At 57.3% G+C, this 57,671-nt stretch carries 47 protein-coding genes and 2 tRNA genes (2 of these 49 only partly in view); 39 read left to right on the plus strand and 10 right to left on the minus strand.

All coding sequences use genetic code 11. The features are described 5' to 3' along the window. Nucleotides 1–510: the start of a small ribosomal subunit biogenesis GTPase RsgA gene (gene rsgA, locus K3169_RS03640; RefSeq protein ID WP_263270008.1), read on the minus strand. It extends 522 nt beyond the left edge of the window; 510 of the gene's 1,032 nt are visible here — the first part of the coding sequence; it begins with the start codon at nt 508–510; its stop codon lies beyond the left edge, outside the window. A 96-nt stretch (nt 511–606) separates the two neighbouring features. On the opposite strand from rsgA, the gene orn reads away from it, so the two are divergent. After that, nucleotides 607–1,143, plus strand: a complete 537-nt coding sequence (gene orn, locus K3169_RS03645) for an oligoribonuclease (protein WP_027898822.1) — start codon at nt 607–609, stop codon at nt 1,141–1,143. A 175-nt stretch (nt 1,144–1,318) separates the two neighbouring features. After that, nucleotides 1,319–1,933, plus strand: a complete 615-nt coding sequence (locus tag K3169_RS03650) for a trimeric intracellular cation channel family protein (RefSeq protein WP_263270010.1) — start codon at nt 1,319–1,321, stop codon at nt 1,931–1,933. A gap of 115 nt (nt 1,934–2,048) precedes the next feature. Here K3169_RS03650 and queG read toward each other — a convergent pair whose 3' ends face one another. Further along, nucleotides 2,049–3,131, minus strand: a complete 1,083-nt coding sequence (gene queG / locus K3169_RS03655) for a tRNA epoxyqueuosine(34) reductase QueG (RefSeq protein ID WP_263270012.1) — start codon at nt 3,129–3,131, stop codon at nt 2,049–2,051. A gap of 62 nt (nt 3,132–3,193) precedes the next feature. Between queG and K3169_RS03660 the strand changes: the two genes are divergently transcribed. The 12 genes from K3169_RS03660 (at nt 3,194) to K3169_RS03715 (ending at nt 18,208) form a co-directional block, all read left to right on the plus strand. Beyond that, nucleotides 3,194–4,690: an NAD(P)H-hydrate dehydratase gene (locus tag K3169_RS03660; protein WP_263272212.1), complete on the plus strand. Its 1,497-nt coding sequence runs from the start codon at nt 3,194–3,196 to the stop codon at nt 4,688–4,690. Continuing rightward, complete coding sequence (gene tsaE / locus K3169_RS03665; RefSeq protein WP_164581837.1) at nt 4,678–5,148, plus strand: tRNA (adenosine(37)-N6)-threonylcarbamoyltransferase complex ATPase subunit type 1 TsaE; 471 nt, start codon at nt 4,678–4,680, stop codon at nt 5,146–5,148. Before K3169_RS03660 ends, tsaE begins: the two co-directional genes overlap by 13 nt. Nucleotides 5,149–5,150: 2 nt before the next feature. Then, nucleotides 5,151–6,581, plus strand: a complete 1,431-nt coding sequence (locus tag K3169_RS03670) for an N-acetylmuramoyl-L-alanine amidase (protein WP_206197316.1) — start codon at nt 5,151–5,153, stop codon at nt 6,579–6,581. Then, on the plus strand, nt 6,578–8,533 hold the full coding sequence (gene mutL / locus K3169_RS03675; protein ID WP_122708742.1) for a DNA mismatch repair endonuclease MutL: 1,956 nt from the start codon (nt 6,578–6,580) through the stop codon (nt 8,531–8,533). The genes K3169_RS03670 and mutL overlap by 4 nt, the downstream gene beginning before the upstream one ends. Continuing rightward, nucleotides 8,534–9,505 carry a tRNA (adenosine(37)-N6)-dimethylallyltransferase MiaA gene (gene miaA, locus K3169_RS03680; RefSeq protein WP_263270016.1) on the plus strand — a complete coding sequence of 324 codons (972 nt, stop codon included), beginning with the start codon at nt 8,534–8,536 and terminating at the stop codon, nt 9,503–9,505. 88 nt (nt 9,506–9,593) lie between these two features. Next, entirely contained in the window at nt 9,594–9,854 is a 261-nt protein-coding gene (gene hfq / locus K3169_RS03685; protein ID WP_027900444.1) for an RNA chaperone Hfq, read from the plus strand. 12 nt (nt 9,855–9,866) lie between these two features. Next, nucleotides 9,867–11,168 (plus strand): ribosome rescue GTPase HflX, encoded by a 1,302-nt coding sequence (hflX, locus tag K3169_RS03690; protein ID WP_027900443.1) that lies wholly within the window; start codon nt 9,867–9,869, stop codon nt 11,166–11,168. Nucleotides 11,169–11,264: 96 nt separating this feature from the next. Further along, complete coding sequence (gene hflK / locus K3169_RS03695; RefSeq protein ID WP_099267770.1) at nt 11,265–12,437, plus strand: FtsH protease activity modulator HflK; 1,173 nt, start codon at nt 11,265–11,267, stop codon at nt 12,435–12,437. Continuing rightward, the gene (hflC, locus tag K3169_RS03700) at nt 12,437–13,306 is read left to right on the plus strand and encodes a protease modulator HflC (RefSeq protein ID WP_027900441.1); all 870 of its coding nucleotides are present in this window, start codon (nt 12,437–12,439) and stop codon (nt 13,304–13,306) included. The genes hflK and hflC overlap by 1 nt, the downstream gene beginning before the upstream one ends. Before the next feature lie 281 nt (nt 13,307–13,587). Further along, nucleotides 13,588–14,775: an ATP phosphoribosyltransferase regulatory subunit gene (locus K3169_RS03705; protein WP_122708740.1), complete on the plus strand. Its 1,188-nt coding sequence runs from the start codon at nt 13,588–13,590 to the stop codon at nt 14,773–14,775. Between the two features lie 54 nt (nt 14,776–14,829). Continuing rightward, entirely contained in the window at nt 14,830–16,122 is a 1,293-nt protein-coding gene (locus K3169_RS03710) for an adenylosuccinate synthase (protein WP_027900439.1), read from the plus strand. Between the two features lie 151 nt (nt 16,123–16,273). Continuing rightward, nucleotides 16,274–18,208, plus strand: coding sequence for a methyl-accepting chemotaxis protein (locus K3169_RS03715; protein WP_122395227.1), 1,935 nt, complete (start codon nt 16,274–16,276; stop codon nt 18,206–18,208). A gap of 308 nt (nt 18,209–18,516) precedes the next feature. On the opposite strand, the gene K3169_RS03720 is transcribed toward K3169_RS03715, so the two are convergent. Together K3169_RS03720 and K3169_RS03725 are read right to left on the minus strand one after the other, a co-directional pair. Next, nucleotides 18,517–18,603: transfer RNA gene (locus K3169_RS03720), tRNA-Leu, on the minus strand. A 221-nt stretch (nt 18,604–18,824) separates the two neighbouring features. Continuing rightward, nucleotides 18,825–18,911 (minus strand) — tRNA-Leu (locus tag K3169_RS03725). 225 nt (nt 18,912–19,136) lie between these two features. Here K3169_RS03725 and rnr point away from each other — a divergent pair. From rnr to K3169_RS03800, 15 genes are all read left to right on the plus strand, one after another. Next, a complete protein-coding gene (gene rnr, locus K3169_RS03730) occupies nt 19,137–21,767 on the plus strand; it encodes a ribonuclease R (protein WP_099267772.1) in 2,631 nt (876 codons plus the stop codon). Further along, on the plus strand, nt 21,764–22,525 hold the full coding sequence (gene rlmB / locus K3169_RS03735; RefSeq protein WP_027900436.1) for a 23S rRNA (guanosine(2251)-2'-O)-methyltransferase RlmB: 762 nt from the start codon (nt 21,764–21,766) through the stop codon (nt 22,523–22,525). The genes rnr and rlmB overlap by 4 nt, the downstream gene beginning before the upstream one ends. 277 nt (nt 22,526–22,802) lie before the next feature. After that, nucleotides 22,803–23,228 (plus strand): 30S ribosomal protein S6, encoded by a 426-nt coding sequence (gene rpsF, locus K3169_RS03740; protein ID WP_027900435.1) that lies wholly within the window; start codon nt 22,803–22,805, stop codon nt 23,226–23,228. Between the two features lie 28 nt (nt 23,229–23,256). Continuing rightward, a complete protein-coding gene (gene rpsR / locus K3169_RS03745) occupies nt 23,257–23,487 on the plus strand; it encodes a 30S ribosomal protein S18 (RefSeq protein WP_002551829.1) in 231 nt (76 codons plus the stop codon). 36 nt (nt 23,488–23,523) lie between these two features. After that, nucleotides 23,524–24,414: a hypothetical protein gene (locus K3169_RS03750; RefSeq protein WP_027900434.1), complete on the plus strand. Its 891-nt coding sequence runs from the start codon at nt 23,524–23,526 to the stop codon at nt 24,412–24,414. Between the two features lie 19 nt (nt 24,415–24,433). Then, nucleotides 24,434–24,880 (plus strand): 50S ribosomal protein L9, encoded by a 447-nt coding sequence (rplI, locus tag K3169_RS03755; RefSeq protein ID WP_020293665.1) that lies wholly within the window; start codon nt 24,434–24,436, stop codon nt 24,878–24,880. 141 nt (nt 24,881–25,021) lie between these two features. Continuing rightward, the gene (dnaB, locus tag K3169_RS03760; protein ID WP_027900433.1) at nt 25,022–26,416 is read left to right on the plus strand and encodes a replicative DNA helicase; all 1,395 of its coding nucleotides are present in this window, start codon (nt 25,022–25,024) and stop codon (nt 26,414–26,416) included. 419 nt (nt 26,417–26,835) lie between these two features. After that, a complete protein-coding gene (locus K3169_RS03765; protein WP_263270025.1) occupies nt 26,836–29,139 on the plus strand; it encodes a YgiQ family radical SAM protein in 2,304 nt (767 codons plus the stop codon). A 224-nt stretch (nt 29,140–29,363) separates the two neighbouring features. Further along, nucleotides 29,364–30,284: an NAD synthetase gene (locus K3169_RS03770; protein ID WP_263270027.1), complete on the plus strand. Its 921-nt coding sequence runs from the start codon at nt 29,364–29,366 to the stop codon at nt 30,282–30,284. Beyond that, a complete protein-coding gene (locus tag K3169_RS03775) occupies nt 30,281–30,712 on the plus strand; it encodes a hypothetical protein (RefSeq protein WP_255878039.1) in 432 nt (143 codons plus the stop codon). The genes K3169_RS03770 and K3169_RS03775 overlap by 4 nt, the downstream gene beginning before the upstream one ends. Before the next feature lie 322 nt (nt 30,713–31,034). After that, nucleotides 31,035–32,570: a hypothetical protein gene (locus K3169_RS03780; protein ID WP_263270029.1), complete on the plus strand. Its 1,536-nt coding sequence runs from the start codon at nt 31,035–31,037 to the stop codon at nt 32,568–32,570. A gap of 165 nt (nt 32,571–32,735) precedes the next feature. Then, nucleotides 32,736–33,179, plus strand: coding sequence for a hypothetical protein (locus K3169_RS03785; protein WP_263270031.1), 444 nt, complete (start codon nt 32,736–32,738; stop codon nt 33,177–33,179). 375 nt (nt 33,180–33,554) lie between these two features. Further along, on the plus strand, nt 33,555–36,848 hold the full coding sequence (locus tag K3169_RS03790; RefSeq protein ID WP_263270033.1) for a DUF2126 domain-containing protein: 3,294 nt from the start codon (nt 33,555–33,557) through the stop codon (nt 36,846–36,848). Between the two features lie 244 nt (nt 36,849–37,092). Next, a complete protein-coding gene (locus tag K3169_RS03795; protein ID WP_231677818.1) occupies nt 37,093–39,588 on the plus strand; it encodes a circularly permuted type 2 ATP-grasp protein in 2,496 nt (831 codons plus the stop codon). Further along, nucleotides 39,588–40,481, plus strand: coding sequence for a transglutaminase family protein (locus K3169_RS03800; protein WP_231671072.1), 894 nt, complete (start codon nt 39,588–39,590; stop codon nt 40,479–40,481). The genes K3169_RS03795 and K3169_RS03800 overlap by 1 nt, the downstream gene beginning before the upstream one ends. A 171-nt stretch (nt 40,482–40,652) precedes the next feature. Here K3169_RS03800 and K3169_RS03805 read toward each other — a convergent pair whose 3' ends face one another. Next, on the minus strand, nt 40,653–40,847 hold the full coding sequence (locus K3169_RS03805) for a hypothetical protein (protein WP_027902387.1): 195 nt from the start codon (nt 40,845–40,847) through the stop codon (nt 40,653–40,655). On the opposite strand from K3169_RS03805, the gene K3169_RS03810 reads away from it, so the two are divergent. Both K3169_RS03810 and azu read left to right on the plus strand, forming a co-directional pair. Continuing rightward, entirely contained in the window at nt 40,846–41,028 is a 183-nt protein-coding gene (locus tag K3169_RS03810) for a hypothetical protein (RefSeq protein ID WP_164706275.1), read from the plus strand. The genes K3169_RS03805 and K3169_RS03810 overlap by 2 nt on opposite strands. A gap of 224 nt (nt 41,029–41,252) precedes the next feature. After that, nucleotides 41,253–41,699, plus strand: a complete 447-nt coding sequence (azu, locus tag K3169_RS03815) for an azurin (RefSeq protein ID WP_231677817.1) — start codon at nt 41,253–41,255, stop codon at nt 41,697–41,699. Nucleotides 41,700–41,952: 253 nt separating this feature from the next. Here azu and nadE read toward each other — a convergent pair whose 3' ends face one another. Together nadE and pncB are read right to left on the minus strand one after the other, a co-directional pair. Further along, nucleotides 41,953–42,780, minus strand: coding sequence for an ammonia-dependent NAD(+) synthetase (gene nadE / locus K3169_RS03820; protein WP_027902389.1), 828 nt, complete (start codon nt 42,778–42,780; stop codon nt 41,953–41,955). A gap of 46 nt (nt 42,781–42,826) precedes the next feature. Next, nucleotides 42,827–44,026, minus strand: coding sequence for a nicotinate phosphoribosyltransferase (pncB, locus tag K3169_RS03825; protein WP_263270038.1), 1,200 nt, complete (start codon nt 44,024–44,026; stop codon nt 42,827–42,829). A 297-nt stretch (nt 44,027–44,323) separates the two neighbouring features. Here pncB and K3169_RS03830 point away from each other — a divergent pair. Next, nucleotides 44,324–45,471, plus strand: a protein-coding gene (locus K3169_RS03830; RefSeq protein WP_263269877.1) for an IS3 family transposase whose coding sequence is annotated in 2 segments (ribosomal slippage) — nt 44,324–44,579 and nt 44,579–45,471 — 1,149 coding nt in all. Because the reading frame shifts where the segments join, the coding sequence is not laid out codon by codon here. 136 nt (nt 45,472–45,607) lie between these two features. On the opposite strand, the gene K3169_RS03835 is transcribed toward K3169_RS03830, so the two are convergent. After that, on the minus strand, nt 45,608–47,122 hold the full coding sequence (locus K3169_RS03835; RefSeq protein ID WP_263270040.1) for a hypothetical protein: 1,515 nt from the start codon (nt 47,120–47,122) through the stop codon (nt 45,608–45,610). Nucleotides 47,123–47,625: 503 nt separating this feature from the next. Beyond that, nucleotides 47,626–48,522 (minus strand): LysR family transcriptional regulator, encoded by an 897-nt coding sequence (locus tag K3169_RS03840; RefSeq protein ID WP_263270042.1) that lies wholly within the window; start codon nt 48,520–48,522, stop codon nt 47,626–47,628. Between the two features lie 150 nt (nt 48,523–48,672). On the opposite strand from K3169_RS03840, the gene K3169_RS03845 reads away from it, so the two are divergent. The 6 genes from K3169_RS03845 to K3169_RS03870 all read left to right on the plus strand — a co-directional run bounded on the left by K3169_RS03845 (nt 48,673) and on the right by K3169_RS03870 (nt 55,889). Next, a complete protein-coding gene (locus tag K3169_RS03845) occupies nt 48,673–50,163 on the plus strand; it encodes an aldehyde dehydrogenase family protein (RefSeq protein WP_317633750.1) in 1,491 nt (496 codons plus the stop codon). Between the two features lie 638 nt (nt 50,164–50,801). Continuing rightward, nucleotides 50,802–51,935, plus strand: a complete 1,134-nt coding sequence (locus tag K3169_RS03850) for a branched-chain amino acid ABC transporter substrate-binding protein (protein ID WP_027898117.1) — start codon at nt 50,802–50,804, stop codon at nt 51,933–51,935. A 171-nt stretch (nt 51,936–52,106) separates the two neighbouring features. After that, nucleotides 52,107–53,021, plus strand: coding sequence for an ABC transporter permease subunit (locus K3169_RS03855; RefSeq protein WP_099267792.1), 915 nt, complete (start codon nt 52,107–52,109; stop codon nt 53,019–53,021). Between the two features lie 2 nt (nt 53,022–53,023). After that, complete coding sequence (livM, locus tag K3169_RS03860) at nt 53,024–54,304, plus strand: high-affinity branched-chain amino acid ABC transporter permease LivM (RefSeq protein WP_099267793.1); 1,281 nt, start codon at nt 53,024–53,026, stop codon at nt 54,302–54,304. Next, nucleotides 54,301–55,176: an ABC transporter ATP-binding protein gene (locus K3169_RS03865; protein WP_122708726.1), complete on the plus strand. Its 876-nt coding sequence runs from the start codon at nt 54,301–54,303 to the stop codon at nt 55,174–55,176. The genes livM and K3169_RS03865 overlap by 4 nt, the downstream gene beginning before the upstream one ends. Beyond that, complete coding sequence (locus K3169_RS03870) at nt 55,173–55,889, plus strand: ABC transporter ATP-binding protein (protein ID WP_099267794.1); 717 nt, start codon at nt 55,173–55,175, stop codon at nt 55,887–55,889. Before K3169_RS03865 ends, K3169_RS03870 begins: the two co-directional genes overlap by 4 nt. Nucleotides 55,890–56,086: 197 nt before the next feature. On the opposite strand, the gene K3169_RS03875 is transcribed toward K3169_RS03870, so the two are convergent. Next, entirely contained in the window at nt 56,087–56,566 is a 480-nt protein-coding gene (locus tag K3169_RS03875; protein WP_099267796.1) for an Lrp/AsnC family transcriptional regulator, read from the minus strand. A gap of 194 nt (nt 56,567–56,760) precedes the next feature. On the opposite strand from K3169_RS03875, the gene K3169_RS03880 reads away from it, so the two are divergent. After that, a protein-coding gene (locus tag K3169_RS03880) for a 1-aminocyclopropane-1-carboxylate deaminase (protein WP_263270048.1) crosses the window boundary here: on the plus strand, nt 56,761–57,671 show its 5' portion. 106 nt of this gene lie beyond the right edge of the window; the window shows 911 of its 1,017 coding nt (coding positions 1–911); it begins with the start codon at nt 56,761–56,763; the stop codon falls past the right edge of the window.

Raw genomic sequence — 57,671 nt, forward strand, 5'->3', positions numbered from 1 at the left:
CTCGTTGATCAGGTCGAACTTGTTCAACAGCAGCAGCGGACGAATGCCTGCGTGCTCGGCGGCCACCAGATAACGGTCGATCAGATTGGCATGGGGCTCAGGCATCGGCGCAAACACAATGACAATCAGATCGACGTTGGCGGCAACCGGCTTGAGTTGCCCACGACTGTCGGGACGGCACAGCTCAGTGGTGCGCGGCAGTTGCGCGACGATAACGCCGATACCCTGATTGCCAGCGCGCCAGACGACGCGATCGCCGGTCACCAGTGCAGGCAGGTTGGCGCGCAAGTGGCAGCGGAAAACCTGACCCGCCTGATCGCCTTCCTTTGCTTCCACTTCGACTTGTACGCCGAAGTGAGCGATCACCAACCCGGTCTGCTCGGGGCCAAGATCGCCGCCCTCAAGTGTTTCCAGGGTTTGTGATTCGCGTTTGGCGGCACGGGCAGCGCGCTCGCCTTGGATTTTTTCGATGCGCCAGTTTTGACGACGATTGAGTTGGCGTTTGGCCATGGGTGTTCCGAGTGATAAAGCAGCTGATAAGTAAACGCGGGGGAGTCTAGCACGGCGGGGTGAGCTAAACTGCGTGCCTACGCTGAGGAGCCCAATATGCAGAACAAGCAGAACCTGATCTGGATCGATCTGGAAATGACCGGCCTGGACCCGGACACCGACGTCATTATCGAAATGGCGACGATCATCACTGACAGCGAACTCAACACCCTGGCTGAAGGCCCGGTCATCGCTGTGCACCAGAGTGATGAAACCCTGGCCAGAATGGACGAGTGGAACACCCGTCAGCACGGCGGTTCGGGCCTGACCCAGCGGGTTCGCGAGAGTGTCATCAGCATGGCTGAAGCGGAAGCCCAGACGCTGGAGTTCATCAAGCAATGGGTGCCGGAACGCAGTTCACCGATCTGTGGCAACAGTATTTGCCAGGATCGTCGCTTCCTTTATCGGCACATGCCGACCCTGGAGCACTACTTTCACTACCGCAATCTGGATGTTTCTACGCTTAAAGAGCTGGCTGCCCGTTGGTCGCCTGACTTGAAGTTCCAGAAGGGCAGCACCCACCTGGCGCTGGACGACATCCGCGAGTCAATCGCCGAGCTGCGGTTCTATCGCGAGCATTTCATTAAAGGCTGATGCTTACATCATTCCTGTAGGAGCTGCCGAAGGCTGCGATTGCGGCGTGTCAGATGCGACGGTTTCGCAGCCTTCGGCAGCTCCTACAGAAATTGGTTGTGATCGGTAGTTTCGCTCTTTGCCCTCTTTTGGTGCTTGCCCTACACTGCGCGGCTTCGTCGCAGGGACTGCCGCCATGTTGTTGATGCTTTATCTGATCGCTATTACCGCTGAAGCCATGACTGGCGCGCTGTCTGCCGGGCGGCGGGGCATGGACTGGTTTGGCGTGGTACTGATCGCGTGCGTCACAGCCCTTGGCGGCGGTTCGGTGCGCGATGTGTTGCTCGGTCATTACCCGCTGACATGGGTCAAGCACCCCGAATATCTGATCCTGACCAGCGTTGCGGCCCTGCTGACCATTTTCATTGCGTCGTTGATGCGCCATCTGCGCTCGCTGTTTCTGGTACTCGATGCCTTGGGGCTGGTGGCCTTCACCCTGATCGGCACGATGACCGCACTCGAAGTCGGGACCGGTCTGCTGGTGGCGTCAGTGTGCGGCGTAATCACCGGCGTATTTGGCGGCATCCTGCGGGATATCTTCTGCAACGACATCCCCTTGGTATTCCGTCGTGAGCTATATGCCAGCGTGTCATTCCTCGCGGCCTGGTGCTTTCTGCTGTGTCAGCACCTGCAATTGCCAGAAGAGCAGAGCATCCTAATCACCCTGTTCGGCGGTCTATTGCTGCGGCTAATGGCTATCCGCTTTAACTGGAACATGCCGAAGTTTGTCTACAAGGGCGATGAGCATTGAGCTGCTGGAAACCGTAGGACCGGCTTTAGCCGGGAGGAGGCCGGTACATCTGACGCAATTTGTCGTCAGTAATATTGCTCTCCCGGCTGAAGCCGGTCCTACCGTTCGCCCCGGATCAGCGGTGTTGGTGCTGACGCAACGCCCACTCCACATGTTCCCTCACCAACTCCGACGGATACTCCCGTCTTGCCTCTAGCGCCTCCAGCACAGGGATCGTCGATGGCGCATTGCCCAGCCCCACGGCCAGGTTACGCAGCCAGCGTTCGTAACCGGCCCGGCGCAGGGGAGAGCCTTCCGTGTTGCTGAGGAATTTATCCTCGTCCCACATGAATAGCTCGGCCAAACCGGCGTTATCCAGATTGTGGCGTGGCTGGAAATCACTTTGGTCGGTGGGGCGGGCAAAGCGATTCCACGGGCAAACGATCTGGCAGTCATCGCAACCGAACACCCGGTTGCCAATCAGCGGACGTAACTCCTCCGGGATGGCGGTTTTCAGTTCAATGGTCAGATAAGAAATGCAGCGCCTCGCATCCAGCACATAAGGCCCGACGAATGCAGCGGTAGGGCAGATGTCCAGGCAAGCGGTGCAGCGACCGCAGTGTTCGGTGGCGTGAGGTGGATCCTCGGGCAATGGCAGGTCAACAAACAGCTCGCTGAGGAAAAAGAAACTCCCCGCCTTGCGATTGAGCACCAGCGTGTTCTTGCCGATCCAGCCCAGTCCGGCCTGTTCGGCAATGGCTTTTTCCAGCACCGGAGCGCTGTCGACGAAGGCGCGATAGCCGAATGGACCAATGGCCTGCTGGATGCGTTCGGCCAGTTGCTGCACGCGTTTGCGGATCAGCTTGTGATAGTCGCGGCCCAACGCGTATCGGGACACGTAGGCTTTTTCCGGCTCGGTCAGACGCTGAGTCATCTCGGTGTCGCCGGGCAGGTAATCCATGCGCAACGAGACCACCCGCAAGGTGCCCGGCACCAGTTCCTCAGGGTGCGAACGTTTGCTGCCATGCGCTGCCATATAGTCCATCTCGCCGTGATAGCCCGCCTCAAGCCAGCGCTCAAGGTGTTGCTCGTGTTCGGCGAGATCCAGCCCGGCAATCCCGACTTGCTGAAAGCCCAGCTCGCGGCCCCACTCCTTGATCGATTGAGCAAGGGAGGCGAGGTCAACAGTATTGGGCGAATCAACAGTAATAACGGGCATGCGCAAGGAGAAACCGGGTGGAGGTGCGTATAATTCTGCCAGACATCGGAGCCAAGAAACGCATGGTCGACACGAATCCCCAATTACCCGACGCACTGTACCGCGCCGCGCAGGTCCGCGAACTGGACGCACAGCTCATTGCTGCGGGAACGTGCGGCAGTGAATTGATGCGACGGGCCGCCCATGCGACTTGGCGCGCGCTGCGTCGACGCTGGCCCGAGGGGCGGGAATTGAGCGTACTGGCCGGGCGCGGCAACAACGCTGGCGACGGGTATCTGATTGCGACGCTGGCGCAAAAGGCCGGCTGGAATGTTCATGTGTTCAGCGTCGCCGATCCCGCCACACTGACTGGCGATGCCGCTGACGCTTATGGTGCGGCAATAGCTGCGGGTCTCGATGTTCAACCGTGGGCCGATCAATCATTGCGCGGCATCGTGCTGGATGCGCTGCTTGGGACTGGCTTGAACGGCGAAGTTCGCCAGCCCTACGCGGCGGCAATCGAGTCGATTAATGCCAGCGGCTTGCCGGTCGTGGCGGTGGATATTCCCTCCGGACTAAGCGCCGATACCGGACGTATCCTTGGCGTCGCGGTGCGAGCCGATCTGACGGTGACTTATATAGGCTTGAAGCTCGGCCTGCTGACCGGTGATGCGGCGGACCTGGTTGGCGAGCTGGTGTTTGACGATCTGCAGGCTGATCCGGCCATTGTCGCCAAGACCACTCGCAGCGCGACTCGTCTTGATACATTTAATCTGCCGCGTCTGGCTGCACGCCCTCGTACTGCTCATAAAGGCCTGTATGGCCGAGTGCTGGTCATTGGTGGCGATCATGGTTTCGGCGGGGCCTGTCTGCTGAGCGCTGAAAGTGCCTTGCGCAGTGGCGCAGGCATGGTCACGTTGGCGACCCGACCCGAACATGTTCCTGCTGCATTGACTCGCATGCCCGAAGTGATGAGCGCGGCTATCCGTTCTGCCAACCAGTTAATGGCATTGATTGAACCCGCCAGTGTTCTGGTGGCAGGCCCCGGGCTGGGTCAAGGTTCCTGGGGGCGCAGCTTGCTTTCAGCCGCCGCCAACGCTCAACTTCCGCAAGTGTGGGACGCCGATGCCCTTAACCAATTGGCACAAGGTTTTGTTTCGCTTCCCGAGGGCAGCGTCATTACCCCGCATCCCGGCGAAGCTGCGCGCTTGCTGGGGGTGACGACTAAACAAATCCAGGCGGACCGCCCTGCTGCTGCGCGAGCGCTGGCCGATAAGTACCAGGCGGTTTGTGTATTGAAGGGCAGCGGTAGCCTGATCGCTGATGTCGACGGTCAGTTGATGCTCTGTGATCGCGGCCATCCGGCCATGGCGACCGCTGGTTTGGGCGACGTGCTCGCCGGGCTGATCGGCGCATTGATGGCGCAAAAAATGAAGCCGTTCAATGCGGCGTGTCTGGCGGTCTGGCTGCATGCCAGCGCCGGGCAGCGCTTGGGCGAAGCGGGCCGTGGTCTGGCGGCCAGTGATTTGATTCCAGCCATTCGTCAGTTATTGGAGGAGCAGCAACCGTGTCTGAGTTAACGCTGCATTTGGTCGGTGAAGAGGCCATGACCCACTTTGGTGAGCGCATTGCCGAGGTCACGAAAGGGGTAGGCGTGATTTTTCTGGAAGGTGATCTGGGGGCAGGTAAAACCACGCTTTCGCGGGGCATCATCCGTGGCCTCGGGCACGAAGGTGCGGTCAAGAGCCCGACCTTCACCCTGGTTGAACCCTATGAAATAGGCCCGGTTCGTGTATTCCACTTTGACCTGTATCGATTGGTTGACCCAGAGGAGCTGGAGTACCTGGGGATCCGCGATTACCTGGAAGGCGATGCACTTTGTTTGATCGAGTGGCCCCAGCTCGGTGCAGGCTTTTTGCCAAAGCCTGACCTGACCATTACCATTAGGCCGCATGCGCAAGGTCGAGCACTGACTTTGAGCCCAATTGGCTCGCGTGGCGAAACCTGGTGTGCCGCTTTGGCGTTGGAATTCAAATAGAAATGGGGTTAGGTATGCGCATTCGCGCGCTGGTTACTGTAGTGGGTCTGCTTTTGACAGCCCTGGCTGTTGATGCGCTGGCTGCAACACAGGTAAAAAGTGTCCGCCTATGGCGCGCACCGGATAACACACGACTGGTTTTTGACCTCTCCGGACCCGTCCAGCACAGCGTGTTCACCCTGACTTCTCCTGATCGACTGGTTATCGATATCAACGGTGCGACCCTCGGTGGTCCGCTGAATGTACCCATGGCCAATACGCCCATTACCAGCATGCGTTCTGCCCAGCGCACCGCGACGGATTTGCGCGTGGTCATCGACCTGAAAAAGGCCGTGACGCCCAAGAGCTTCACCCTGGCCCCGAACCAGCAATATGGTAACCGTCTGGTTGTCGATCTGTTCGACGAGCCGGGCGATGCCAATCCGAGCCCGACCATTCCTGACACGGCCGCGAACACTGCGCCTGCCGTGCCGGTCAGTCCGGCGAAGCCCGAGATCAAACTCACACCTGTGCCCAACGGCAAGCGTGACATCGTGATTGTGATCGACGCCGGTCACGGCGGTGAAGATCCGGGAGCGTCCGGCAGTAGCGGTCAGAAAGAAAAGAATCTGGTACTGGCCATCGCCAAAGAACTGCAACGACAGATCAATGCTGAAAAAGGCTACCGCGCCGAGCTGACCCGCACCGGCGATTACTTCATCCCGCTGCGCAAGCGTACGGAAATTGCCCGAGCCAAAGGCGCGGACCTGTTTGTGTCGATTCACGCCGATGCTGCGCCTTCAAGGGCTGCGTTCGGTGCTTCGGTATTTGCTCTGTCCGAGCGTGGCGCCACGTCTGAAACCGCCCGCTGGCTGGCCGACAGTGAAAACCGTTCCGACTTGATCGGTGGTGCGGGTGCCGTCAGTCTGGACGACAAGGACCGGATGCTGGCGGGAGTGTTGCTGGACTTGTCCATGACCGCGTCGTTGTCGTCGAGCCTCAACGTTGGGCAGAAAGTCCTGACCAACATCGGCCGCGTGACGTCGCTGCACAAATCCCGGGTTGAGCAAGCAGGCTTTATGGTGCTCAAGTCGCCTGATATCCCGTCGATTCTGGTCGAAACGGGCTTCATCTCCAACAATGCCGAAGCGGCCAAGCTCAGCGCTGCTTCGCACCAACAGGCATTGGCGCGTTCGATCAACTCTGGCGTGAAGCAATTCTTCCAGCAGAATCCACCGCAAGGTACTTACATCGCCTGGCTGCGTGATAATGGCAAGCTCGCTCAGGGGCCGCGTAATCATGTGGTTCGCTCGGGTGAAACACTGGCAATGCTGGCGGCTCGCTACGACATGAGCGCTGCGGCTCTGCGCAGCGCCAATAACCTGAAAACGGATGAACTGCGCATTGGGCAGGACCTGAAAATCCCTAGCTCCGAGGTGGCGGCTCAACCATGACCGATCTTCTTCTCGACAGTATCGAGCCTGAAGTACAGGCTTCTGCCAGCGCTGCAGCTCTAAATGCTGCCCGGATCGAACTGCTCAGCCCACGGCTGGCCAACCAGATCGCAGCGGGTGAGGTGGTCGAGCGGCCAGCATCGGTCATCAAGGAGTTGCTGGAAAACAGTCTGGATTCCGGTGCCAAGCGCATTGATGTCGATGTTGAGCAGGCGGGTATCAAACTGCTGCGGGTCCGTGATGATGGCAGCGGCATTTCTTCTGATGACCTGCCTTTGGCTCTGGCTCGTCACGCCACCAGCAAGATTCGCGAGCTGGAAGACCTTGAGCGCGTCATGAGCCTTGGCTTTCGCGGCGAGGCGCTGGCGTCGATCAGCTCTGTGGCACGACTGACGCTGACCTCCCGAACACGTGACGCTGACCAGGCCTGGCAAGTGGAAACCGAAGGCCGCGACATGGCTTCACGGGTTCAGCCTGCGGCGCATCCGGTGGGGACATCCGTTGAAGTCCGCGACCTGTTCTTCAATACCCCGGCGCGGCGCAAGTTTCTCAAGGCGGAAAAAACCGAATTCGATCACTTGCAGGAAGTGATAAAGCGCATGGCACTGGCGCGCTTCGACGTGGCGTTCCACTTGCGGCACAACGGCAAGACGATTCTCAGTCTGCATGAGGCCAACGACGACACGGCTCGCGCCAGACGCGTATCTGCCATTTGCGGCCCCGGTTTTCTGGAGCAGGCGCTGCCCATCGAGATTGAGCGCAATGGCTTGCATCTGTGGGGCTGGGTCGGGTTGCCGACCTTTTCCCGTAGTCAGGCGGACTTGCAGTATTTCTTTGTGAATGGCCGGGCAGTGCGCGACAAGCTCGTGGCTCACGCGGTGCGCCAGGCTTATCGCGACGTGCTGTTCAATGGCCGTCATCCGACCTTCGTGCTGTTTTTCGAGGTTGACCCCGCCGTCGTTGACGTTAACGTGCACCCGACCAAGCACGAAGTCCGCTTCCGTGACGGGCGCATGGTGCATGACTTCCTGTATGGCACGTTGCACCGGGCGCTGGGCGATGTGCGTCCTGAAGATCAACTGGCGGGCGCTGCGCCAGTCACTGCCATCGAGCGACCCACCGGCCCGCAAGCCGGTGAGTTCGGCCCGCAGGGTGAAATGCGCCTGGCCAACAATCTGCTGGAGCAACCCCAGGCTCAGCCCTATGCGCCGCCAGCCGGTTCAGGTGCAGGCGCTGGTTATCAATATCAGTACACGCCGCGCCCTACAGCGACGTTGCCTGCCGCCGAAGCGCAGAGCGCTTATCGCGAGTTTTATGCACCGTTGCCCGGTACGCCTGCCGTGTCGTTGCCGGAGACTCAGGGCGACATTCCTCCGCTGGGCTACGCCTTGGCGCAACTCAAGGGTATTTATATTCTGGCGGAGAACGCTCACGGTCTGGTGCTGGTAGACATGCATGCCGCCCACGAGCGGATCATGTACGAGCGTCTGAAGATTGCGATGGCAAGCGAAGGCCTGAGCGGTCAGCCGTTGCTGGTGCCTGAGTCCATTGCAGTCAGTCAGCGCGAAGCCGATTGCGCTGAAGAGCACATCGAGACATTCCAGCGTCTGGGCTTCGAGTTGCAACGTCTCGGTCCTGAAAGTCTGGCGATCCGGCAGATTCCGGCCCTGTTGAAACAGGCCGAGGCCAATCGGCTGGTCAGCGACGTGCTGGCCGACCTGATGGAATACGGCACCAGTGATCGGGTTCAGGCTCACATGAACGAATTGTTGGGCACCATGGCGTGCCATGGGGCAATCCGGGCCAATCGCCGTCTGGCCATCCCGGAAATGAACGGTCTGCTGCGCGACATGGAAAACACCGAGCGCAGCGGTCAATGCAACCATGGCCGACCTACCTGGACCCAAATGGGGCTGGATGATCTGGACAAACTCTTCCTGCGCGGTCGCTGAATGAGCGCTCTACCTCCGGCCATCTTTCTGATGGGGCCGACGGCTTCGGGTAAAACCGATCTGGCCATGGAACTCTGCAAAGTCCTGCCTTGCGAGCTCATCAGCGTCGACTCGGCGCTGGTCTATCGCGGCATGGATATCGGTACCGCCAAGCCTTCCAGGGCGCAGTTGGCCGAGTTTCCTCACCGTCTGGTGGATATTCTTGATCCTGCTGAAAGCTACTCGGCGGCTGATTTTCGTGCCGATGCGCTGTCTGCCATGGCAGAAATAACCGCTCGCGGAAAAATTCCGCTGCTGGTTGGCGGCACTATGTTGTATTTCAAGGCTCTATTGGACGGGTTGGCAGACATGCCGGCTGCTGACTCAGGTGTTCGTGCAGAACTGGAAGCACAGGCTGCAGCCCATGGCTGGCAGGCGTTGCATGACCAGTTGGCGGCAGTGGATCCGGTGTCTGCGGCGCGAATCCACCCCAATGACCCGCAGCGATTGATACGTGCGCTGGAGGTTTACCGGATCAGTGGCTTGAGCATGACGGCACATAGAGAACAACAAAGTGCGCAAACTACTGATGCTGCGGCTTCTGGTAGACCGCAATTGCCCTATACTGTCGCCAGCCTGGCCATTGCTCCGGCAGATCGCAAGGTGTTGCATGGCCGTATAGCATCAAGATTTTCAACAATGCTGGACCAGGGATTCCTGGACGAAGTTCTGGCGTTACGCTCAAGAGGTGACCTGCATGCGGGTCTGCCATCGATAAGAGCCGTCGGTTATCGTCAGGTCTGGGATCATCTGGATGGAAAGCTGACATGGGCTGAGATGCAGGAGCGTGGAATCATTGCCACGCGCCAACTGGCCAAGCGACAGTTTACCTGGCTACGCAGCTGGGACGATTTACACTGGTTGGACAGTCTGGCCAGCGACAATTTGCCACGCGCCTTGAAATACCTGGGGTCGGTCTCCATATTGAGCTGAGTCCTTGCAATAGCCGTCTATCCTTGGGGGGTGGCGGTTCAAGCCAACTGAATTCGAATTATTATTGATCCTTAAAGGAGTGCGGCACATGTCAAAAGGGCATTCGCTACAAGACCCTTACCTGAACACCCTGCGTAAAGAGAAGGTTGGGGTTTCGATCTATCTCGTCAACGGCATCAAGCTGCAAGGCACGATCGAGTCTTTTGACCAGTTTGTTATTTTGCTGAAGAACACTGTCAGCCAAATGGTCTACAAGCACGCAATCTCTACCGTTGTTCCGGTTCGCCCGATTCGTCTGCCTAGCGCAACCGAAGGTGAGCAGGGCGACGCTGAGCCAGGTAACGCCTGATAGGAGTCTGCTTTGTTCTTTGAGCGCCACAGTGGTGGTGAACGCGCAATACTCGTTCACCTGGATGGTCAGGACCCTGAGGCGCGTGAAGATCCGCAGGAGTTTCGGGAACTGGCCATATCAGCTGGCGCCGATACCGTCGCGTTCGTCAACGTGCCGCGTCATCGGCCATCGGCCAAATATCTGATTGGCAGTGGCAAGGTCGAGGAACTTCGCGACCAGGTCAAAGCCGAAAAAATCGATATCGTCATCTTCAATCACGTGCTGACACCCAGTCAGGAACGTAACCTCGAGCGCGTTTTCGAGTGTCGCGTACTTGATCGCACGGGGTTGATCCTCGACATCTTCGCGCAGCGCGCGCGTACTCATGAAGGCAAATTGCAGGTCGAGCTGGCACAGCTCGAGCACATGAGCACGCGGCTGGTTCGCGGCTGGACTCACCTTGAACGCCAGGGCGGTGGTATTGGCCTGCGTGGTCCCGGTGAAACCCAGCTGGAAACTGACCGGCGTCTGTTGCGGGTTCGTCTGCGGCAGATCAAGGGCCGTCTTGAAAAGGTTCGCAGCCAGCGTGAGCAGGCTCGTCGCGGGCGCAAGCGCGCCGACATCCCTTCGGTTTCTCTGGTGGGCTATACCAACGCCGGCAAATCGACATTGTTCAATGCTGTGACTGATTCCGATGTGTTTGCTGCAGATCAGCTCTTCGCCACGCTCGACCCGACCCTGCGCCGTCTGCAACTCGACGACCTGGGGCCTATCGTGCTGGCTGACACTGTGGGCTTTATTCGCCACCTGCCGCACAAACTGGTCGAAGCCTTTCGCGCCACGCTCGAAGAGTCCAGCAACTCCGATCTGCTGCTCCACGTCATCGACTCTCACGAGCCTGATCGCATGGAGCAGATCGAACAGGTCATGGCGGTACTTGGCGAGATCGGTGCCGAGGGCTTGCCGATACTTGAGGTCTATAACAAACTCGACCTGCTCGAAGGGGTAGAGCCGCAGATACAGCGCGATGCCGATGGCAAACCGCAACGTGTCTGGGTCTCCGCCCGTGATGGTCGAGGGCTGGACCTACTCAAGCAGGCGGTTGCCGAATTGCTCGGCGACGATCTGTTTGTCGGTACTTTGCACCTGTCTCAGGATTTTGCCCGGTTACGCGCCCAGTTTTTCGAATTGGGTGCGGTGCAGAGCGAAGAGTATGACGAGCAGGGCAGCAGCTTGTTGGCAGTACGTTTACCGCGCGTTGAGTTCAATCGTCTGGTGAGTCGCGAAGGACTGCAGCCGCTGGAATTCATCGAGCAACACACTTTGCAATAAAAGCGTGAGAAAGCCGTTGTACGGCTCTCTCAGGCATTCTGTAGCATTGGTCGGCGCGCCGCGGGCGCGTCTTTGCTTTATCAGATGGAGAGCGCTATGGCTTGGAATGAGCCGGGTGGCAACTCGAATAATCAGGATCCTTGGGGTGGTAAGCGCAAGGGCGGCGACCGCAAGGGGCCACCGGATCTCGACGAGGCCTTCCGAAAGCTGCAGGAAAGCCTTAATGGTTTGTTCGGTGGTGGCAAGAAACGCAGTGGTGGTGACGGTGGTGGTAACGGCAACCCTGGCAAGGGTGGCGGTTTCGGCTTGCTGGGCATTGGCCTGGTCGTGCTGGTTGCGATCTGGCTGTACAGCGCCATTTACGTCGTGGACGAGCAGGAGCAGGCCGTTGTGCTGCGCTTCGGTCAGTACCACGAAACCGTAGGTTCGGGTCTGAACATCTATTTCCCGCCGTTCGATCGCAAGTACATGGAAAACGTGACTCGCGAACGTGCCTACAGCAAACAGGGCCAGATGCTGACTGAAGACGAAAACATCGTCGAAGTGCCGCTGACCGTGCAGTACAAAATCTCCAACCTGCGTGATTTCGTGCTGAACGTTGATCAACCGGAAGTCAGTCTGCAACACGCTACTGAAAGCGCGCTGCGTCATGTCGTGGGTTCCACGGCCATGGATCAGGTGCTGACTGAAGGTCGTGAACTGATGGCGAGTGAGATCAAGGAGCGTCTGCAACGCTTCCTCGACACTTATCGCACCGGTATCACGGTGACCCAGGTCAACGTACAGAGCGCTGCTGCACCTCGTGAGGTTCAGGAAGCATTCGATGATGTGATTCGTGCACGTGAAGACGAGCAACGTTCCCGTAACCAGGCTGAAACCTACGCTAACGGTGTGATTCCGGAAGCACGTGGTCAGGCTCAGCGGATCATCGAAGACGCCAACGGTTATCGCGACGAAGTGATCTCCCGCGCCAAGGGTGAAGCTGATCGCTTTACCAAGCTGGTTGCCGAGTATCGCAAGGCTCCGGAAGTCACGCGTGAACGTCTGTACCTGGACACTATGCAAGAGCTGTTCACCAATACCAGCAAGGTTCTCGTGACTGGCGATAAAGGCGGGAACAACCTGCTTTATCTGCCGCTGGACAAGATGATCGAAAACGGCCGTAGCGGTAACAGCAATGCCCCGACTACCGGTGCTAACACTGCAGGAGCTGATGTCGGTGCTCGCGCCGCAGAGATTCAGCAGCCGCGTACAAGGGAGACTCGCTGATGAGCAATAAATCGCTGATCGCCCTGATTGTTGCTGTAGTGCTGGCGGTGGTTGCCTGGAACAGCCTGTTTATCGTGTCCCAGACAGAACGTGCCGTAATGCTGCAATTTGGTCGCGTGGTTGAACCTAACATTCAGCCCGGTCTGCATGTGAAGATTCCTTACGTCAACCAGGTGCGCAAGTTCGACGGTCGCCTGCTGACGCTGGATGCACCGACGCAACGCTTCCTGACGCTGGAAAAGAAAGCGGTCATGGTGGATGCCTACGCCAAGTGGCGTGTGAAGGACGCGGAAGTGTTCTACACCGCAACGTCGGGCCTCAAGCAAATCGCTGATGAACGTCTGTCGCGTCGTCTCGAATCCGGTCTGCGTGACCAGTTCGGTAAGCGCACCCTGCACGAAGCTGTGTCGGGCGAACGTGACGCGTTGATGGCTGACATCACCGCTTCGCTGAACGCGATGGCAAATAAAGAGCTGGGCATCGAAGTTATCGATGTTCGGGTCAAGGCTATCGACCTGCCGAAGGAAGTGAACCGCAGCGTTTTCGAACGGATGAGTACCGAACGTGAACGTGAAGCGCGTGAGCATCGCGCCAAGGGTAACGAGCTGGCTGAAGGTATTCGTGCCGACGCCGATCGTCAGCGCCGCGTACTGCTGGCTGAAGCCTATCGTGAGTCTGAAGAGGCCCGCGGTGATGGTGATGCACAAGCTTCCGCGATCTATTCCAAGGCATACGGCCAGGATCAGGAGTTCTACGCGTTCTACCGTAGCCTGCGCGCCTACCGTGAAAGCTTCGCGAACAAGAGTGACGTGATGGTTCTGGATCCGAGCAGCGATTTCTTCCGCTATCTGGAAAAATCCAAGCCGTGATCTGAACGCCGTAATCTACCCGCCGGGCGGCAAAACCGTCCGGCGGGGTGATCATGCGGTAAAACGTGTGTATGATGCGGCAGCCGGGAAATTCCCGGCTTTTTTGCGTCTGCACGATTGATTGGCCACAGCAGTGGCATGATTTTCGAGGACAGTGGTCTGAAACAGCCATTCTCGGGCGCTTGCCGTGCCCGCAGTAACGGGCGCAGCACCTGACCACTCTCTGCTTTACTCAAGGCCCGCCTCGGCGCGGGTCGCCCGGATCATAGGGGAAAGGCGTAATGGCAACGGTTGACCGCTGGCTGCTACCAGATGGCATCGAAGAAGTACTGCCGCCTGAAGCGGCGCGCATAGAAGTAGCGCGCCGTCAGGTGTTGGATCTGTTCCAGAGCTGGGGCTATGAATTCGTAGTCACCCCTCATATCGAATACCTTGAATCCTTGCTCACTGGCGCGGGCTCGGACCTGGATCTGCGCACCTTCAAAGTGATCGACCCGCAGTCGGGTCGGCAAATGGGCTTTCGTGCCGACATCACGCCGCAAGTGGCGCGCATCGATGCGCATACACTGCGTCGTGAAGGGCCGAGCCGTCTTTGCTATGCCGGTAGCGTGCTGCATGCGCAGCCGCGTGCCCTGTCTTCTTCGCGTAGCCCTATTCAACTGGGCGCCGAGTTGTATGGCGATGCAAGCCCGAGCAGTGACGTCGAAGTCATCAGCCTGATGCTGGCCATGCTGCAACTGGCTGATGTTCCAGACGTTCACATGGATCTGGGGCATGTCGGTATCTACCGCGGCCTGGCCCGCGCAGCTGGTTTGTCTGGCGAGGTTGAACAGCTGTTGTTTGATGCCCTGCAACGCAAGGCCATCGACGAAGTGATCGAGCTGACAGCCAATCTGCCTGCCGATCTGGCGTCGATGCTGCGTGCATTGGTCGATCTGTGCGGTGGTCGTGAAGTATTGGCGGCTGCGCGTGATCGCCTGGCCAACGCGCCAGCGCCAGTGCTGGCTGCGCTTGATGACCTGTTGACCGTGGCTGAGCGCCTTGCGACCCGTTTCCCTGAGCTGCCGTTGTATTTCGATCTGGGTGAGTTGCGCGGTTATCACTATCACACGGGTGTTGTCTTTGCTGTTTTCGTTCCGGGCGTGGGTCAATCCATTGCTCAGGGCGGTCGCTATGATGACATCGGTGCAGATTTCGGTCGGGCTCGCCCGGCCACCGGTTTTTCCACGGACCTGAAGACTTTGGTGACATTGGGTCGTGCGGAAATCGAATTGCCTTCCGGCGGTATCTGGATGCCGGACAGTACGGATGCAGCACTCTGGCAGCAGGTTTGTCAGTTGCGCAGTGAAGGTCAGCGTGTTGTGCAGGCATTGCCTGGGCAACGGGTGGCCGCAGCGCGTGAGGCCGATTGCGATCGGCAATTGATTCAGCATGGCGAGCGTTGGCAAGTCGTGCCGCTGGCTTCTTGAGTTTTCCTGTCGGCGGCCGCCGACACCAAGTTTGCGTGAATGAGGACAAGTGTTATGGGTAAGAATGTCGTAGTCCTGGGCACCCAATGGGGTGATGAGGGCAAAGGCAAGATCGTTGATCTGCTGACCGAACATGCTACCGCTGTAGTGCGTTACCAGGGTGGCCACAACGCGGGTCACACCCTGGTGATCGACGGCGAAAAAACCGTATTGCACCTGATTCCGTCCGGTGTACTGCGCGAAGGCGTGCAGTGCCTCATCGGTAACGGTGTGGTCGTTGCGCCGGATGCGCTGATGCGCGAAATCATCAAGCTGGAAGAGAAAGGCATTCCAGTGCGCGAGCGTCTGCGCATCAGCCCGTCCTGCCCGCTGATCCTGTCCTATCACGTTGCGCTGGATCAGGCGCGTGAAAAGGCCCGTGGCGAGTTCAAGATCGGTACTACCGGTCGTGGCATCGGCCCGGCTTATGAAGACAAGGTTGCACGTCGTGGCCTGCGCATTGGTGACTTGTTCCACCGCGAGCGTTTCGCCGCCAAGCTGGGCGAGCTGCTCGACTATCACAACTTTGTGCTGGTCAATTACTACAAAGAGCCCGCCATCGATTTCCAGAAAACTCTCGACGAGTGCATGGAATACGCCGAGCTGCTCAAGCCGCTGATGCTCGACGTTACTGCTGCGCTGCATGAAATGCGTCGCGACGGCAAAGACATCATGTTCGAAGGCGCTCAAGGTTCGCTGCTGGACATCGACCACGGTACTTATCCGTACGTCACCAGCTCCAACACCACGGCGGGCGGTATCGCCACGGGTTCGGGTTTTGGTCCGATGTACCTGGATTACATCCTGGGTATCACCAAGGCTTACACCACACGTGTAGGTTCGGGTCCATTCCCGACTGAGCTGTTCGACGACGTTGGTGCGTTCCTGGCCAAGCGCGGGCACGAATTCGGTGCAACCACTGGCCGTGCTCGTCGCTGCGGCTGGTTCGATGCCGTGATCCTGCGTCGCGCTATCGAAATCAACAGCATCTCCGGCATCTGCCTGACCAAGCTCGACGTGCTGGATGGCCTCGAAACCATCAACATCTGCATCGGTTACGAGAACGAGCACGGTGCAGTGATCGAAGCACCGACCGACGCTGACAGCTACCTGGGCCTCAAGCCTGTGTACGAGCAAGTGCCGGGCTGGACTGAATCGACGCTGGGTGCCAAGACTCTGGAAGAGCTGCCAGCTAACGCTCGCGCTTATATCAAGCGTCTGGAAGAGTTGGTGGGCGCACCTATCGACATTATTTCGACGGGTCCAGATCGCAACGAAACCATCGTGTTGCGTCATCCGTTTGGCTGATAAGTTGTTGATGTAAAAACAAAGGGTCGCAGATGCGGCCCTTTGTTTTTTCTGGTTTGACCGTGGCCACTGGAACGGCACGGCGATTGCTGTAAAAAGCGTCAGAAAAGGTGCCATCATTTTAATGGCGCCGGTGGTGGAGGGATTCCCCGTGTCAGCTGTCCTCTCTCTTTTGCGGAGCCGCTTGCTGCGGCCCGTGTTTATTGCACTTGGTATCGCTCTTTTGGTGCAGGTGTTGGTCGCCGTTGCTCTCACCCGGAGCACGGTCACTGCGCTTGAAGCTGATTTGGCTAATCGCCTGGGTGTAGATTCGCAACACTTGTCCGCCGAACTGGAACAGGCAAGTCGAGAAGTAACCTCCAGTCTCGATAATCTTGCTTCCAGTACCAGTCAGCGCTTGAGTACGGGCCTTGCCGCCCGTCTGAAGGATGAGCAGGCACAGCTGCGCGCCACACTGGAAAAAGACCTCAGAGACTCAGCCACCGATATGGCCGAGCTGCTGGCCGCTGTGGCACCCCGCGCAATGTGGGATAACGACACGCCGACGTTGTCCGAATTCGCTCGTCGCGCACAGCGCAACCCCAACGTGCTGTTCGTGATCTATGACGATGCAGCAGGCGAGCACTTGACCCGTTATCTGAACCGCGAAAACCCGCTGATCCAGGCGTTGCTTGCCAAGGGCGAGGGCGAGCGGGCAATGGATAAAGTGCTGAACGCTGCCAGGACCGACAGTTCGGTTTACTACGTCGAGGCATCCATCAGCCCTAACGGTGTTGAAATCGGCAAGGTGCGCATGGGGGTTTCCACTGCCACCGTTGAAGAAAACCTCGTCGCTCTCGACAAGCGTTTTGCGACGCTGATAACCAGTGGCGGGCAACTGGTTTCCGAAAGTCTGAGCGGCGCTTCGAAGGAAAGCTCGGCCGCACTGCGTTCACGACTTGATTCTGCGCAAGGCGCGGCTTCTGCCATGGCTACAAACACGACATCAGCGGTAAAGGAAGCGTCTGAAACACTGCGCTGGCGGATAGGCATGGGCCTGGCCCTGGTTGGGTTGGGCGTCCTTTTGGTATTGGCGGTAGTGCTGGGGCGCAGGGTAGTCAACAAGCTGCTGCTGTTGATCGCGGCGCTGGATGATCTGGCGGCGGGCGAGGGCGATCTGACCAAGCGCGTCAAAATCGACAGTAATGACGAGATCGGGGACATGGCGGCAGCAGTCAATCGTTTTGTTGCCAAGCTACAGCCCATTGTTCGCGAGGCCGGAGATGTTGCGCAGCGCACCGGTGTTGAGATCAATGCGATGAGTCAGCGCAATGCGGGTGCAGGTGCTGCGGCCGCGATGCAGCGCGATGAAGTGGCTGCCAGTCTGCAAGCGCTTGAGCACATGGCCGACGAGGCTCAGTCCGAGAGCCATGCCATGCAGGCTGCTTTGAGGCAGGTGGTGGATATTCGTCAGGCGACTGATGAAAACACGCGCACGTCGAATCAGGTGGGCGGCTTGATCGAAGCGCTCGCGGGGCAGGTTGAAACCGGTTCTAAAGTCATCGAGCGGCTGGCGCAGCAGAGCGAGCAGATCGAAGTGGTGCTGGAGGTCATTCATGGCATTGCCGAACAGACTAACCTGTTGGCGCTGAACGCGGCCATTGAGGCTGCGCGGGCTGGGGAAACAGGGCGCGGTTTTGCTGTGGTGGCCGATGAGGTTCGTGCTTTGGCGAGCAAGACCCAAAGCTCCACGGGTGATATTCAGGCGCACATCGGTGCGTTGCAGTCAGGTGCGAAAGAGGCCGTTGCGGCGATTGGTCTGGCGGGACGGCAGGCCAATGAGGGGTTGGCGGTACTGCGCAACAGCGTCAAGTTGCAGCAATCCGTGCAGGAATCTGTTGAGCAGGTCCATACGGCGATCGGTCTGGCAACCAAGGCGGCAGTGCATCAGGCAGAAGGCGCGCACGCGGTGAGAGGGCGTGTAGAAGTGATTCACGCCCAGGCCCAGCGTGCGGCGCAGGTCGTTGAAGAGACTACGGCGAGCGGCAAAGTGCTGGATGGCCTCGCGGCGCAGTTGAAGGCGAGTCTGGGGCAGTTCAGGGCTTGATTGCCGGGATTGCTTGGTGGGTAACCTTGTGGGAGTCGCCCCGGTGTCCCTGACACCGCGCTGTCGCGCAGCAAACACGGACCCTGTAGGAGTGAGCTTGCTCGCGATTCGGCCTGTCAGTCGATGAATATATTGCCTGTACTGGAGCTATCGCGAGCAAGCTCACTCCTACAGTAAAAAGCATTCCAAATCAGATAGTTATATTTTGTTTGATAGGAGCAGACCAAGCTTTGCTCTCACGGGTGAGCTGCTATTTTCCAAACCCCAGAAAGCACAAAACCGAGCACATGGCTCGGTTTTGTTTGAATTGGTGCCCAGAAGAAGACTCGAACTTCCACGACCTTGCGGTCACCAGCACCTGAAGCTGGCGTGTCTACCAATTTCACCATCTGGGCAGCATCAGCAGCGTTGCACGCCGTTGATGGAGCGCACTATACGGAGCGGGTTTTGATCTGTAAACCCCTGTTTTGGTTTTAATAAATGGTTTTTCCGCTGAGGCAAACAAAATCGGCAACAGACGCAATAATCAAAAGCACAAAACCTAAACCCTGAAATGCAAAAACCCGCTTTCGCGGGTTTTTGGGAGAGTCATCAGATTTAATCTGCTGCTCTGAATTGGTGCCCAGAAGAAGACTCGAACTTCCACGACCTTGCGGTCACCAGCACCTGAAGCTGGCGTGTCTACCAATTTCACCATCTGGGCAATATCGACAAGCGTCTACCTGTCGATGGCGCGCACTATACGGAGCGCCTTTTGCACTGTAAACCCCCAGTGGTTAAAATATTTGAAAAAATTCGCAGGCGGTGTATTTAAAGGCTTTTTTGCATCCGGTCACGGGTTTTTCAGGCGATGTTCGAGTGTGAAATTTCCCGTTTCAATAGGTGTATGCCAAACTAGCCCCCATATAGACAAGGTGAAAACTATCTAATGGCCGATTGGCAGTCCCTCGATCCCGAGGCCGCTCGTGAAGCGGAAAAATATGAAAACCCTATCCCCAGCCGTGAATTGATTCTGGCTCACCTCTCCGATCGCGGTTCGCCTGCGAGCCGTGAGCAGCTGGTGGAAGAATTTGGCCTGACAACTGAAGATCAGTTCGAAGCCCTGCGCCGCCGTTTGCGAGCAATGGAGCGCGACGCTCAGTTGATCTACACCCGTCGTGGTACCTATGCCCCGGTGGACAAGCTGGACCTGATCCTGGGGCGTATCTCCGGGCATCGTGATGGTTTCGGCTTCCTGGTTCCTGACGATGGCAGCGATGACCTGTTCATGAGTCCGGCCCAGATGCGTCTGGTGTTCGATGGAGACCGTGCCCTGGCGCGCGTTTCCGGCCTGGACCGCCGCGGTCGCCGCGAAGGCGTGATCGTCGAAGTGATTTCCCGCGCCCACGAGTCCGTGGTCGGCCGATACTTCGAAGAGAGCGGCATTGGTTTTGTCATTCCTGACAATCCAAAAATTCAGCAGGAAGTGCTGGTTACTCCCGGTCGCAATAACAACGCGAAGATCGGTCAGTTCGTCGAGGTGAAAATCACCCACTGGCCAACGCCGCGCTTCCAGCCTCAGGGCGATATTGTCGAGGTCGTAGGCAACTACATGGCGCCCGGCATGGAAATCGATGTCGCGCTGCGTACCTACGATATTCCTCACGTCTGGCCAGAGGCCGTGCTTAAAGAAGCCGCCAAACTCAAGCCGGAAGTGGAAGAAAAAGACAAAGAAAATCGCGTCGACCTGCGCCATCTGCCGTTCGTCACCATCGACGGTGAAGATGCTCGCGACTTCGATGACGCTGTTTATTGCGAAGCCAAGCCCGGCAAATTGCGTCTGTTCTCGGGTGGCTGGAAGCTCTACGTCGCTATCGCTGACGTGTCGAGCTACGTGAAGATCGGCTCTGCTCTGGACGCCGAGTCGCAGGTGCGTGGCACCTCGGTTTACTTCCCCGAGCGGGTTGTGCCAATGCTGCCTGAGCAGCTTTCCAACGGCTTGTGCTCGCTGAATCCGCACGTTGATCGTCTGGCCATGGTTTGTGAGATGACCATCTCCAAAACCGGCGAGATGACTGATTACGTGTTCTATGAAGCTGTCATCCACTCCCATGCGCGTCTGACCTACAACAAGGTCAGTACCATGCTGGAACAGCCGAAAAGCAGCGACGCTCGCCAGTTGCGTGGCGAATACCCTGACGTGCTGCCGCACCTGAAGCAGCTTTATGCGCTGTACAAGGTGTTGCTCGGTGCTCGTCATGTGCGTGGCGCTATCGATTTTGAAACACAGGAAACCCGCATCATCTTCGGGACCGAGCGCAAAATCGCTGAAATCCGCCCGACTACGCGTAACGATGCTCACAAGCTGATCGAGGAATGCATGCTGGCTGCTAACGTCGCCACTGCCGAGTTCCTCAAGAAGCACGAAATTCCTGCGCTTTACCGCGTGCACGATGGCCCGCCGCCTGAGCGTCTGGAAAAACTCCGTGCGTTCCTGGGTGAGCTGGGTCTGTCTCTTCACAAAGGCAAGGACGGTCCAACTCCGAAGGATTATCAGGCGTTGCTGGAAACCGTACGTGATCGTCCGGACTATCACCTGATTCAGACCGTCATGCTGCGTTCGTTGAGTCAGGCGGTTTACAGCTCTGACAATAACGGCCACTTCGGTCTGAATTACGAGGCGTATACCCACTTTACCTCGCCGATTCGTCGTTATCCGGACCTGCTGACTCACCGCGCAATCCGCAGTGTGATCCGCTCGAAGCAGGACACCCCGCACGTGCGCCGAGCGGGCGCCGCGGTAATCCCGAAAGCTCGTATCTATCCGTATGACGATGCCATTCTCGAACAGTTGGGCGAACAGTGTTCGATGAACGAGCGCCGCGCCGATGAAGCTACGCGTGACGTGGTCAATTGGCTCAAGTGTGAGTTCATGAAAGACCGCGTAGGCGAATCTTTCCCTGGTGTGATCACCGCTGTGACTGGTTTTGGTCTATTTGTAGAACTGACTGATATCTATGTCGAAGGTCTGGTGCACGTCACTGCTTTGCCGGGCGATTATTATCACTTCGATCCGCTGCATCACCGCCTGGCGGGCGAGCGTACCGGTCGTAGCTTCCGCTTGGGCGATACCGTTGAAGTGCGCGTCATGCGCGTTGATCTGGATGAGCGCAAGATCGACTTCGAGATGGCCGAGAAAACCATCAGCGCCCCAATTGGCCGCAAGCGTCGCGGTGCAGAGCCGCAGCCAGTTGAAAAAGCCGCTGCTTCAGAGCGCGCACCGAGCAAGCGTCCGGCCAAGGCTAAAGCCAAGGCCAGCGCTGAGCCAGAGGCCTACCGGCCTAGTGATGCAGCCGCGAAAAACGCTGAAGTGCGCAAAAGTCGCGAACTGAAACAGGCTCTGTTGGCTGAAGCGAAGGGTGGTAGCAAGGCATCGTCGGGAAAGTCCGGTAAAGCCGGTTCTGCGCCATCATCGGACAGACCTGCTAAACCTAGCAAACACCGTAAAGGCCCGCCGAAAGCGGGTTCTGCTCCAGCCGCGAAAAGCGGCGGGGCGCGCAAGCCTAAGGCCAAGTCATGAGTTCGTTGGAAAAAATCTACGGCGTGCATGCCGTAGAAGCGCTACTGCGTCACCACCCCAAGCGGGTCAAGCAAATCTGGCTGGCCGAGGGTCGTAATGATCCTCGTGTGCAGGTGCTGGTTGCGCTGGCTGGTGAAAATCGCGTGTCGATCGGTCAGGCCGAGCGGCGTGAGATGGACGCATGGGTCGAGGGGGTGCATCAGGGCGTTGTTGCGGAAGTCAGTCCTAGTCAGGTCTGGGGCGAGGCAATGCTCGATGAGTTGCTGGATCGTACCGAAGGCGCGCCGTTGATTCTGGTGCTTGACGGTGTAACCGATCCGCACAACCTCGGCGCATGCCTGCGCACTGCCGATGCTGCCGGAGCGCTGGCGGTGGTCGTGCCCAAAGACAAGTCTGCAACCCTGACGCCAGCAGTGCGTAAAGTGGCTTGCGGCGCGGCTGAAGTGATCCCGTTGGTTGCCGTGACCAACCTCGCGCGAACCCTGGAGAAACTCCAGCAGCGCGGCCTGTGGGTTGTCGGTACTGCGGGGGAGGCTGAGCAGGAGTTGTATCAGCAAGACCTCACGGGCCCGACCATCCTGATCATGGGTGCTGAGGGCAAAGGCATGCGCCGTCTGACGCGTGAGCACTGCGATTACCTGGTGCGCCTGCCGATGGCGGGTAGCGTCAGCAGCCTGAACGTCTCGGTTGCAACCGGCGTTTGCCTGTTTGAAGCGTTGCGTCAGCGCAACGTAAAGGCGGCGGGAACCAAGAAGTAATATCCCTGCAGGAGAGCTGCCGCAGGCTGCGATTGGCCTTCAATCGCGACGAGGGTCCATCGGACCTTCGCAGCCTTCGGCACCTCCTGCGGTGGTTTATGGTAATTGCTCAAATATTCACCAATTGCCTTGCGCCTCTTCATCCCCTTCTCTACAATTGCGCCCCTTGCTGTCACGGCAGGCGCTCATGTGCCTGTCCCTGAGCAAGACTAACAGTGTCATTCACTCCTTGTCTGACCGCTTATTGGCGGCAGGCTACAACCCGTAAGGAGCATTCATGCGTCATTACGAAATCATCTTTTTGGTCCACCCGGATCAAAGCGAGCAAGTCGGCGGCATGGTAGAGCGTTACACCAAGCTGATCGAAGAAGACGGCGGCAAAATCCACCGTCTGGAAGATTGGGGCCGTCGTCAACTGGCTTACGCAATCAACAATGTTCACAAGGCTCACTACGTGATGCTGAACGTTGAGTGCACTGGCAAGGCTCTGGCCGAGCTGGAAGACAACTTCCGCTACAACGATGCAGTGATCCGTAACCTGGTCATCCGTCGTGACGAAGCCGTAACTGGCCAGTCCGAGATGCTCAAGGCTGAAGAAAACCGCAGTGAGCGCCGTGAGCGTCGCGACCGTCCTGAGCACTCCGACAGCGCCGATGGCGTTGATGGTGATGACAGCGACAACAGCGATAACGCTGACGAGTAATCCACGGACCTTTTAAGGAGCCAATCACATGGCACGTTTCTTCCGTCGTCGTAAATTCTGCCGCTTCACCGCTGAAGACGTGAAAGAGATCGATTACAAAGATCTCAACACTCTGAAAGCATACGTATCCGAGACCGGCAAAATCGTTCCAAGCCGTATCACTGGTACCAAAGCACGTTATCAGCGTCAGCTGGCCACCGCTATCAAGCGTGCCCGCTTCCTGGCCCTGCTGGCCTACACCGACAGCCACGGCCGCTGAGACCGGGCAGTCGACAAAGTAGTAAGGATCTAATGCATGCGCGCCTTGGCTGAATTCATCATGCGGGGACGCTTGCAGGCCATGCTGGTTGTGGCCGGATTTGCGGCATTGCCGTTGTTGTACTGTGTGGGTGCCGCTGCAGCTAGCCTTGTGCTACTGCGGCGCGGTTCGGACGCCATTGGCGTCATTGGTGTGGGAGTGCTTTCAGCGTTGGTTTGCTGGTACTTCCAGAAAGATCCCGGTGCACTTTTAGTGTTGCTTGGGGCTTGTGGTCTGTCGCTGGTTTTACGCGCAGGCCACACCTGGAATCGCGCGCTGCTGGTCAGCGTGGTAGTCGGGTTGTTGTGTGCAGTGAGCTTTGGAACGGTTTTCAGTCCCATGGTTGACAGTTTGAGTCAGGAGTTCGAGAAACTCATGCCTCAGGCTTTCGGTGAGGTCTACGAGAAACTCTCGGCCGACCAGCGAGTTACCTTCGCTTCACTGATTCCACCCCTGATCATCGGTTCGATGGCGGTTACGCTTCAGGTTTTCAGTGTGTTGTGCCTGATTCTTGGGCGCTATTGGCAGGCGTTGTTGTACAACCCCGGTGGTTTTGGTCGCGAGTTTCGTCAGATCAGAATCCCGAAAGGACTGGCGTTATCGTTGCTGGCAGCGATGTTTGTAGGGCCGATGCTTGGCGTACAGATGTTGATTTTGTTGCCGTTGTTGAGCATACCGTTGGCCTTCGCCGGGCTAGCCCTGATTCACGGGCTGGTGGCGCAGAAAAAACTGGCCAGTTTCTGGCTGGTGGGGATGTACGTCACGCTGGTGCCATTCATGCACCTGATAGGTCCGTTGCTCGTGGTTATTGCCATTGTCGACAGCCTGATTGATTTTCGCGGTCGTCTGGGATCGAAAGACTCCGATAGCGCGAACGGTGAAGGTTAAAAGTTAAGAGGATTTTCACATGCAACTGATCCTTCTGGAAAAAGTCGCGAACCTGGGCAACCTGGGCGACAAAGTAAATGTTAAGGCCGGTTACGGTCGTAACTACCTGCTGCCTTACGGCAAAGCTACCGCTGCGACCGCTGCTAACATTGCTGCGTTCGAAGAGCGTCGTGCCGAGCTGGAAAAACTGGCTGCAGACAAAAAAGCTTCTGCCGAAACTCGCGCTGCCCAACTGGCTGAGCTGGAAGTGACTATCACTGCCACTGCTGGTGACGAAGGCAAGCTGTTCGGTTCGATCGGCACCCACGACATCGCTGATGCACTGACCGCCTCTGGCGTTGAAGTTGCAAAAAGCGAAGTTCGTCTGCCGAACGGCACCATCCGTAACGTTGGCGAATTCGACGTAGCCGTGCACCTGCACAGCGACGTAGAAGCAACCGTTCGCGTTGTTGTGGTGGCTGCTTAAGCAGTACGTAATCGTCTGGCGACTTGCTCGCTAGAGGATTAACATCGGGCACGATCCTGTTTACAGGTCGTGCCCTTTGTCTTTCTGTACCCTTGGTTTTTACAAAACCTGATTTTTCACAACCCCTGATTCTGAGTGGTCATGAACGATATCTCCGCCCCTGAGCAATATGATCTGCAAACCGCCGCGCTGAAGGTGCCGCCGCATTCCATCGAGGCCGAACAGGCCGTACTCGGTGGTCTGATGCTGGACAACAACGCCTGGGAGCGCGTGCTCGATCAGGTGTCGGATGGCGATTTCTATCGACATGACCACCGTTTGATTTTTCGCGCCATCGCCCGTCTGGCTGACCAGAACCAGCCCATCGACGTGGTCACGCTGGCCGAGCAGCTGGAAAAAGAAGGCCAGACCTCGCAGGTTGGCGGGCTGGGTTACCTCAGCGAACTGGCGAAAAACATTCCGTCGGTTGCCAACATCAAGGCCTATGCGCAAATCGTCCGTGAACGGGCGACGCTGCGTCAACTGATCGGCATCAGCACGGAAATCGCCGACAGCGCGTTCAATCCGGAAGGGCGCAACGCTGCTGAGATCCTCGACGAAGCCGAGCGGCAGATTTTCCAGATTGCCGAAGCGCGTCCGAAGACCGGTGGCCCGGTTAGCGTGACCGACCTGTTGACCAAGGCCATCGACCGTATCGATACCCTGTTCAACACTGACAACGCGATTACCGGCCTGTCTACCGGTTATACCGACCTGGATGAGAAGACCAGCGGCCTGCAACCGTCCGACTTGATCATCGTCGCCGGTCGTCCGTCCATGGGTAAAACCACTTTCGCCATGAACCTAGTGGAAAACGCCGTTTTACGCAGCGACAAAGCGGTGCTGGTTTACTCGCTTGAGATGCCAGGTGAATCGCTGATCATGCGTATGCTGTCTTCGCTGGGTCGCATCGACCAGACCAAGGTCCGTGCCGGTCGCCTGGAAGACGACGATTGGCCACGCCTGACGTCGGCGGTCAATCTGCTCAACGAGCGCAAGCTGTTCATCGACGATACGGCCGGTATCAGTCCGTCGGAAATGCGCGCCCGGACACGGCGTCTGGTGCGTGAACACGGCGACATTGCCCTGATCATGATCGACTACCTGCAGTTGATGCAGATCCCCGGTTCAGGTGGTGATAACCGGACCAACGAGATTTCCGAGATTTCCCGCTCGTTGAAAGCCCTCGCCAAGGAATTCAACTGCCCGGTGGTTGCCCTTTCGCAGCTCAACCGATCTTTGGAGCAACGTCCGAACAAGCGCCCGATCAACTCCGACTTGCGGGAATCCGGAGCGATCGAGCAGGATGCTGACGTGATCATGTTTGTTTACCGGGACGAGGTGTATCACCCGGAAACCGAGCACAAGGGCATCGCTGAAATCATCATCGGCAAGCAGCGTAACGGGCCTATTGGTACCACCCGGCTTGCGTTCATCGGCAAGTACACCCGCTTTGAAAACCTCGCACCGGGCAGTTATAACTTCGACGACGAATAACATGCGGTGACTGTTTTACGTGGTAGCGGTGCATCTCAAGCTTATGCAAAACCTGTGGGACCGAATTTATTCGGGAAAGGGCCGGCAGTATTCAATACTTCTGTCGCCTGACAAGACGCATTCGCGAATGAATTCGCTCCCATCGGGATCACCTTTGCAGGCCAACATAGAATCTCCCACAGATAAGCGTCTCAGGCGGGTCGCAAATCCCTGTGGGAGCCGGGCTTGCCCGCGATACTGGCGACTCGGTTTCATGGCCATACCGCGTCATCGTTCATCGCGAGCAAGCTCAGCTCCCACAGGTACTGGGCAGTACCGCCATCAGTAACTCAATTCCGACCATTGCCGTCGGACTTGATCAAAATTTGTGCTATATTCCGCGCCCGCGATTTTTCCAACGTGCAAACGTAGGTTCCAACATGCAAGCAGCCAAGCCGTTATTTGACTATCCGAAGTACTGGGCCGAATGTTTCGGGCCTGCGCCTTTCCTGCCCATGAGCCGGGAAGAAATGGATCAGCTTGGCTGGGATTCCTGCGACATCATCATCGTGACCGGTGATGCGTACGTCGATCACCCGTCGTTTGGCATGGCAATCATCGGCCGGCTGCTGGAGTCTCAGGGCTTCCGCGTCGGGATTATTGCCCAGCCGAACTGGCAGTCCAAAGACGATTTCATGAAGCTCGGCGAGCCGAACCTGTTCTTCGGTGTCGCTGCAGGCAACATGGACTCGATGATCAACCGCTACACCGCGGACAAGAAAATCCGTTCCGACGATGCCTACACACCAGGTGGCATGGCGGGCAAGCGTCCGGACCGCGCCAGCCTGGTTTATAGCCAGCGTTGCAAGGAAGCCTACAAGCACGTGCCTATCGTGCTGGGTGGCATCGAAGCCTCGCTGCGCCGCATCGCCCATTACGATTACTGGCAGGACAAGGTCCGCAACTCGATCCTCATCGACGCCGCCGCCGACATTCTCCTGTACGGCAACGCCGAGCGCGCCATTGTCGAAGTGGCGCAGCGTCTGTCCTACGGCCACAAGATCGAAGACATTACCGATGTGCGCGGCACGGCGTTCATCCGCCGTGACACGCCTAAAGACTGGTACGAAGTCGACTCCACCCGCATCGACCGTCCAGGCAAGATCGACAAGATCATCAACCCGTATGTGAATACCCAGGACACTCAAGCCTGCGCCATCGAGCAGGAAAAAGGTCCGGTTGAAGACCCGAACGAAGCCAAGGTCGTGCAGATATTGGCCAGCCCGCGCATGACCCGTGACAAAACGGTTATCCGTTTGCCGTCTGTGGAAAAAGTGCGTGGCGATGCAGTTCTCTACGCCCACGCCAACCGCGTACTGCACCTTGAAACAAACCCGGGTAATGCTCGTGCTTTGGTGCAAAAGCATGGTGAAGTTGACGTCTGGTTTAATCCGCCACCGATTCCCATGACCACTGAAGAGATGGACTACGTGTTCGGCATGCCCTACGCACGTATTCCGCATCCTGCGTACGGCAAGGAAAAGATTCCGGCCTACGACATGATCCGTTTCTCCGTAAACATCATGCGTGGCTGTTTCGGTGGCTGTACTTTCTGCTCGATCACCGAGCACGAGGGCCGGATCATTCAGAACCGTTCTGAAGAGTCGATCATTCGCGAGATCGAAGAGATTCGTGACAAGGTGCCAGGTTTCACCGGGGTGATTTCGGACCTCGGCGGCCCGACCGCGAACATGTACCGCATTGCCTGCAAGAGCCCGGAAATCGAATCCGCGTGCCGCAAGCCGTCCTGTGTGTTCCCAGGCATCTGCCCGAACCTGAACACCGATCACTCTTCGTTGATTCAGCTGTATCGCAGTGCTCGTGCGTTGCCGGGCGTGAAGAAAATTCTGATTGCTTCCGGCTTGCGCTATGACCTCGCGGTCGAGTCACCGGAATACGTTAAAGAGCTGGTGACGCACCATGTGGGTGGTTACCTGAAGATCGCCCCGGAACACACCGAGGAAGGTCCGCTCAACCAGATGATGAAACCGGGCATTGGCAGCTATGACAAGTTCAAGCGCATGTTCGAGAAGTATTCCAAGGAAGCGGGCAAAGAGCAGTACCTGATTCCGTACTTCATCGCGGCCCACCCAGGCACTACCGATGAAGACATGATGAACCTGGCGTTGTGGCTCAAGGGCAACGGTTTCCGCGCCGATCAGGTGCAGGCGTTCTATCCCTCGCCGATGGCTACTGCGACGGCCATGTACCACTCGGGCAAAAACCCGCTGCGCAAGGTCACCTACAAGAGCGATGCAGTGACCATCGTGAAAAGCGAAGAGCAACGCCGTCTGCACAAGGCGTTCCTGCGCTATCACGACCCGAAAGGCTGGCCAATGCTGCGTGAGGCACTGACCCGTATGGGCCGCTCCGACCTTATTGGTTCGGGCAAGGATCAACTGATCCCGCTGCACCAGCCCACCACCGACAGCTACCAGAGCGCCCGACGTAAGAACTCGACACCCGCTGGCAGCCACAAGGTCGCCAAGGAAACCACGCGGATCCTCACCCAGCACACCGGCTTGCCACCTCGGGGCAGCGATGGCAGCAAACCTTGGGACAAACGCGAGCAAGCCAAGGCCGCCGCCGAGGCGCGTAACAGGCAGGCCGCTAAAGAGCGTATGGATGCTGCGAAAGGCAAAGGCCCCAAGCCGCCCAAGCGTAAGCCGGTTGTTCCGCGCTGATCTTCAGTTGAACTTGCCAAACGCCAGCTTCGTGCTGGCGTTTGGCTGTCTGGCGGTTGTGTAGCCTGCGTTCAAGGTGTTACCTATCAGCAGTTGCAGAAAGATATCCATCTGGCCCGCTAAAAGCTGGAGCGATACAGTCTGAAGAGTGCCCGCATAGTTGTTCACGATTTTGCGAACTGATCGTGTACGTATCAAAGGTTTCACTTCAAGGAAGAGTAAGTATGAGTAGCCTCCCTCTGGGCTTCGGCATGGACTCCAATCGTGCTCAGTTCATGGCGCGCCAGCGTGTCGAAAGCCAGATAAACCTGCCGCGGCTGTTTGCCGCCATCGATGCCGACCCCGGTGTTGTTGGTGCTGGTGTGGTGTACATCGATGCCGACTTCAATATCCTGACATTGCGTGAGTTCAAACCCATCTGCAGTATCAAGCCCAAGCGCATCATTTTGCGCGAGGCTCAGAAGTACATAGCGCCATCTCAATTCGCCGAGCAAGTGGTCAGTAATCCCCGGGAGTCCAGGCTGATTGGCGAGGCGGTAAACACCGGTCTCTCGTGCTTGGGTGCGATCCTCAGTTGGGCGGCCATTGCCAGTGGAACAATTCTGGTGCCCTTCAGTGCTGGCGCTAGCTCCGCCGTCGTTGTGATTGGATACGCGGCGGCGGGCGCAAGTGGGCTCCAGTGTGTCAATGGAATTACCCGAACAGCGCTCGAAATCGCCAAGCCGGAGGTAAATGATTGGCTCAACAGTGAGGCGTGGTATCAGAACGCATCAATACTTCTCGACGCCACATCGCTGGTTGGTGTGGGTACTTCGGCTCTTACGACGGTAAGGCTCATCACCGCTGCCAAAGCATCTACCGGCAAGAGTCTGCGTGAGATCCTTCGCGGGTTGAACCGCCAGGAACGGGCAAGGCTCACCAAAGAACTGCTGAGCATTAATGATCCTCGATTAACTGCCAAGATGCTCGCGCTCAAGCAGATGTCCGGGGAGCTGGCCAAACGCTTTACCCCTACTCAGCTCAAGCACAGCACAATCACCCAGATTAAAGACGTCTTGGGAGCCGCGGTAGGATTCACAGGAAGCGCATATTCAGGGAATGTCAAAACCATCGCGGTGGGGCTGTACGAGGAAATGGCCGAATGAGTCAGTTAATGACGCTGCGCGATTTTTTCAGGCATTACTTTTTGACGTTCATCGCCGGGATCTTCGCCGCTTACTTTTCGTTGGCTTTCGCCACTGCGCTTGCCTTCGTAACTTACTTTTCCGACAAGCCCATTGCAGATGGCTCTGGCAAGGGGATCATGTTCACTGGGGCTGCGCTAACGCTAGTGACCGTCCACAGTAACTTCATGATTCTGCGGGGGCGGCCGTCCTGGGTACGGGTGATGATAGGCATCCACGTTATGTGCGTACTGTTTGTGCTCCCGATGATTCAATACAGTCCTCACAAAGTCATTTATGCGCTGGCGCTGATATCCCCCATGCTTGGCCTGCTTATAATCAATAGTCGGGCTCAGCGAGAGATGCGTACAAAGCTCGTGGAAATTCGGGCCATTCGTGAGTCCGCTTAATCAGCCCGCTAGTCTCCGTGAGCGCCCGTGCAAGCATTTCCTGTACTGAAGGGAATGGTCTGATAAGGCGCAATCTGTCTGTTTTTTGCGGTATGAGCTTGTTTCTAACGCGGATAAAGGGCGCCGACTCGTGCTGGAGACTGACTGTCGCGCTGGTTTTCCTCCAAATAACAACCCGTCTGCCGCGCACTGAAATCAAATCAAGACTATTCCCACGCGACGACGCAGTTGGTCCTACATCCAGTAGGGCGGCCTGAGCCTATCCTCGGTTTCTTCAACAGAAGCGCTAGCGTTGCTAGCCGCCTAAGTCAGGGAGATCGCGGTGCTCATTATCAATAACAATTCAGTGAGAGCTCAGGGTTTCATCTCAACTCTGGACAGCAGGCCCTCAGCCACAGCAAACATAGTTGCTGACGAGGTGACCGATCAGGCTAGCACCGGTAGCTCGGTTTCAGTCCTCGCTCGTCAGATTAGCGCGGCTGCTTCGCGTGCCCAGGCCAGGGATGCCTCGCTCGACCCGCAGGCACTTGGGCAAAAGGCGTCGCAATTGCTCGACGAGCTATTGGGCGGTACTCATCAAGTTAAGCAAGCCAATACGTTTGCCAACCCTTTTCAAGGTATGCCCCGAGATCAGTTGGCTTTGATTGCGTATGACGAAGGTGGTGATTTTCCCTTCGCAGAGCGTGCGGCGGCCCTGCAAGAGTCCTCCAGTCTGGAACAGCGCTGGCGGCAGAATGCGACCCAGCACGCGCTGCTTGAGTACGACACCACCGGGAAAATGACCGGCTTTTTTAATGAAGCGCTCTCTCATTTCAAGTCACTGGCACCCATTGAGCAAAGCCAGTATCCGGTTGGTTATGCCGTCGATTTGCAGCAGAAGATTGAGCTCTATTCGGGCAGCAAGATGTCGCTAAGCGTAATGGACGCAGCGAACCCTCTGGAGGTGATTCAACAATCACTTCCCGAGCTGGCCTTTACTCAAGCATTGAGGTTGAGCGAGCAGCCGAAAGTTGTTCCCCCGTCTCAAGTTGATGTAGCTGCTACTCAAGCAAATAAGGTGGGCCGCCAGTTAATGGTGGAGCGCTTGTTCGGAGTGCGCGAGCCCGCCATCGCGGATGCGTCCAAAGGTTTAAAATTTGGGGACCTCGCCCGTAACGAATGTGAGTACCTCACGAAAGAAGATCGCGGGCTGCTTTCTGATATCTATGCTTATGCTCAAGGTGAAGATGTTGATATGGAATATGTTGATGGGGTCGCTCGTTCTCTTGGGCATTATCGGATGTATGGGCATTTCAAGTCGGATTTTAACAAGTGCAATTACGATCTCCAGGGTTGGAAGTTGACGGTTGCTTTTCCAGAAGAAGATGCAGTTGTCGCGTCGCGTATATTGAATGGCGCCGCTATAAATAGCACACGGCTCGATCCGGATTTTTTACGATATGCGCTGACTCCAGCCTCTGGCGCGTTGGTGAACTTGGGTTATTTTGAATTCATGGAACATGTCGTGACGAAGTTCTCTGATGAATCTAATACAGCAGCTCCTGTGGAGAGCACGTTCTCTAGCTATGTGCCCAGGTCAGGGGAGGGGTACTACGTAATGACGACCTCCAGTACGGTCAGGATGGCGAATTTCGTTCAATATGTCGTCAGTGAGGGGGGAGTTTTGCGTCTGACAGAGAAAGGTCGAGCACTGAGGGGGGATTCGGGGGAGGGGGACGATAAAACAGTTCGACCCCATCTGGAGCTTGTGAGGACCAGGGCGGGGCTGGAGATATTACGCGAATGGCCCGGCAATGATCTTCACCCAAGAGAGCCGGGTTGGCTTGGCAGTCTATGGGATCGGCTTGGCGAAATGTAGGGCTCGCACCGATCCTCGGCTTACAACGGCGCGAATCACTTGGTCGCGCCGTATTGAGCGCAGCGATGCCTCTGATTGGTCTTTTATTTAATATATATGTATGTCGCGCGGCCTGGACTGTTGAGTAAGCTTGGGGTATTAAGCACGACACTCAAGGAATGACTCGTGAAGAAAATTATAGCAATCACACTTTTGACTTTGTCAGCCAATACGTTCGCAGCAGAGGATGTCATTACAAAGTCTAAAGTGCCTGACCGGATTGTGGTCGCCAAAGCTGGCGTTGGTCTGTCCCAGTTTACGATGATGACTATGGATTTTCCCAGAAGTCAACGTTATTTACCGAAACGCTTGGAGAGCATAAATTGGACTAGTACCTACTATCCGAATAATACAGGTGAGAGCGTTCAGATATGTTATACCCGGCCAGGAAGAGCTGGTTACGACCAGTGCGAAGAAATTTCCAAGAACTCTTCAGGCTCGATTGAGGCTTTTAATCACCATGGTTTTGACAGATTTGCGAGAATTACTATTAAGCATTTGGTGAGTGGCGGACAAAACCAGGGAACTCCCGCTGGTGAAGATTCAATAGCTGTTCACTACAGCTACTAAGAGTCTACTCACGCGAATTTCTAACTCACGCTACAGTTTAATATCCTCACTGTTTCTCCGCCGGCTCCCAGTGGCAGCGAATTCATCCACAAAGCACCCCGTCAGACGTAACTGATTTCAGGTCGTCCCGCTGTCGTAAATGAATTCGCTGCCACAGCTGATCACGATCTGCCTCAGCCCCCTCGACTGTCCGCCAGCTCGTTCACAAATTTTCCCTCCCTGTGCCTTATTTCTGTGCAACGCTTGCACCGCGGGGCACGGTAGGCGCTTTAATAGTGCCTGGTTCTGCCTCGCCATCGAGGAACCGCCGTATTTGCCCGGATGGCATAAGTCTTGCGCGGTTCCATTACCGTCCAGGCTCGCAGGAGGCACGCCGTGTCGATTCACATTGCCTTGCACCACGTCACGCATTACCGCTACGAACGAGCGGTTGAACTGGGTCCGCAGATTGTCCGCCTGCGTCCTGCGGCCCACAGCCGCACCCGGGTTTTGTCGTATTCACTGAAAGTCCTGCCTGAAAATCACTTCATCAACTGGCAGCAAGACCCTCAAGGCAACTACCTTGCGCGTCTGGTCTTTCCGGAAAAGACCAACGAGCTGCGTGTTGAAGTCGATCTGGTCGCCGAAATGGCGGTCTTCAACCCGTTCGACTTCTTCCTCGAGCCTTATGCCGAGAAGATCCCGTTCTTCTATGCCAGCGAAGAGCAGCGCGAACTGGCGCCGTACCTTGAAAAACTTCCGCTGACGCCAAAGTTTGCCAACTATCTGGCCAGCATCGACCGCACGCCATTACCTGCCATCGACTTCCTGGTCGGGCTCAACCAGCGCCTGAGTCAGGACATCGATTACCTGATCCGTATGGAGCCCGGCGTACAAACCCCGGAATTCACGCTGGAAAATGCTTCCGGCTCCTGCCGCGACTCGGCATGGTTGCTCGTGCAGCTGCTGCGTCATCTGGGCATGGCCGCGCGTTTCGTGTCCGGCTATTTGATTCAGCTCAAGGCTGACGTTGAAGCGCTTGATGGGCCATCCGGTACCGATGTCGATTTCACTGACCTGCACGCCTGGTGTGAGGTGTATCTGCCGGGCGCAGGCTGGGTGGGGCTTGATGCGACGTCCGGCCTGTTCGCGGGGGAGGGGCATATTCCTCTGGCGTGCAGCCCGGAGCCTTCGTCGGCAGCGCCGATCAGTGGTCTGGTTGAGCCCTGTGAAACCGAGTTCAGTCATGAAATGTCGGTGGAGCGCATTTGGGAAGCGCCTCGTGTTACCAAGCCTTACACCGAAGAACAGTGGGCCGAGATTCAAGCGCTGGGCCATCAGATCGACCGCGACCTGACTGACAACGATGTGCGACTGACCATGGGGGGCGAGCCCACGTTTGTCTCCATTGATGATCGCGACGGTGCCGAGTGGAACACCGCTGCGCTGGGGCCGAAAAAGCGCGCCCTGTCGGCTGAGTTGTTCCAGCGCATGCGCAAACACTATGCGCCGCTGAGTATCGTGCACTTTGGTCAGGGCAAGTGGTACCCGGGCGAGCAGTTGCCGCGCTGGTCGCTCAATTGCTTCTGGCGCAAAGACGGGCAGCCTGTGTGGCACAACAATGCGTTGATCGCCGACGAAACCGAAAGCTACGGCGCAACGGGCGAACTGGCCGGGAAGTTCCTGGCCAGCGTCGCTGAGCGGCTGAAAGTGCCGACGCGTTTTGTGTTCCCTGCCTACGAAGACAATTTCTATCACCTGTGGCGTGAGGGCGCACTGCCTGCCAACGTCAGTCCCGAAGACTCACGTCTCAGTGACGAACTCGAGCGTGCGCGACTGCGCAAGGTGTTTGCTCAAGGGCTGGACAAGGTTATCGGTCAGGTCCTGCCCTTGGCGCGCTCCGTCGACGGTGATCGCTGGCAGAGTGGTCGCTGGTATCTGCGGGATACCCATTGCCGTCTGGTGCCGGGTGATTCGGCGCTGGGCTATCGTTTGCCGTTGGCATCGCAACCCTGGGTCAAGGCGGCGGAATATCCGTTCATTCACCCCACCGACTTCAATCAGGACTTCCCCGAGCTGCCCGATGACGGGCAAGTTCAGGCGCAACTTACCGGGCTTACAGAACAACTGGACGCCAACGCTGAGCGTATGCCGAAGATCGACGAGTCGGCCGACTGGCTGACTCGCACGGCGCTGTGTGCTGAAGCGCGGGAAGGGCGTTTGTATGTATTCATGCCGCCGCTGGAAAAACTCGAGTATTACCTGGAGTTGGTGTCGGCTATCGAAGCCAGCGCCGAAGAGCTGAACTGCCCGATTCTGCTTGAAGGCTATGAGCCGCCGAGCGATCCGCGTCTGGCGAATTTCCGTATCACGCCTGATCCGGGTGTCATTGAAGTTAACGTGCAGCCGTCCGCATCCTGGGACGAGTTGGTGGAGCGCACCGAGTTTCTCTACGAACAGGCGCGTCTGACGCGACTGACCACCGAAAAATTCATGATCGACGGCCGTCACACCGGTACCGGCGGCGGCAACCACTTCGTACTGGGTGGCGCGACGCCCGGGGATTCGCCGTTCCTGCGCCGTCCTGATGTACTGCGCAGCCTGCTCAGCTACTGGCACAACCATCCGTCGCTGTCGTACCTGTTTTCCGGGCTGTTCATTGGCCCGACTTCCCAGGCACCACGGGTCGATGAGGCGCGTAACGACTCCCTGTACGAGCTGGAAATTGCCTTCGCGCAGATGCCCAAACCCGGTGAAGAAGTAGCGCCCTGGGTCGTTGACCGGTTGCTGCGTAATTTGCTGATTGATGTCACCGGCAACACCCACCGGGCCGAGTTCTGTATCGACAAGCTCTATTCCCCGGACGGTGCCACTGGCCGTTTGGGGCTTTTGGAGCTGCGTGCCTTCGAAATGCCGCCGCATGCGCGGATGAGCCTGGCTCAGCAACTGTTGCTGCGTGCGCTGGTCGCGCGGTTCTGGCGCGAGCCGTATGCACCGGCCAAGCTGGCCCGATGGGGTACTGAGCTGCATGACCGGTTCATGCTGCCGCACTTCATCGAGCAAGACTTTGCGGACGTGATCGAAGAGTTGAACAGTGCCGGTTATCCGGTACGCGCCGAGTGGTTTGCGGCGCATCTGGAGTTCCGGTTCCCCAAGGTTGGCGATTATGCAGTCAGCGGCATCGAGCTGGAATTGCGTCAGGCGCTGGAACCGTGGCACGTGCTGGGCGAGGAGGGTTCGGCCGGCGGCGCTGTGCGTTACGTGGATTCTTCGCTGGAGCGCTTGCAGGTCAAGATTAATGGCCTTCCGCCGAAACGGTATGTATTGACCTGTAATGGCATTGCGATACCGTTGCAGCCCACCGGGCGGGTTGGCGAATTTGTTGCCGGTGTGCGTTATCGGGCCTGGCAACCTGCCAATTGTCTGCAACCGACCATTCCGGTGCATGCACCGCTGGTCTTCGATCTGGTTGATACATGGATGCAGCGCTCACTGGGCGGCTGCGAGTATCATGTCGCGCATCCTGGTGGGCGCAATTACGAAACCCTGCCAGTCAACGCCAACGAAGCGGAAAGCCGCCGTCTGGCGCGGTTCTTCAGGATCGGTCACACCCCCGGCAAACTGGAAGTGCCACTGCTGAGCGTTAACGATGAGCTGCCAATGACGCTCGATATGCGTCTGCATAAATAAGAAACAGGTAGGAGCTGCTGCCCCAGTATCCATTGCTCCGCGCTGTTTCGCGGCAACATTGGACTGTAGGAGCTCACCGAGGTTACGAGGCCAGCGATAGCGGTTTGTCTAATACGCCGCCATCGCTGGCCTCGTAACCTCGGTGAGCTCCTACAAGGAATCCTTTTTTGCATAAAACGCAGTCGACCATCAGCTGACATCCGACTGCGCTACTCTGAAATTTTTAGTCTCTGCCGAGCCTTCCATGCGCGACTTGCTTGACCATTACCCTGTGTTTGCGGGTACCTATCACGAAATGCTTGATGCCGATGGAGCTGTTCGCCCTCATTGGCAGCGCATGTATGAGCAACTGCAACGCAGCACTCCCGCGCAATTGATTCAACGGCAGGCCCTATTGGCCCGGCAGATTCAGGAAAATGGCGTCACCTACAACGTCTACGCCGACCCCAAGGGCGCGGACCGTCCGTGGGAGCTGGATCTGCTACCGCACCTGATTCCTGCCGAAGAATGGCAACAGGTTGCGGCAGGCATTGCGCAACGGGCCAAAGTGCTCAATGCGGTACTGGCTGACCTGTATGGTCCGCAAACCCTGATCGCCCAAGGCCTGCTGCCCGCCGAACTGGTGTTTGGTCACAACAATTTTCTCTGGCCGTGCCAGGGCATCACTCCGCCGGAAGGCGCATTTCTGCATATGTACGCAGTGGATTTGGCGCGTACCCCGGATGGTCGCTGGTGGGTAACGGCTGATCGTACCCAGGCGCCGTCAGGCGCTGGTTATGCACTGGAAAACCGCCAGATCGTGTCCCGTGCTTTCCCGGAAACCTATCGGGATTTGCGGGTTCAGCACCTGTCCGGTTTTTTCCGTGCATTGCAGGAAACCCTGGCGCGCCAGGCGCCGGCCAATAACGAAACGCCGCTGATCGTGCTGTTGACCCCGGGGCGCTTCAACGAAAGCTATTTCGAGCATCTGTATCTGGCGCGCCAGTTGGGATATCCACTGGTGGAAGGTGGCGACCTCACGGTGCGGGACGCGACGGTGTATCTGAAAACCCTCAGTGGCCTGCGTCGGGTGCACGCGATCATGCGGCGCCTGGACGATGACTTCTGCGACCCGCTGGAGCTGCGCACCGATTCCGCGCTTGGCGTGCCGGGCCTGCTGGAAGCGGTGCGTCAGGGAAAAGTGCTGGTTGCCAACGCGTTGGGCAGCGGTGTGCTGGAGTCGCCGGGCCTGCTGGGCTTTTTACCGAAAATTTGTCAGCACCTGTTTGGCGAGGACCTGATCCTGCCGTCCGTGGCGACCTGGTGGTGCGGCGAGCCGCCCGTGCTGGCTCAAGCACTGGAGAAACTGCCGGATTTACTGATCAAACCGGCGTTCCCCTCCCAGAGTTTCTCGCCGGTGTTTGGCCGGGATTTGAACAAGGCACAGCGCGAAGCACTCGCCCAGCGCATGCAGGCCAGACCCTACGCCTACGTGGCTCAGGAACTGGCGCAGCTGTCTCACGCGCCCATCTGGCAGGCCGATGGCCAGCAGTTGCAGCCTCGTGCCATTGGTATGCGTGTGTATGCCGTGGCCAGCTCCGAAGGTTATCGAGTTCTGCCGGGCGGTTTGACTCGCGTTGCCGCCGAAGCTGATGCCGATGTGGTTTCGATGCAGCGCGGCGGTGCCAGCAAAGACACCTGGGTGCTGGGCGAGCTGTCGCAAACCGGCGAGCCCTGGAAAGGCCAGCGCACGTTGGGCGTGCACGACCTGATTCGTCGCGATCCGTATTTGCCGTCCCGCGTGGTAGAGAACCTGTTCTGGTTCGGTCGTTATTGTGAACGTTGCGACAACAGTGCGCGCCTGCTGCGCATCATGCTCACCCGTTATGTGGACGGCGACGATCCTGAAGCGCTCGAGGCGGCCGTGGAGCTGGGTGAACGTCTGAACTTACTGCCCGATGAGGAAGAGGGCGGAACATTGCCTGAGCGGCTTCTCGCGGCCCTTCTCGGCGAAGAGTGGCCGTTCAGCCTGCGCGCCAATCTGCAGCGTTTGCAGTGGGCCGCCTCGCAAGTGCGTGGCAAGTTGTCCCGGGAAAACTGGCAGGCGCTGGTCGAACTGCAGCGTGAAGCGACTAGCCTGGACAGCAAGGACCCTGATTTCGGCGAACTGTTGGACTTCCTCAACCGGCTGGTCATGTCGCTGGCAGCGTTATCCGGTTTTGCCCTGGATGACATGACCCGTGACGAAGGCTGGCGCTTCCTGATGATCGGTCGTCGTATCGAGCGGCTGAAGTTTCTCAGCAACAGCCTGTCGGCGTTTCTGCGCAGCGCGGCCGTGACCGATCAGGCCGGTCTGGAGTGGCTGCTGGAACTGGGCAACAGCAGCATTACCTATCGCTCGCGATACCTGGCCGTGCCGCAGTTGATCCCGGTCCTTGACCTGCTGTTGCTGGACGATCAGAACCCTCACGCGGTGCTGTTCCAGCTCAAGCTGGTGTCCAAGTCCCTGAATCATCTGAACGAAGAGTTCGGTGCGCCTCGCGATGCCAGCCTCGGGACGCTGGTTCGACGCCTGTCGAGTTTCGATCTGGGTTGTCTGGAGAATCCCTTGTTTGGTGACAGCAGTATCAAGGCCGTGCTGGAAGGGCTTGCGGACATGTTGCACAGCATTGGAGATGCCAGCGGACAGGTTTCTGATCGACTCGCCTTACGTCACTTCGCCCACGTCGACGATATCAGCCAACGTACGGTGTCTGTCTGATGAGCGCCCGTTACCAGATTTTTCACGACACGCATTACAAATACGACAGCCCGGTTTCGCTGGCCCAGCAGTTGGCGCACCTGTGGCCGCGACCCAATCCCTGGCAGCGCTGCACCGAGCAGCAGTTACTGGTCAGCCCGATCCCGACGATTCGCCGGGATGAGTTCGACGTGTTCGGCAACCCGCTGACCCGACTGGCATTTGAGCGGCCACATGATGAACTGGAAGTGAATGCGCGCCTGCAGGTCGAAGTCCTTGAGCGTTCGCCGCTTAACTTCGATCATTCGCCTGCGTGGGAAATGACTCGCAGCATCATGACCTACAACGCCCGGCCGATGTCAGCGGACATCATGGAAGCCTGTCGCTATCGTTTCGAATCGCCTTACGTGCATTTGAAGCAGTCGTTCATCGAGTTCTCGGCAGATTGCTTTGTGCCGAGTCAGCCGTTGATGTGGTGCGTGCAGGCATTGATGGAGAAGATCTTCACCGAGTTCACGTTTGACAGTGAAGCAACCCAGGTGGCGACGCCACTGGTCGAGGTGCTGGAACGCCGTCGTGGCGTCTGCCAGGACTTTGCCCACCTGATGCTGGCGTGCTTGCGCTCACGTGGTTTGTCGGCTCGATACATCAGTGGTTATTTGTTGACCCAGCCACCACCGGGTCAACCACGGCTGATCGGCGCGGATGCGTCCCATGCCTGGGTGTCGGTGTTTTGTCCGGTACTGGGTTGGGTGGACTTCGACCCGACCAATAACGTGCAGCCTGCGCTTGAGCACATCAGTCTGGCCTGGGGGCGGGACTTTTCAGACGTTTCGCCGTTACGCGGAGTGATTCTGGGGGGTGGCAGTCACGACCCTGAAGTACGGGTGACGGTGATGCCGATTGAGGTTTGAAAGAGCTTCCAAAACCTGTGGGAGCGAATTTATTCGCGAAAGCGCTGTGTCAGACGTTGATATGTTTCTGGTCGATCCCCTTCGCGAATAAATTCGCTCCCACAATGAAATAGCAGTGTGTCAGGGATGAGCTGCGGTCCGTCGGACTACCGACGGACTCGCTATCTTGCTTCAGCTGGCTGGCTTGTCGTCAGTGCTGGTCTGTTCTACTGGCGCAGCTTCATCGGTCGCTTCAGTCGCTTCGGTCTCGCCTTCAGCACTGGTTTCGGCCAAGGCAGCGTTTTTGCGCTGTAGCTTTTCCTCTTTCTTCTGCTCTTTGGCCAGATCTCGCTGACGTTTCGCGAAGGAGTAGTTAGGTTTAGCCATGGGCGATCCTCTGTTTCATGCTGGAAATGCGGCCATTCTGCCTGAGAACGGCGTCGGGCACACGGCGTTGTGCGTCCTCTGGTCCAAAGCCTTAATTCCAGAGGCCCGTTTTTCTTTATTAACTCGTCATCAAAACGGGTTTGATTCCTCAGCGCCGCTGCCAGTGGCACCGCATGCGTAAGCGGCGAGCAAACTACGGAAAAAGCTGTTGAGCTGCATGATGGTCATCCTGAAAGTGGCGATGAGGCATCTTGCACGCGGCGCTGATCGCCAGCTCTTTGATTGTCTCGATGACCCCGATAGCCAACTGCCACTGAGCCTTGTTGACGCAGGTCATTGGAACCTGACGCCATATCAGGCAGTCTTTGCCGGAATAAACAAAATACCCAGCCTTGGAGATTCCCCATGATTCGCAAGCTTGTTGCTGTATCCCTGCTGACATTGGCCAGCGGCCATTTGCTGGCGGCAGAGTGCAGTGTAGACGTTGATTCCACTGATCAAATGTCCTTCAACACCAAGGCCGTTGAAATCGATAAAAGCTGCAAGACGTTCACCGTAAATCTGACCCACTCCGGTAGCCTGCCCAAGAATGTCATGGGCCATAACTGGGTGTTGAGCAAAGAGGCTGACATGCAGCCGATTGCGACTGATGGTTTGGGTGCAGGTATTGAAAAGGATTATTTGAAGGACGGCGACGCTCGCATCATCGCGCACACCAAAGTGATTGGCGCTGGCGAGAAGGATTCGGTGACCTTTGATGTGTCGAAGCTGGATCCGGCTGAGAAGTACGGCTTTTTCTGCTCGTTCCCAGGCCATATCGGCATGATGAAAGGCACGGTAACGCTGAAGTAAGCGTTACCTTCTCACCCCGGTGTCCATTGCCCCGCGCTGTCTCGCGGCAAACATAGGATCCGTAGGAGCTGCCGAAGGCTGCGATCGCGGTGTATCAGGAGAAACGCTTCGCAGCCTTCGGCAGCTCCTACAGAAAATGCATTTCAATCCAGTAGTTTGCATGCTGTTTGATGAGAGCTAACTTGTTGGCGAGGCGATGTGTCGGGTGAAACGCTTCGCGAACAAGTTCACTCCTACAAGGACCTAATCTACATCAAGGCGCGTACGGCAATTCCCGCTTGTGCTGGGTCTTGGCGTAGGTCTCACAAATGATCTTGAACGCTTCTTCACGCACAGGCTCACCGTGAAGGAAGGCGTCAATCTCGGCGTAAGTCACGCCGTGTGATGCTTCGTCCGGTTTGCCGGGCACCAGGTCTTCAAGGTCAGCGGTCGGGACTTTCTCGACCAGCGATTCCGGCGCACCGAAGTGACGGGCGATCGCGCGAACCTGATTCTTCACCAGGCCGCTCAGGGGTGCGAGATCGCACGCGCCGTCGCCGAACTTGGTGAAGAAACCCATCACAGCTTCCGCTGCATGGTCGGTCCCGATCACCAGACCCTGATGGGCACCGGCAATGGTGTACTGCGCGACCATGCGCATGCGTGCTTTGGTGTTGCCGAGTACGAAGTCCACAGCGCTGGCATTTTTGCCTTCGAACGCCTTGATCTCGCTCGCCATGGCCTTGACCGCACCGCCGATGTTCACGGTGTGACGAACATCCGGGTTGATGAAGTCCACCGAAGCCTGAGCTTCGTGTTCGTCATGCTGGACAAGGTAAGGCAAGCGCACAGCGATGAACTGATAGCTGTCGTCACCGGTAGTGGTGCGCAGCTCTTCAACAGCGCGCTGAGCCAGCAGCCCGGCAGTCAATGAATCCACACCGCCGCTGATGCCCAGCACCAGCGTTTTCAGCCGGGCGTTGGTCAGGCAGTCCTGAATGAAAACGATACGCCGGGCGACTTCGGCTTGAAGTGCGTTTTCGTCGGCGAAAGGCGGTTGCACCTTGAGCTGCTCGGCGATCTGGAGCTGTACGGCTTGCATGATTCACTCCTTGGTAAGGATGGGGGCGACGGCTTCTGTTTGCGGATCAGTCCGCCACTTTGAACACATGTCGCAGGTACGAGACGAAGTTGGGGTCCTTGCATTGCGTCTTGCCGGGTTCGTCGGAGATTTTCGCAACGGGCTGCCCGGCACAGGCGGTCATTTTCAGAACGATACTCATGGGTTCGACGCCCGGTATGTCTGCAGTGAGGTTAGTGCCAATTCCGAAGCTCACGTTGATGCGACCGCGCAACGCGCGAAATATTTCCAGTGCCTTGGGCAGCGTCAGGCCGTCGGAGAACACCAGCGTCTTGCTCATCGGGTCAATGCCGAGCTTCTGGTAATGCGAGATGCATTTTTCGGCCCACATCACCGGATCACCGGAGTCATGGCGCAGACCGTCAAACAGTTTGGCGAAATACAGATCGAAATCCTGCAGGAAAGCGTCGGTGGTTATGCAGTCCGTCAGGGCGATCCCCAGCAATCCCCGGTATTCGTGCACCCAGCAATCGAGCGCGGCGCTTTGGCTGTCGATCAGGCGCGGGCCGAGTTGCTGGTGAGCCATGATCCATTCGTGGGCCATGGTGCCTAACGGTTTCAGGTCAAATTTGCGTGCCAGTTGCACATTACTGGTGCCGACGAACTGGCCAGGGAAGTCGCGCTTGAGCACGTCGACGACTTCTTCCTGAACGCGATAAGAAAAACGACGACGGGTGCCGAAGTCAGCGACCTTGAGTTCAGCCAGCTCGTCAGCCTTGGCATTGGCGGTCAGCCAGTCGAACTTGCGATACAGCTGATCCCGCGCTTGGCTGAGCAGGATTTCGGGGTGGCGGTGGCGGTTGCGCACTTCACTCACAATCGCCAGCACCGGCACTTCGAAAAGGATCACATGCAGCCATGGCCCTTGCAGGCGAATACACAGCTCATCATTTTCAATAGTAGTTTTCACGTAGCGTGTGTTGAAGCGGAACAGGCCGAGAAACCTCAGGAAGTCGGGCTTCATGAAGTTGATGCGTTCCAGGAAATTCAGCTCAGGAGCCGCTAGTGACAGCTCGCACAGCTTCTGGATTTGTTGCTGGATTTCACCCAGATAGGGACGCAGGTCCTCACCGTTTCGGCAGCGAAATTCCCACTCAACGTCGACGTTGGGGTAGTTGTGCAACACCGCCTGCATCATGCTCAGTTTGTACAGATCGGTGTCGAGCAGGTTTTGCACGATGCGATTGGAGAAAGCGCTCTCGCTCATTGGGTCGCTCCAGCAGGACCGGCCGCCAGACGCGGCCAAACGAAAAATGAATCAAGTGGTCACGGCGTCCCGTGGCAGAGCCATCGAGCGCTCATTGAGCTTGTTGTTGATAATGACCGACATAATGCCAGTCAGTGCGGGATAGGGGCAGTTTTCTTTGGTAGGGGGAGGCGTGTGGAGAGCGGCCTGGGTTGGAATAGAGCTCACGGTGGGAGCGAATTTATTCGCGAAGGGGTGCGCTGGTCTAATGACCCCGGACACCTCAATAGGGGAAACTATATCCATTGAGGAGTCACCATGACCAAGAAATACAGAAAATTCGATGCCGCTTTCAAGCTTGATGTTTGCAAGCTCATCGTCGATCAAGGCCAGAGTGTGAACTCTGTCTGCCTTGATATGAACCTGAGCGATACGGCAGTGCGTCGCTGGGTTGAGCAATACAAGGCCGAGCTGTTAGGTGGCCCGGGAATTGGCAACCCGTTGACCAGCGAGCAACAGCGTATTCGCCAACTGGAGCAGCAGATTCGTGAGCTGAAAATGGATAATGACATCCTAAAAAAAGCTACGGCCTTCTTTGCCCGCGAATTGAAGTGATCCATCAACTGGTTCACCAATTACAACGTAAGGCCTACCCGGTGGCTCGTCTCTGTCGGGTACTGCGGATCAGTCGCTCCGGTCTTTATGAGGCCCAACAGCGTCGTTTGAAACCCAAGCCCGCCTGTCCGGCAGCGGCCAGGATCAAGGCAGCCTTTGAAGCGTCGGAGCGTTGCTATGGTAGTCGTCGTGTGGTGAGCGCATTGCGTAAAGAAGGCCTGTCGATTGGTCGCTTCAAGGTGCGCAGCCTTATGAAACAACAAGGTCTGCGCCCGGTCTGGAAGCGTAAGTTTGTTCACACAACCAACAGCAATCACAACTTGCCGGTGGCTGAAAACCTTCTAAATCGCCAGTTCAACCCTGGGGCGATCAATCAATCCTGGGTTGCAGACATTACTTATATCCGCACACGCGGCGGCTGGGTGTACCTGGCAGTGGTCATGGACCTTTTCTCGCGCAAGATCGTGGGCTGGGCCATGGCCCCTCATATGCGAGCCGAGCTGGTAATCAGCGCCATGCAATTGGCTATCGCTCAACGCCAACCTGAGCCAGGTTTGATCGTCCACTCGGATCGAGGCAGTCAGTACGCAGGAGCGGCTTATCAGGCGCTGCTGACCCGCAATGGAATGCGTTGCAGTATGAGCCGCAAGGGTAACTGCTGGGACAACGCGGTTATGGAGCGCTTCTTTTTGAACCTGAAAATGGAGCGTACCTGGAGGAAGGATTACGCCAACCACGCCGAAGCGATAAAGGACATCACGGACTACATCGTGCGGTTCTACAACGAGGGGCGATTGCACTCGAAACTGGGCTATGTGCCGCCCAATCAATATGAGCGGCAAGCAGCCTGACAATCACCGATTGAGGTGTCCGGAAAAAGTTGACCACTGCAGGGGCAGACCTGAAAACATCGGGGGTCGGCCACACCGCTTTCGCGAATGAATTCGCTCCCACTGGTTTTTGTGTTTGCTGCGTGAAAGCGCTCTTTCAGCGTGCCGCCGCAACTGCCGGAAAATTAAGAGTGAATTTCCCGTTGGGTGTGTCATCACGAAACCGCTCCATCACAGTCTTGAGCTTTTTCGCCGATTCCTCGTCGGTGGCGTAGTAAAAAACGCTGGACGCTGCGGCCGAAGCGCGAGGGATGGTCAGGCGCATTTCTGCTACCTCAATCCAGTTCTTCGGCCTTTCGGGGAACCACTCGTTGTAGACAAATGCGTAGTGAACGTCCTTCTCGTCCATCAGTGTGGTCATCCAGTCGACGTCGTTGCGCGTCTTGCGATAGTGCAGCGCCTGGATGCTGCCCAGTCCCCATAAATCCAGGATGTATTGGTTGCCATTGAGCGCGACAAGGCCCAAATCATTGACGGCAACCGGTTCGCCCAGTGCCCGAACGATCTCCCCGCTGGAGTACTGCTGGTTATAAATTGCTGCCGAGGAAAGAGGCACACGCAGCGTCGTGTACACCGGAATCGCGAAAGCGACCGGCAGCATTGCGAACAGGGCGGTCATGTAGCGCTCGCTCATGCGTGTGACACAGGCGTAGATGACGAACACGCCAACAAAGGTCAGCCAATAGGCTTCATAGCGGCCTTGCCCTGATCGACCAAACAACGTGTGCAGCGCTGCCACAGTGAGCAGCATCAGGATCAGGGGCTTCCTGTCGAAAAACAGCACACACACGAACAGCTGGGCAAGCAAGACCCAGCCATAGGCATCGAGCTGGTTCGTGACGTTAAAGAACAGCGCGGCCAGGCCCGTACCGGTTTTTGCCTGCACGGACGATGGGATGTAGCCCAGGCCCAGATGATTCAAGAACAGCGAAAATGCCACAACCAGCGCACCGATAACTGCAGCACTGACCACCGTGCTGCGCCGTTCGCCATGCCAGAACAGATAAGCCAGTACTGGAAGGGAAACGGCCAGTCCTTCATAGCGCACCAACGGCAATAGAATCAGCGCGATATAGATGGGCAGCGGTGTTATGGCTACCTGACCGAACTCTTTTTTCACCACCGCGCAGGCTATCAACGTCACGAGATAGACCTGCAGCGTGTGCTCCATCCCCGCGAAAATCAGGCCGTAGAGATTAGTGGCGAGGAAGAAACCACCGAGAATCAGCACCTTGCTCACGGGATGCAAACCCTCTAGCAGCCTGAGCAACGGGCCTATGGTCAGGAACGCGAAAATCAGATTGAGGAAAAAAGGTGCCAACACCATCCCGTTCCCCAGAACGGCAAAAGGTGCGAGCAGGAAGGGCCAGATAATGCTTGAGGATGGCGCTGAAAATTCACCGGGGTTGATACCGTAATGGCCGCTGAACATCTGTTTGGCCAGCGCGAGGTGAATGTAGGGATCGTCCAGCGTGTAAATGAACATGCCGTGGTTGTTGATCAGGATCGCCAGCGTCATCAGCATCACCGGCAACGCGAGCAAAATAACCGTCAGGTGCCTGTCTGTGAGCCTTGGCAGTGAGTTTGCCTTTGCAATATTAGCGGTCGCCATAGCGTCATAACCTGTCAGGGGATCAAGTCAGGGAAACTACGTAGCGATCGACATGCGCAGCGCGAAGGCTTCTACCCAGGGTTGCAGGAATATAGGTTCAACGCCGGGCTGCACACAGCCATAAAAAACTATTTGATGGGTAGAAGCAGCCGTAATGCTGGCGTCAGGATTCGGGGGATTCTATGTCCGCTTTCAAGCTTGAGTTTGTAGACCGGCTTTAGCCGAGGGGGGGGGCGCAAATCCTGTTGGAGGGAGCCTTGCCGCGATGCAGGCGCTTTGCTCCGTCAGGCACACCGCGTTACCGTTCTTCGCGGGCAAGCCCGGCTCCTACGGAATAGCGCGGTCTATGTGGGAGCGAGGCTTGCCCGCGATGCATGAGAGACAGCCAGAAGACATATCGCGTTATCGTTTATCGTCGGGATGCCGCCTCGCGAACAAGTTCGCTCCTACCATGTGGTGGGGGGCAGGCAGGAGGCAATTTGTTGGCGAGAGGTTTCGTGCGCTCATTCTCCTCCCAACTGCTCCAGCATCCACTTCGCAAAGTCCCTGATCTTTGGCACTTCAGCAGCGTGCTCCGGGTAGGCCATGTAATACGCGTCGCTGCTTGGCAAGGCGTGTTGCCATGGGATGACCAGCTTGCCGTCGGCCAGTTCTTCTTCCACCAGAAACCGCGGCAGCAGGGCGACGCCGCAGCCGACCTGCGCTGCGCGGATGCACATGTAGAAGGTTTCGAAGCGTGGTCCGTGGTAGCTGTGCTCGGTGTGATAGCCCTGACTGTCGAACCAGTCATGCCAGCCTTGGGGGCGATTGGCGTTTTGCAGCAGGACCAGATCGGCCAGCTGTGTCGGATCGGTAAACGGAGTCGAGGGTAGAGCGGCCGGTGAACAGACGGGCACCAGTTCTTCGCCAAACAACCGAATACTCTCTGCGCCCGGACGCGCGCCCTGGCCGAAGTAGAAGGTGAAATCGCAGCGGCTTTGAATCAGGTCATCGTTCTCCTGCTCGTTGACCACATCCAGATGGATATGCGGATGACGCAGACGCCAGCCTTTCAAGCGCGGCACCAGCCAGCGTGCGCCGAAGGTCGAGGGTGTCGAAACCCGCAACACCTCGGTCTCGCCGCCGTAGGAGCGCAGGAAGTGCGTGGACATCTCCATCTGGCTCAGAATCTTGCGCACTTCGCCCAGATACAGCGCGCCGGCCGGGGTCAGTTGCAAGCGGCGACGCACGCGACGAAACAGTAAGTGCTGCACCAGTTCTTCAAGCTGCGCCACTTGCTTGCTGACGGCACTTTGCGTGAGGTTCAGTTCCTCGGCCGCGCGCGTGAAGCTCAAATGCCGGGTGACCGCTTCGAAGCATTGCAGCGCCGTGATGGACGGCAGGTGGCGTCTGTTGAGCATGTTCTAGCCTTTTCCGATCTTGATACCGCGAGCATGAATAAAAGGAATGATATCTCGCCTAATGGTCGTTTGTTGATGGCGTTAAGGCCAGTTATTACTAGAGCCTGAAGATTTACCGTTATTCCAGCATTCCCGAAATCAGGAGAGAACATGCTTACCGACCTGCTAAACCGCCTCGGTGTCGACCCCGCGAAATATCAAAAGGGCGACCAGCCTGTCCATACACCTATCGACGGCAGCCGTATCGGTGCGGTGAGCTGGGAAGGTGCTGCAGAGGTTGAGCAGCAAGTTACGCGTGCCGACGCTGCTTTTCAGGCCTGGCGCAAGGTACCGGCTCCGCGTCGTGGCGAGCTGATTCGTCTGTTCGGTGAAGCGCTGCGCAAGCACAAGGCTGATCTGGGGGAGCTGGTTTCATGGGAAGCTGGCAAGATCACCCAGGAAGGTCTGGGTGAAGTGCAGGAAATGATCGACATCTGCGACTTCGCCGTCGGCCTGTCCCGCCAGCTGTACGGCTTGACCATCGCCTCTGAGCGCCCGGGTCACCACATGCGTGAAACCTGGCATCCGCTGGGCGTGGTCGGTGTGATCAGTGCGTTCAACTTCCCGGTCGCGGTCTGGTCCTGGAACACCGCACTGGCGCTGGTGTGCGGCAACTCGGTGATCTGGAAGCCGTCTGAGAAAACCCCATTGACCGGTCTGGCGTGCCAGGCGCTGTTCGACAAGGTCGCGGCTGACTTTGCCGATGCGCCGGAGCATCTGGCTCAAGTGATCATTGGTGGTCGTGATGCGGGTGAGGCGCTGGTCGATGATCCGCGTGTGGCTCTGATCAGTGCAACCGGAAGCACCCGAATGGGGCGTGAAGTGGCTCCGAAAGTGGCCGCCCGTTTCGCTCGCAGCATCCTCGAACTGGGCGGCAACAACGCCATGATTCTCAGCCCGACAGCCGATCTGGATCTGGCCGTACGCGCCATCCTGTTCAGCGCCGTCGGTACTGCCGGGCAGCGCTGCACGAGCCTGCGTCGTTTGATCGCCCATGATTCGGTGAAAGCCGAAATCGTTGCGCGTCTGAAAACTGCCTACGAAAAAATTCGTATCGGTCACCCGTTGGAAGGCAATCTGATTGGTCCGCTGATCGACAAGCATAGCTATCAAGCCATGCAGGATGCGCTGGAGCAGGCGACGAGCGAGGGTGGCAAGGTGTTCGGCGGCAAGCGTCAGTTGGAGGACAAATTCCCTAATGCTTATTACGTTTCTCCGGCCATCGTCGAGATGCCAGAGCAGAGCGATGTCGTGCGCGCCGAGACTTTCGCGCCGATTCTGTACGTAGTGGGTTATGAAGATTTCAACGAAGCGCTGCGTTTGAACAACGCTGTGCCGCAAGGTCTGTCGTCGTGCATATTCACCACGGACGTGCGCGAAGCGGAGCAGTTCATGTCGGCGCTGGGCAGTGACTGCGGTATCGCCAACGTCAACATCGGCCCGAGCGGTGCTGAAATCGGCGGTGCATTCGGTGGCGAGAAAGAAACCGGCGGCGGTCGTGAGTCCGGCTCCGATTCGTGGCGCGGTTACATGCGTCGCCAGACAGCGACCGTGAACTACTCGCTAGAGTTGCCGCTGGCGCAGGGCATTACATTCGATTGATAGCTGTTCCGCTGGCGCGGGCGGGTGGCATCTATCTCGACTGCCTCGCCGGCTTCAAGATGTGAATGAGCACTCAGTGGGAGCGAATTTATTCGCGAAGGGGCCTGTATATTCGATAGAAATTTTTCGTCTGCCAGGCAGTCTTCGCGAATAAATTCGCTCCCACGGAATCTGCGCAATCCCGTAGGGCCGGCTAAAACGGAACGCCGCCCGGCCAGTCCTACAAGATCAAGCTTGCTGGCAAACATAGAATCTCCCATGGGTTCCGCGCTTAGCCGTTGTAAAGTGTTGTTGGCGGAACTGCTCCAGTTGCAAAACCTCCACTAACCTCAATTGGTGCGTCCCGTAGCGCAAGCGCACCGCCGGTGTGCAGATCGGTGACGCATGCTGTTACAGCGGGGTTGTACGTAGTGTGATGCGTAGGTTGCTACGTATTTTGCCGCTGGTTGCACCTTTTTATTTCAGGGTTGTACTTTGCTTGATATAGAGGGTTGCATGCCCTGCGGTCAAAGGCTCTAGCCGGGCCGGACGCAACAAATCCGAGAGTTTCATCAGAATAAAAAACGAATGGCACGCCACTTGCTCAGAGCAACTCTGTAGTTGCAGTGCTAATCAAAAAAATCTCAGGAGCACCACTCATGTCGCAGACGTTTTACAGAAAAGGCTTTCTTGCACTTGCAGTCGCTACTGCATTCGGCGTGTCTTCGTTTGCTCAGGCTGATCTGAAGATCGGTGTCGCGGGGCCAATGACTGGCGCCAACGCATCGTTTGGTCAGCAATACATGAAAGGCGCTCAGGCCGCCGCCGACGCGATCAACAAAACTGGCGGCGTTAACGGCGAAAAAATTGTACTGACGGCGTATGACGATGCCTGCGAACCGAAACAGGCCGTTGCCGTCGCCAACAAGGCCGCCTCGGACAAAGTAGCCGGTGTTGTCGGTCACTTCTGCTCCTCGTCAACGATCCCAGCCTCGGAAGTTTATGACGAAGCCGGCATCATCGCTATCACCCCAGGCTCTACCAACCCGACGGTGACCGAACGCGGCCTGACCGCCATGTTCCGCATGTGCGGTCGTGACGACCAGCAAGGTATCGTGGCGGGCGACTACATTGTCGATGTTCTGAAAGGCAAGAAAATCGCCGTCATCAACGATAAGGACACCTACGGCAAAGGCCTGGCGGATGCGACCGCCAAGCAGCTCACTGCCCGTGGCGTGAAACCGGTTCTGGAAGAAGGCCTGACCCGAGGCGAGAAAGACTTCAGCGCCCTGGTGACCAAGATTCGTTCTGTCGGCGCGGACGTCGTCTACTTCGGCGGTCTGCACCCGGAAGCCGGTCCTCTGGTTCGTCAGATGCGTGAGCAAGGCCTGAAAGACGTCAAGTTCATGTCCGATGACGGCATCGTAACGGATGAGTTGGTGACGACCGCTGGCGGCGCGCAATACGTTGATGGCGTGTACATGACATTTGGTGCTGACCCTCGCGTACTGCCAGACAGCAAGGCCGTCGTGGATGAGTTCCGCAAGTCCGGCTACGAGCCTGAAGGCTACACGCTGTATGCCTACGCTTCGGTTCAAGCCTTGGCCGCTGGCTTCAATGGTGCCAAATCCAACAAGGGCGAAGATGCCAGCAAGTGGCTCAAAGCTCACCCCGTTAAAACTGTAATGGGCGAGAAAGCCTGGGACACCAAAGGCGACCTGAAAGTCTCCGACTATGTGGTTTACCAGTGGGACAAAGACGGTAAATACCATCAGCTCGAAAAACAGAAGTAAGCAAAGCGCATAGCCGCGCGAGTACCTCAAAGGTGCTCGCGCGTCTTGTTAATGGGGGCGCAAGGTCGCGACCCCGAAGTTCTTCTGTCAGCTACTGAATGACGGTCCGCTGTTTCTCACAAGGAAACTTCGGACTGCATCGTTAGCCTTTCAAGTTCGTGAGCGTGCGTGATGGACGGTATTTTCCTGCAGCAAATGATCAACGGTCTGACCCTCGGGTCGGTCTACGGTTTGATCGCCATCGGTTACACGATGGTCTACGGCATCATTGGCATGATCAACTTCGCCCACGGCGACGTGTACATGATCTCCGCGTACCTGGCCGCCATCGGCCTGGCCGTCCTCTCATTTTTCGGTCTGGAGTCCTTCCCTTTCCTTATTCTCGGCACGCTGATCTTCACCATCGTGGTGACTGGCGTTTATGGCTTTGTCATTGAACGAGTGGCTTACAAACCACTGCGTAACTCGACACGCCTTGCCCCCCTGATCAGCGCCATTGGTATCTCGCTGATCCTGCAAAACTACGCACAAATCAGCCAGGGTGCGCGTCAGCAAGGCGTACCGACGCTGCTCGAAGGCGCCTGGCGCTTTGAAGTCGGCAGCGGCTTCGTGCAAATCACCTTCACCAAGGTATTTATCCTGATTGCTGCGTTCGTTGGCATGGGCGTACTGACCTACATCATCAAGTACACCAAGCTGGGCCGGATGTGCCGCGCGACCCAACAGGATCGCAAGATGGCATCGATTCTGGGCATCAATACCGATCGGGTGATTTCTTACGTGTTCATCATCGGTGCAGCCATGGCCGCATTGGCCGGTGTGCTGATCACCATGAATTACGGCACCTTCGATTTTTATGCCGGCTTCATCATTGGCATCAAGGCGTTCACGGCTGCGGTGCTGGGCGGCATCGGCTCATTGCCGGGCGCGATGCTCGGTGGGTTGATCCTGGGGGTTGCGGAGTCGCAGTTCTCCGGTTTGATCAACTCTGATTACAAAGACGTGTTCAGCTTCGGCCTGTTGGTACTGATTCTGATTTTCCGTCCTCAAGGCCTGCTGGGTCGCCCACTCGTGGCGAAGGTATAAATATGTCTGCTCCTACTAAACCCGTCAGTTTCAAACAAAGCCTGATCGATGCCGTGATTGCGGGTCTATTGGCGCTGATTGTTTTTGGTCCGATTGTTGGCGTGGTGCTCGACGGTTACAGCTTCAACCTTGAGCCCACTCGCGTTGCCGTTCTGGTCAGTGTTGTCATGGTCGGTCGTCTGTTGTTGAGCCTGTTCATGCAGACGCCCAAGGGCTTGAGCATCGCTCAAAGCTTCGAGAGCTCGGGTTCAGGTGTTCATGTGCTGCCGCCGGATTACAAATCGCGTCTGCGCTTCATCATCCCGGCGATGATCGTCATCGCGATGGTGTTCCCGGTGTTTGCCGACAAGTACGTGCTGACAGTCGTCATCCTTGGCCTGATTTACGTCCTGCTGGGCCTGGGGCTGAATATCGTGGTCGGTCTGGCCGGTCTTCTGGACCTGGGGTATGTGGCGTTCTACGCCATTGGTGCCTATGGTCTGGCGCTGGGGTATCAATACCTCGGTCTGGGCTTCTGGTCGGCATTGCCACTGGCGGCAATTGCTGCGGCGTTGGCCGGTTGCATACTGGGTTTTCCGGTGTTGCGTATGCACGGCGATTATCTGGCCATCGTCACGCTGGGCTTTGGTGAGATCATCCGGCTGGTGTTGAACAACTGGCTGTCGTTCACCGGTGGGCCAAATGGCGTAGCGGTTCCTTCGCCGACTTTCTTCGGTCTGGAGTTCGGACGTCGCGCCAAAGACGGCGGGGTGCCCATCCATGAGTACTTCGGGTTCGATTACAACCCCGACCTCAAATTCATCTTCATCTACGCAGTGCTGTTTCTGGTCGTCCTGGCGGTGCTGTACATCAAACATCGTCTGACCCGCATGCCGATTGGCCGTGCCTGGGAAGCGCTACGTGAAGACGAGATTGCCTGCCGCTCGATGGGGCTGAACCACGTTCTGGTCAAGCTTTCGGCGTTCACCATCGGCGCATCGACTGCCGGTCTGGCCGGGGTGTTTTTCGCCAGCTATCAAGGCTTCATCAATCCGACCTCGTTCACCTTCTTCGAGTCAGCATTGATCCTTGCCATCGTGGTACTGGGCGGTATGGGGTCGACCATGGGCGTGGTCATTGCCGCGTTTGTGTTGACGGTTGCTCCTGAGCTACTGCGCAGCTTCGCGGAATACCGTGTGCTTCTGTTCGGGATACTCATGGTGTTGATGATGATCTGGCGGCCACGCGGCCTGATCCGTGTCTCACGTACCGGGGTCACTCCACGCAAGGGGGTTGCGCCATGAGCAACGACATCGTTCTTTCGGTTGAGCACCTGATGATGCACTTTGGCGGCATCAAGGCGCTCAGCGACGTCAGCATTCAAGTGCGACGCAATTCCATTTTTGCCCTGATTGGTCCCAACGGCGCGGGCAAAACCACGGTCTTTAACTGCCTGACCGGTTTCTATAAAGCCACAGGCGGGCGCATTGAATTACACACTCGCGGCACGACCACCAACGTGATCAAGCTGCTGGGTGAGCCGTTCAAGGGCACAGACTTTGTCTCGCCGAAAAGCTTCCTCAGTCGCGTCTACTACAAGATGTTCGGCGGCACGCATCTGGTAAACCGGGCAGGGCTGGCGCGGACCTTCCAGAACATTCGTCTGTTCAAGGAAATGTCCGTACTGGAGAACCTGTTGGTGGCCCAACACATGTGGGTCAACCGCAGCCTGTTGGCGGGCATTCTCAATACCAAGGGTTATCGCGAGGCAGAAGAAGTTGCCATCAATACGGCGTTCTACTGGCTCGAAGTAGTGGACCTGGTGGACTGTGCAAACCGTCTGGCGGGCGAGCTTTCCTATGGCCAGCAACGCCGCTTGGAAATCGCCCGCGCCATGTGCACCCGGCCGCAGGTGATTTGCCTGGATGAACCGGCTGCGGGCCTCAACCCGCAGGAAACCGAAGCGCTGAGCGGCATGATCCGCCTGCTGCGTGATGAACATGACATGACCATTGTGCTGATCGAGCACGATATGGGCATGGTCATGGGGATTTCCGACGATATTGTGGTGCTCGACCATGGCAACGTCATTGCCACTGGCGGGCCTGAACAGATTCGCAACGATCCGAAAGTGATTGCGGCGTATCTGGGCGCTGATGAAGAGGAACTGGTATGAGTACGCCGATCCTCGAAATGAAAGAGATCGATGTTTTTTACGGGCCGATTCAGGCCTTGAAGAAAGTCTCGTTGCACATCAATGAAGGCGAAACCGTCAGCCTGATCGGTTCCAACGGCGCGGGTAAATCCACGCTGCTGATGTCGATCTTCGGCCAGCCCCGGGCGGCTAGTGGGCAGATTATTTATCAGGGCACCGACATCACCCAGAAGTCGTCGCACTACATCGCGTCCAACGGCATTGCGCAGTCGCCGGAAGGGCGTCGGGTGTTCCCCGACATGTCAGTCGAGGAGAACCTGATGATGGGCACTATCCCGATTGGCGACAAACATTCGGCTGAAGACATGCAGCGCATGTTCGAACTGTTTCCGCGCCTCAAGGAGCGTCGTAATCAGCGCGCCATGACCATGTCCGGTGGTGAGCAGCAAATGCTCGCCATTGCTCGTGCGTTGATGAGTCGTCCCAAGTTGCTGCTGCTTGATGAGCCAAGCCTCGGCCTGGCACCGATCATCGTCAAACAGATCTTTGCCACCCTGCGCGAACTGGCAGCTACCGGCATGACCATCTTTCTGGTCGAACAAAACGCCAACCATGCGCTGAAGCTGTCTGACCGGGCTTATGTCATGGTCAACGGCGAGATTCGTCTGAGCGGCACGGGGCAGGAGTTGCTGGTTAATGAAGAGGTGCGTAACGCTTATCTGGGTGGGCATTGACCAGATGGCATGATGCAAATTGTTGGATTGAAATGCATTTCTGTAGGAGCTGCCGAAGGCTGCGAAGCATTTCTCCTGATACACCGCTATCGCAGCCTTCGGCAGCTCCTACAGGTCGTGGGTTTGCCGCGAGACAGCGCGGTGTCATGCACACCGGGGACACTCCTAAAGGAACAAGGGTGCCTCTCAAGCTCAATTCACAACGGAATCATTGTCGTCGACAACACCGAACGCAGACCCATGAACGAACGGATCTGGCGCACGCCTGGCAGGTACAGCAACTGTTCGGCGTGCAGTCGGTTGAAGCTTTGACTGTCCCGGGTGCGCAGCATCATCAGGTAGTCGAATTCCCCCGTCACCACATGCAGCTCCATGCAGCCGGAGATTTTCTGCGCCGCGGTCTCGAAGGCCGAGAATGATTCCGGGGTCGATCGATCCAGCACCACGCCGATAATCACTACCATCCCCGCATCCAGCGCTTCGTAATCCAGTACCGCCACAATCTTCTTGATCAGCCCTGCCTGCTTCAGCCGCTCAACCCGTCGCAAGCACGCCGGAGCGCTGAGCTTGACCTTTTCCGCCAGCGCGACGTTAGAGATTGAAGCGTCTCTTTGCAGGGCTTTGAGGATGGCCCGGTCAATTCGGTCGGTACTGCTGGCGTCTGTGCTGGTGGTCATTTCAGTGGCGGTCTTTTATTGCGTGATTAAAATAATCCTAACAACTTTATTAGGCTAAATCCCTAAATGATTAATAAAGCGCCAAAAATAGCCTTAAGTTTGCAACCCGTTTTTTGGCTCGTTTCCTTAATATTGAATCCATCGCAAGCACTGCAGAGCGTGCCTGCATACTCTCAATATCAAGGAGCCCTGTTATGAATCTGAGCAAATTCAAGCGCTACCCTCTGACGTTTGGTCCTTCGCCCATCACGCCTCTTAAACGACTCAGTGCGTACCTAGGTGGCAAGGTCGATTTGTACGCCAAGCGTGAAGACTGCAACAGCGGTCTGGCCTTCGGCGGCAACAAGACCCGCAAGCTGGAATACCTGATTCCCGAAGCGCTGGAGCAGGGCTGCGACACGCTGGTTTCCATTGGTGGTATTCAATCCAACCAGACCCGTCAGGTAGCTGCCGTGGCTGCGCATCTGGGCATGAAGTGTGTGCTGGTGCAGGAGAACTGGGTCAACTATTCCGATGCGGTGTATGACCGGGTCGGTAATATCGAGATGTCGCGAATCATGGGCGCTGATGTGCGTCTGGATGCGGCCGGCTTCGACATCGGTATCCGTCCGAGCTGGGAGAAAGCCATGTCGGACGTTGAGGAAAGCGGCGGCAAGCCTTTCCCGATCCCTGCTGGCTGCTCTGAGCACCCTTACGGCGGCCTGGGTTTTGTCGGCTTTGCTGAAGAAGTTCGCGAGCAGGAAAAAGAGCTGGGCTTCAAGTTTGATTACATCGTGGTTTGTTCCGTCACTGGCAGCACCCACGCGGGCATGCTGGTGGGCTTTGCAGCGGATGGCCGTGCGCGTCGGGTGATCGGCATTGATGCGTCGGCCAAGCCGGAAAAGACCAAGGCGCAGGTGCTGCGTATCGCCCAAAACACCGCGAAGCTCGTGGAGCTTGGGCAGGACATCACCGAGGACGACGTGATCCTCGATACGCGTTTTGCCTATCCGGAATATGGTCTGCCGAACGAAGGGACGCTGGAGGCGATTCGTCTTTGCGCGCGTACCGAAGGCGTGCTGACCGACCCCGTGTACGAAGGCAAGTCGATGCACGGCATGATCGA

The sequence above is a fragment of the Pseudomonas phytophila genome, from assembly GCF_025643095.1.
Classification (GTDB): domain Bacteria; phylum Pseudomonadota; class Gammaproteobacteria; order Pseudomonadales; family Pseudomonadaceae; genus Aquipseudomonas; species Aquipseudomonas quasicaspiana.

Coding starts and splice junctions, on each gene's coding strand:
- orn (WP_027898822.1), top strand. CDS start 607: ATGCAGAACAAGCAGAACCTGATCTGGATCGATCTGGAAATGACCGGC.
- K3169_RS03650 (WP_263270010.1), top strand. CDS start 1,319: ATGTTGTTGATGCTTTATCTGATCGCTATTACCGCTGAAGCCATGACT.
- queG (WP_263270012.1), bottom strand. CDS start 3,131: ATGCCCGTTATTACTGTTGATTCGCCCAATACTGTTGACCTCGCCTCC.
- K3169_RS03660 (WP_263272212.1), top strand. CDS start 3,194: ATGGTCGACACGAATCCCCAATTACCCGACGCACTGTACCGCGCCGCG.
- K3169_RS03670 (WP_206197316.1), top strand. CDS start 5,151: ATGGGGTTAGGTATGCGCATTCGCGCGCTGGTTACTGTAGTGGGTCTG.
- mutL (WP_122708742.1), top strand. CDS start 6,578: ATGACCGATCTTCTTCTCGACAGTATCGAGCCTGAAGTACAGGCTTCT.
- miaA (WP_263270016.1), top strand. CDS start 8,534: ATGAGCGCTCTACCTCCGGCCATCTTTCTGATGGGGCCGACGGCTTCG.
- hfq (WP_027900444.1), top strand. CDS start 9,594: ATGTCAAAAGGGCATTCGCTACAAGACCCTTACCTGAACACCCTGCGT.
- hflK (WP_099267770.1), top strand. CDS start 11,265: ATGGCTTGGAATGAGCCGGGTGGCAACTCGAATAATCAGGATCCTTGG.
- hflC (WP_027900441.1), top strand. CDS start 12,437: ATGAGCAATAAATCGCTGATCGCCCTGATTGTTGCTGTAGTGCTGGCG.
- K3169_RS03705 (WP_122708740.1), top strand. CDS start 13,588: ATGGCAACGGTTGACCGCTGGCTGCTACCAGATGGCATCGAAGAAGTA.
- K3169_RS03710 (WP_027900439.1), top strand. CDS start 14,830: ATGGGTAAGAATGTCGTAGTCCTGGGCACCCAATGGGGTGATGAGGGC.
- rnr (WP_099267772.1), top strand. CDS start 19,137: ATGGCCGATTGGCAGTCCCTCGATCCCGAGGCCGCTCGTGAAGCGGAA.
- rlmB (WP_027900436.1), top strand. CDS start 21,764: ATGAGTTCGTTGGAAAAAATCTACGGCGTGCATGCCGTAGAAGCGCTA.
- rpsF (WP_027900435.1), top strand. CDS start 22,803: ATGCGTCATTACGAAATCATCTTTTTGGTCCACCCGGATCAAAGCGAG.
- rpsR (WP_002551829.1), top strand. CDS start 23,257: ATGGCACGTTTCTTCCGTCGTCGTAAATTCTGCCGCTTCACCGCTGAA.
- K3169_RS03750 (WP_027900434.1), top strand. CDS start 23,524: ATGCGCGCCTTGGCTGAATTCATCATGCGGGGACGCTTGCAGGCCATG.
- rplI (WP_020293665.1), top strand. CDS start 24,434: ATGCAACTGATCCTTCTGGAAAAAGTCGCGAACCTGGGCAACCTGGGC.
- dnaB (WP_027900433.1), top strand. CDS start 25,022: ATGAACGATATCTCCGCCCCTGAGCAATATGATCTGCAAACCGCCGCG.
- K3169_RS03765 (WP_263270025.1), top strand. CDS start 26,836: ATGCAAGCAGCCAAGCCGTTATTTGACTATCCGAAGTACTGGGCCGAA.
- K3169_RS03770 (WP_263270027.1), top strand. CDS start 29,364: ATGAGTAGCCTCCCTCTGGGCTTCGGCATGGACTCCAATCGTGCTCAG.
- K3169_RS03775 (WP_255878039.1), top strand. CDS start 30,281: ATGAGTCAGTTAATGACGCTGCGCGATTTTTTCAGGCATTACTTTTTG.
- K3169_RS03795 (WP_231677818.1), top strand. CDS start 37,093: ATGCGCGACTTGCTTGACCATTACCCTGTGTTTGCGGGTACCTATCAC.
- K3169_RS03800 (WP_231671072.1), top strand. CDS start 39,588: ATGAGCGCCCGTTACCAGATTTTTCACGACACGCATTACAAATACGAC.
- K3169_RS03810 (WP_164706275.1), top strand. CDS start 40,846: ATGGGCGATCCTCTGTTTCATGCTGGAAATGCGGCCATTCTGCCTGAG.
- K3169_RS03805 (WP_027902387.1), bottom strand. CDS start 40,847: ATGGCTAAACCTAACTACTCCTTCGCGAAACGTCAGCGAGATCTGGCC.
- azu (WP_231677817.1), top strand. CDS start 41,253: ATGATTCGCAAGCTTGTTGCTGTATCCCTGCTGACATTGGCCAGCGGC.
- nadE (WP_027902389.1), bottom strand. CDS start 42,780: ATGCAAGCCGTACAGCTCCAGATCGCCGAGCAGCTCAAGGTGCAACCG.
- pncB (WP_263270038.1), bottom strand. CDS start 44,026: ATGAGCGAGAGCGCTTTCTCCAATCGCATCGTGCAAAACCTGCTCGAC.
- K3169_RS03835 (WP_263270040.1), bottom strand. CDS start 47,122: ATGGCGACCGCTAATATTGCAAAGGCAAACTCACTGCCAAGGCTCACA.
- K3169_RS03840 (WP_263270042.1), bottom strand. CDS start 48,522: ATGCTCAACAGACGCCACCTGCCGTCCATCACGGCGCTGCAATGCTTC.
- K3169_RS03845 (WP_317633750.1), top strand. CDS start 48,673: ATGCTTACCGACCTGCTAAACCGCCTCGGTGTCGACCCCGCGAAATAT.
- K3169_RS03850 (WP_027898117.1), top strand. CDS start 50,802: ATGTCGCAGACGTTTTACAGAAAAGGCTTTCTTGCACTTGCAGTCGCT.
- K3169_RS03855 (WP_099267792.1), top strand. CDS start 52,107: ATGGACGGTATTTTCCTGCAGCAAATGATCAACGGTCTGACCCTCGGG.
- livM (WP_099267793.1), top strand. CDS start 53,024: ATGTCTGCTCCTACTAAACCCGTCAGTTTCAAACAAAGCCTGATCGAT.
- K3169_RS03865 (WP_122708726.1), top strand. CDS start 54,301: ATGAGCAACGACATCGTTCTTTCGGTTGAGCACCTGATGATGCACTTT.
- K3169_RS03870 (WP_099267794.1), top strand. CDS start 55,173: ATGAGTACGCCGATCCTCGAAATGAAAGAGATCGATGTTTTTTACGGG.
- K3169_RS03875 (WP_099267796.1), bottom strand. CDS start 56,566: ATGACCACCAGCACAGACGCCAGCAGTACCGACCGAATTGACCGGGCC.